A 55,849-nucleotide genomic window follows, 5' to 3' on the forward strand; every position below is an offset into this window, starting at 1 on the left:
CAGCTGCTCCCGCTCCAGGGTCAGGCTCTCCAGCTCCTGCCGCCGCTCCAGGCCCTCCCCGCTCTGGTAGAGCAGGGCCACCGTCTCCCCGCGGGCCACCTTCTCCCCCTCCTCGGGCAGCAGCTCCACCGTGCCGCCGCCGCCGGAGAGGACGGTCTCCTCCCGCACCAGGAAGCCGGTGGCCTCCAGGCTGTCGTCCACGGTGTAGGCGTAGGACATCACAAAGGCGTACGGATCCCGGAAGCTGCGCCAGGCGGAGGCGGCCAGATAGACCACCACCGCCGCCAGCAGCACCAGCATCATGATTCGGTTGATCAGCTTCCCTTGCTTCATGGGCGCTCCTCAGTCCGCCGCCGCCTCCGCCTCCAGGGAGATGGCCCGCTCGGGCACGATGGTGGAGATGGCGTGCTTGTAGATGACCTGCTGCTTGTCCCCCGTCATAAGTACCACCACGAAGGCGTCGTATCCCGTGATCTGGCCCCGCAGCTGATAGCCGTTCATCAGAAACACGGTGACAGCGGCGCGGGTTCTCCGGGCCCGGAGCAGGAACAGGTCTTGCAGGTTGTTGGTCTTTTGCATGTGGATGCACTCCTTCTTTCTGTAAGATGCATCCAATATATACCAATTATCAGGCGAATGGTGTCGCTTTTTGTTTGGAAACCGGGCTGAAATGCCCCCGGCGGTCAGGCCCGGGCCGGCCGGTGTCCGGCCCCTACGCCCTCCCGAACCGCTTCTCCAGCTGCTGGCGGGTCAGCTCTATCGCCACCGGCCTGCCATGGGGACAGTATTTGCTCCCCGGCGGTCAGGCCCGCCGGGGGCCCCAAATATTTTTGCATCCTCGGCCGGAGTGAATCCGGCCTGCGGCAAGGTTTTGCTCCGCAAAACGCTTGGACGCGCCAAAGGCGCGATGCGCGGTCAAATGCGGTCAGGCCCGCCGGGGCCCCAAATATTTCTGCATCCTCGGGGCAAATGAATTGCCCCTGCGGCAAGGTTTTGCTCCGCAAAACGCTTGGACGCGCCAAAGGCGCGATGCGCGGTCAAATTATGCTCTCCCGAACCGCTTCTCCAGCTGCTGCCGGGTCAATTCTATCGCCACCGGCCTGCCGTGGGGACAGTATTTGACCGCGCCGGACATGACGGCCTCGGCCACCTTGTACAGCTCGCCGGGGCTGTTCTTCTGTCCGCCCTTGATGGCCGCCTTGCAGGCCATGGTGTGGAGCAGGGCGTCCCGGGCGGCGTCCGGATCGGCGGAGCCGCCGGTGAGCAGCTTTCCCGCCAGCTCCCCCAGCACGTCGGGGATCTCCCCGGCGGCCACGTCGCTGGGGGCGGCCCGGACGATCAGCGTCCCGCCGCCGAAGTCCTCCGCCTCAAAGCCGAACCGCTCCAGCAGGGGCAGCTGGGCCAGCAGCGCCGCCCCCTCCTCCGCCGGCGGGGTGAACACCACCGGCTCCAGCAGGGCCTGCACCATGGGCTGGTAGCCCTCGGCCTTCAGGCGGTCGAAGTTGAGCCGCTCGTGGGCGGCGTGCTTGTCGATGAAGAGCACCTTGTCCCCCTGCTCCACGATGATGTAGGTGTTCAGCACCTCCCCCGCCATGCGCCAAGGCTCGGGCTCGGCGGCGGGTTCCGGCTCAGGGGCGGGGGCGGGCACGCTCCCCTCGTCCGGGGCCGCGCTTTGGGCCGGGGCGGCCCCTGCCGGGGAATCGGGTGCATCCTCCTGCTGTAGGGGCCGGACATCTGGCCGGCCCGCCGCCGGGGGCGCCGGTTTCGCCGGGGGCGCGGTGAAGTCGCGGAGGGGCAGGGCCTCCTGAACGGGGGAACGGCGCGCCGGGGTCGTCGCGCCCCACGCCGGGCCGCCGAGGGCGGCGGCCCCGGACGGGGAATCGGCCGCGTCCTCCCGCTGCAGGGGCCGGACACCCGGCCGGCCCGCCGCTTCGGCCGCCGGTTTCGCCGGGGGCGCGGTGAAATCGCGAAGGGGCAGGGCCTCCTGGACGGGGGAACGGCGCGCCGGGGTCGTCGCGCCCCACGCCGGGCCGCCGCCCTCCGCAGACAGGGTTGACACAGGGCGCGCCGGGGCCGGTTTCCCGTCGTCCAGGGTGAGGGCGGGCCGGGTGTGATCCCCCTCCAGGGTGGACTTGACGGCGTAGTACACCGCGTCAAAGACCTTCTTGTCGCTGCCGAACTTGACCTCCTGCTTGGTGGGGTGGACGTTCACGTCCACGGCGTTGAGCTTGGTCTGCAAATGGAGCACGCAGCCGGGGAACCTGCCCACCATCTTCTGGTTGGCGTAGGCCTCCTCCAGGGCGGCCATCATGGTGCGGCTCTTGACGTAGCGGCCGTTGACAAAGAAGTGCTGGTACCCTCTCGTGCCCCGGCAGCAGGTGGGCAGGGTGACAAAGCCGGTGACCGCCATGTCCTCGCCGGAGCCCTTCACCGCCTTGTACCCCAGGGCCATGTCCCGGCCCAGCACGGCGTAGAGGGCGGACTGGAGCTGCCCGTCGCCGGGGGTGAGCAGCTCCTGCTTCCCGTCCCGGAGGAACTTGACGCTCACCTCCGGGTGGGACAGGGCCACCCGCTGCACCATGGCGAAGCAGGCCGCCCCCTCGGCGGCGTCCTTCTTCATGAATTTCAGCCGGGCGGGGGTGTTGTAGAACAGATCCCGCACCACCAGGGTGGTGCCCCGGGGGCAGCCGGCCTCCTCCCGGCTCACCACCGTGCCCCCCTCCAGGGACAGGGCGGCGCCCAGCTCCTCCTCCGCCGTGCGGGTGAGCAGCTCGATGCGGGACACGGCGGAGATGGCCGCCAGGGCCTCCCCCCGGAAGCCCAGGGTGCCGATGGCCTCCAGATCGTACTCGGTGCTCAGCTTGCTGGTGGCGTGGCGGAGGAAGGCGGTGGGGGCCTCGTCATAGGCGATGCCGCAGCCGTTGTCGGTGACCCGGATCAGGCTCATGCCGCCGTGCTGGATCTCCACCGTCAGGGTGTCCGCCCCGGCGTCGATGGCGTTCTCCATGAGCTCCTTCACCACCGACGCGGGGCGCTCCACCACCTCGCCGGCGGCGATCAGATCCGCCACATGGGGGTCAAGTTGTTGGATGTGGGGCATAGAAGTACCTGCTTTCTAAAATAGGAAAATGGGCGGTAGGATAGGGCAAACGCCGGGCTTCCCCCTCAGGGGGGAAGCTGTCAGCCGTTAGGCTGACTGATGAGGGGGCGGTGGTTGCCAGACGCAGTTCCCCTCATCCGACACGGCGTTGCCGTGCCACCTTCCCCCCACCGGGCGGAAGGCTTTGGGTACCCTACGCCACCGCGAAGAACAGGGTGAAGGCGTTGATGACGGCGTGGAGGGCGATGGGGCTCCAGATGGAGCCGCCGTTGTCGTAGCACCAGGTGAGGGCCAGGGACATGGGCAGATACTGGACAAACAGCAGCAGGTAGCGGAAGTCCACCTGGCCGTAGGTAAAGACAAACTGCCACACGCAGTAGACGGCGTACACCAGGGTGGAGAGCACATAGCCCAGGGCCCGGCTGTACCGCCGGCTGGAGCCGAAGAGCAGGCCGCGGAACAGGGTCTCCTCCACCACGGGCATGAGCACCACCAGAATCACCACCGTGGCGGCGGGGGCCAGGGCGAACTGCTCCGGATAGCTGAGATTGTTGGGGTTTTCCACCGGCAGGGGGATGCGCATCACCAGGAAGTGGAGCACCCCGGCGGCAATCAGCCCGGTGACGAAGGCGAACAGGTTCTCCGGCAGCCAGTCCAGCAGCAGATGGAAGCCGTGCTTCAGGAACGTCCAGAACACCAGGAACACCAGCACGGCGGAGAGCAGGTAGTACACCACGTTGGCCTCCGCCACCGGCAGGGCCCCCTGAAAGGCCCGCTGCACCCACCCCATCACCCAGGGGAACACCAGCACGTACAGGGCAAAAAACACCCATCCCCGGCCCATCTCGGCCTTCGTCATCTGGGGACGCCAGGGGCGGCGCTGTCTGGTTGGCATGGTTTTCCTCTCTTTCTCTCGGGGACAGTTGGGAACGGGGGCCGCAGGGGGGGGCGGCGCGTCAGGGATGCCGCGCCCTACAAGGGCATTGTAGGGGCGGATATCGTCCGCCCGCCGCGGCTGTCACAGCATCTGCTTGAGCTCATACACCAAATTCATGGCCTCGATGGGGGTGAGGACGTTCACGTCCACCTGCCGCAGGCGGTCGGCCACCTGGGCGGCCCCCATGTCCAGCAGGGACACCTGCCCCTCCTCCGCCGCTCTGGCGGGGGCCGCGGGGGCTGGCGCGGGGGCGCCCCCCGCCTCCAGCTCGGAGAGGATCTTCCGGGCCCGTTTCAGCACCGGCTCGGGCACGCCGGCCAGCTGGGCCACCTCGATGCCGTAGCTCTGGTCGGCCCCGCCCCGGACGATCTTGCGCAGGAAGAGCACCGTGTCCCCCTTCTTCTTGGCGGCGATGTTGTAGTTCTTCACCCCGGGGATGAGCCCCTCCAGGGCGGTGAGCTCGTGGTAGTGGGTGGCGAACAGGGTCTTGGCCCCCAGCTTCTTCCGGTCGGCGCAGTACTCCAGCACCGAGCGGGCGATGGCCATGCCGTCGTAGGTGGAGGTGCCCCGGCCGATCTCGTCCAGGATCAGCAGGCTGTGGGCGGTGGCGTTTTTCAGCAGCTCGGCCACCTCGGTCATCTCCACCATGAAGGTGGACTGCCCGGCGGACAGGTCGTCGCTGGCGCCGATGCGGGTGAACACCCGATCCACCACCCCGATGCGGGCGGCTTTGGCGGGCACGAAGGAGCCCATCTGGGCCATGAGGACGATGAGGGCCACCTGCCGCATGTAGGTGGACTTGCCCGCCATGTTGGGGCCGGTGATGATGGCCACCGTGTCGTCCTCCAGATCCATGTGGGCGTCGTTGGGCACAAAGGGGGCGCCAGTGAGCATCTTCTCCACCACCGGGTGCCAGCCCTCGGTGATGTCGATGCGGTCGGACAGATCCACCTCCGGCCGGCAGTAGCGCCGCTCGGCCGCCACGGCAGCGAAGGAGCACAGCACGTCCACCTGGGCCACGGCGGCGGCGGAGCGCTGGATGCGCCCCACCTGGGCGGCAGCCGACTCCCGCAGCTCGCAGAAGAGCTGGAACTCCAGGGCGGTGAGGCGATCCTGGGAGGTGAGGATCTCGTGCTCCAGATCCTTCAATTCCTGGGTGATAAACCGCTCGCAGTTCACCAGGGTCTGCTTGCGGATGTAGTCCGCCGGCACCTGGTCGTAGTAGGACTTGGACACCTCGATGTAGTAGCCGAACACCTTGTTGAAGCCCACCTTCAGGCTCTTGATGCCGGTCTTCTCCTTCTCCCGGGCCTCGATGGCCAGCACCATGTCCTTCCCCCGAGTCTGGATGTCCCGGAGGCGGTCGACCTCGGCGTCGTAGCCCAGGCGGATGAAGCCCCCCTCCCGCACGGAGAAGGGCGGCTCGTCCACGATGGCCCGGCCGATCAGGTTCCGCAGCTCCTCCAGATCGTCCAGCTCCCCGGACAGGCTCTTCAGCAGGGCGGAGGGATAGGGGGCCAGCCGCTCCCGCAGCTGGGGCAGCTTCCCCAGCCCGGCACACAGGGACACCAGATCCCGCCCCCCGGCAGTGCCGTAGACGATGCGGCCGATGAGCCGCTCCAGATCGGTAATCTCCCGCAGGGTGTGGATGAGCTCCTCCCGGCCGATGGCGTCGTTGACCAGATCCTCCACCGCCCCCAGCCGGCGGGAGATTGCCGCCGGGGAGAGCAGGGGCCGCTCCATCCAGGCGCGGATAAGCCGGTGGCCCATGGCGGTGCGGGTCTTGTCCAGCACCCACAGCAGGCTCCCCTTCTTCTCCTTGGTGCGCAGGGTCTCGGTGAGCTCCAGGTTGCGCCGGGCGGTGAGATCCAGCTCCATGAACTGCCCGGAGGTGTACCAGCTCAGGGCGGCGATGTGGGACAGGTCGGTCTTCTGGGTCTCATAGAGATAGGCCAGCAGGCCCCCCACCGCCTGGACGGCGGCGTCGCAGGGCAGGGTCTCTGTCTGGCCGGGGAACTGCTTTTCCGCCGCCGTTTTCGCCGCGTCCAGCCGGAAGCGGCCCTCTCCCCCGTTTTCCACACGGCAGTTCAGCTTCTGGGTGAGAAACTCCACCAGGCCGGCGTCGCTGTACGCCCCGTCGGACAGCATGGCCTCCCGGGGGGCGTAGCGGCCCAGCTCGTTATACAGGTGCTCGTCGGTGTCGGGGCCGTCAAAGGCGGTGACGGCGCACTCGCCGGTGGAGATGTCGCAGAAGCACACGCCGGTGCCGGCGGAGTCCCGGTAGACGGCGCAGATGTAGTTGTTGCGCCCCTCCTCCAGCATGGAGGCGGTCATCACCGTGCCGGGGGTGACGATGCGGATGATGTCCCGATCCACCAGGCCCTTGGCGGTGGCCGGATCCTCCATCTGCTCGCAGATAGCCACCTTGTACCCCTTGGCGATCAGCCGGGCGATGTAGGCGTCGGCCGAGTGGTAGGGCACCCCGCACATGGGGGTGCGCTGATCCTCCGGCTTGCCCCTGTCCCGGCTGGTCAGGGTCAGCTCCAGCTCCCTGGACGCCAGCTTGGCGTCCTCGTTGAACATCTCGTAAAAATCACCCAGCCGGAAAAACAGAATGCAGTCCGGGTGCAGCTCCTTTATGCGGAGATATTGCTGCATCATGGGGGTGTTCACTGGCGGCATGGCTTCTCTCCTGTTCTGTCTCTATTGTGGTGAGGGTTCCTGATGGTGCGGGTATGTCAACTGCCAGACTCGTAGGGGCGGATATCATCCGCCCGTTTTCCCCGGAACCGCCGATCCGTGGGGCGCGACGACTCGGCGCGCCGTACGTCTGGCGGGATACAAAAATTGTCCCGAATCAATCCGTAGGGCCGCCATACATGGCGGCCGTCTGTAGGGCGCGGCATCCCTGACGCGCCGCTCGATTACCGGGGGCTCCCCCGGGGAACGCGCCTACGCGGCGGGCGCCCCCATTTCTTCCCGAAGAAATGGGGGGAAAGAAGGGCCGGGGGGCTTCGCCCACCCTGGCCCCCCAATACGGGGGCTCATGGCGGCGGTGGGCTGTACGGACAGGGCAAAAACCAACCACGCATTGCCGCAAGTTTTCCCGGCAGTTTTGTCATAGGCGCTGCCGCGCCTTGGGTGGCACGCATCGGGATTACCTTGCAGGCCCTGACAACGGTTGCGTTGTACCGGCCTGGCCCGCCGGGCCGCCGTCGGTGCCTTGCCCCCGAAAAACCGGGGCGCTTGCGGTGGCGTTCGAGCGGCGGAGGCGTTACGAAGTAAGCCTTCGCCGCCGGTAAGCTACCTGTAGAACAGCTCCGGGGGGTACATCCAATAGGGGGGAGCCGCAGCTCCCCCCTGATTGGTCGTTTCAAGGGGTGGGTGCAGGGAGGGGGAAATCGAAATCCCCCTCCCTGCCCTTTCTTTCCCCCCACTTTCTTTGGAAAGAAAGTGGGGCCGCCGGAGGCCGGGCCTCCTTTGGCCGGGCGACCACAGGTCGCCCCTACGGACGGCGCGCCGGGGTCGTCGCGCCCCACGGATTGGTGGTTCCGGGGAAAGCGGGCGGATGATATCCGCCCCTACGGGCTGTCTGTCCGGCCCACCAGGTAGTCGATGGACACGCCGAAGTAGTCGGCCATGCGGATGAGGGTGGAGACAGTGGCCTCCCGCTCGCCGTTTTCATAACGGTGATAGGTTCGGAGGTTAATGCCCACGGCGTCTGCGGCCACGGACTGGGAAACATGCTTTCCCTCCCGCAAGATTAAAAGACGTTCCGCAAAAGTTGCCATAAAAACTCCTTGACATTGACCGAACGGGCAATATATAATAAAAGCATAAATTGACCGTACGGTCAAATTTTTGGAGGGTTATACGATGCAGGATATCGTAGACTATCTCTTTGAATACGTCCAGGAGCACCGGCTGGCGTTCTACCTGAACGCCGACCCGGAGTATCAGAACGCGGGGCGGATGGCGGAGCGGGCGGCGGACTGGCTGGCGGCCAATCTTGGCCCGGAGGCCAGGGGCCAGCTGGAACGCCTGACGGACTGCAGTCTGGAGCAGGGAGATCTGACCGAGCGGACGCTGTTCCGCTGCGGCCTGTCTCTGGGGCTGGAGCTGGGGGCGTTAAGCCGGCTCCCCGGATAGAGACCACTTGTTGGCCCCGGTGATCTTCACGTCCACGAACTGCCCAATGAGGCGGTCGTCCCCGGTGAGGCGCACCAGCCGGTTGCCGGGGGTGCGGGCGGTCAGGCCCTTGTCGTCCTTCCCGTCCACCAGGCAGCGGACGGTCTTGCCGATGTAGGCCCTGTGCTTCTCCTCGGAGATCTGATCCTGCCGCTCCACCAGCCGCTGGAAGTGGGCGGCCTTCTCCGCCTTGGGGATGGGGTCGTCCATCTTGGCGGCGGGGGTGCCCTCCCGGGGGGAGAAGATGAAGGTGAACAGGGCGTCGAAGCGCACCTGGTCGATGAGGGTCATGGTCTGCTCGAAGTCCTCCGCCGTCTCGCCGGGGAAGCCCACGATCACGTCGGAGGTGATCACCACGTCGGGGATGGCCGCCCGCAGGCGGCGTACCTTGTCCAGGTAGCCCGCCCGGTCGTACACCCGGTTCATGGCCTTCAAAACCCGGTCACTGCCCGCCTGGAAGGGCAGGTGGAAGCAGGGGGCGATCTTGGGGGAGGAGGCCATGGTGTCGAACAGCTTCTGGGAGGCGTCCTTGGGGTGGCTGGTCATGAAGCGGAGCAGGAAGTCCCCCTCGATCTCAGAGGCGGCCTTCAGCAGATCCGCGAAGTCCATGGGCTCCTCCAGATCCTTGCCGTAGGAGTTGACGTTCTGGCCCAGGAGGGTGATGTCCCTGTACCCCTCGGCCACCAGGCCGCGGATCTCGTCCAGCACCACACCGGGCTCCCGGCTGCGCTCCCGCCCCCGGACGTAGGGCACGATGCAGTAGGTGCAGAAGTTGTTGCAGCCGTACATGATGGACACCCAGGCCTTCACCCCCTCCTGGCGCACCAGGGGGATGCCCTCGGCGATGGAGCCGGGCTCGTCGGCGATGTCGAAGATGCGCCCACGGCGGGTCACCAGGCGGTAGAGCAGCTCCGGGAACCGCCACAGGGCGTGGGGGCCGAAGACCAGATCCACCTGGCGGTAGCTCTCCTTGATCTTTTGGGCCATGTGGGGCTCCTGGGCCATGCAGCCGCAGACGCAGATGAGCTGCCCCGGCTTGGCCCGCTTGGTGTGCACCAGGGCGCCCACGTTGCCCAGCACCCGCATCTCCGCGTGCTCCCGGATGGCGCAGGTGTTGATGACGATCACGTCGGCCTCGGCCTCGCTGTCGGTGAAGTGGTAGCCCATCTCGCTGAGATAGCCCCGCAGCCGCTCCGAGTCGGCCTCGTTCTGCTGGCAGCCGTAGGTGTCCACGAAGGCCAGGGGGGGCGCGGGCCGGGCGGCGTTGCGCTCCAGAATTTTATGGCAGAAGTCCCGCTGGCGGGCGATCTCCTCGGGGGAAATCTTGGTGGTGGTTCGGTTCAAATCGTCTCCTCCAGTTTTGCAGGTTCAATCATTAAATTTTACCACTTTTCTTGTCGGAAAACAAGCGCCAACCCCCGCCAGGAGCGGGCGATTTTTCCTCTATCAAAAACAGCCGCGCGGTTGCCCGCGCGGCTGCCCTCTTTTTATTCCTCGTCCAGTTTGAGGACGGCCATGAAGGCTTCGGTGGGAATCTGCACCGTCCCCAGAGAGCGCATCTTCTTTTTGCCCTCTTTCTGCTTCTCCAGCAGCTTCTTCTTTCGGGTGATGTCGCCGCCGTAGCACTTGGCCAGCACGTCCTTGCGCATGGCCTTGACGGTCTCCCGGGCGATGATCTTGCCGCCGATGGCGGCCTGGACGGGCACCTCAAACAGCTGGCGGGGGATGTTCTCCTTCAGCTTCTCGCACAGCCTTCTGGCCCGGGGGTAGGCCTTGTCCTTGTGGGCGATGAAGGACAGGGCGTCCACCTGGTCGCCGTTGAGGAGGAGATCCACCTTCACCAGCTCGGAGGGCTCATACTTGTCCAGCTCGTAGTCCAGGGAGGCGTAGCCCTTGGTGCGGGCCTTGAGGGTGTCGAAGAAGTCGTAGATGATCTCCCCCAGGGGCATGGAGTAGTGCAGCTCCACCAGGTTGGTGTCCAGGTACTGCATGTCCTTGTACTCCCCCCGGCGCTCCTGGCACATGGGCATAATGTTGCCCACGTAGTCCGGCGGGGTGACGATGGACACCTTGGCGTAGGGCTCCTCCGCCATCTGGATCTCCGCCGGGTCGGGGTAGTTGTGGGGATTGTCCACCAGCACCACCGACCCGTCGGTCTTGGTGATGCGGTAGATCACCGAGGGCAGGGTGGTGATCAGATCCAGATCGAACTCCCGCTCCAGCCGCTCCTGGATGATCTCCATGTGGAGCATGCCCAGAAAGCCGCAGCGGAAGCCGAAGCCCAGGGCGGCGGAGGACTCGGGCTCAAAGGACAGGGAGGCGTCGTTGAGCTGGAGCTTCTCCAGCGCGTCCCGCAGATCGGGGTACTTGGAGCCGTCCTCGGTGTAGATGCCGCAGTACACCATGGCCCGGGCGGGGCGGTAGCCGGGCAGGGCCTCCGCCGCCGGGCGGTCGGCCCCGGTGACGGTGTCGCCCACCTGGGTGTCCTTCACGTTCTTGATGGAGGCGGTGAAGTAGCCCACCTCCCCGGCGATCAGCTCCTGGCAGGGCTCCATGCCCAGGGGGAGCAGGTGGCCGCACTCCAGCACCTGGTAAGAGGCGCCGGAGGCCATCATTTTCACCGTCATGCCGGTCTTGATCGTCCCCTCCATCACCCGGAAGTAGACGATCACCCCCCGGTAGGCGTCGTACTGGCTGTCGAAGATCAGGGCCTTCAGCGGCGCGGCCGGATCCCCCTTGGGGGCGGGCACGTTGGCCACAATGTCCTCCAGCACCGCGTCGATGTTCAGCCCCACCTTGGCGGAGATCTCGGGGGCGTCCTGGGCCGGAATGCCGATGATGTTCTCAATCTCGTCCTTCACCCGCTGGGGGTCGGCGGCGGGCAGGTCGATCTTGTTCACCACCGGCAGGATCTCCAGATCGTGCTCCATGGCCAGATAGGTGTTGGCCAGGGTCTGGGCCTCGATGCCCTGGGCCGCGTCCACCACCAGTACGGCGCCCTCGCAGGCCGCCAGGGAGCGGGATACCTCGTAGTTGAAGTCCACGTGGCCCGGCGTGTCGATCAGGTTGAGCTCATAGGTGGAGCCGTCGGCGGCGGGGTAGTTCAGCTTCACCGCCCGGGCCTTGATGGTGATGCCCCGCTCCTTCTCCAAGTCCATGTTGTCCAGCAGCTGGGACTCCATCTCCCGCTGGGATACGGCGTTGCACTTCTCAATCAGCCGGTCGGAAAGCGTGGACTTTCCGTGGTCAATGTGGGCGATAATGCTGAAATTGCGGATCTTGCTCTGGTCGGTCAAAAAAATACACCTCCGAAAGATGGGGAATGGTCAAGTAATATTGGGGTGTACCCCCAGGAGATCCCCGGCGGACAGGCGGCGGGGGCAAGCCCCCGCCCTACAGAACAGGGGAATGATAGGGGCCCCGGCAGGCGCACCGGCTCTCCGAGCCCTACGCATACCCGCGGCGACCGCCTTGGTATTTCAGGGGCATGGCACCGATGGCGGCCCGGCGGGCGCAGCCGGTACAGCGCAGCCGCTCTCAGGGCCTGCGGGGTAACCGCGATGCGTGCCGCCCGAGGCGCGGCGTCGTCGGCCCAAGCTACGGATCGTTCGCTTTCGGGCAGGCCCGAAAGCTCATTCCCTCCGCTGGGCCTCCTCTCCCCACCGAACCCGCTGCGCAGCCGTTGGCGGCTTTGCCGCCTTACGGATGCGGCGTGCCCCTTGCGGGTACTTCGCTGGGCTTCGGCGGGGCCCCAGTTACCGCAAGCGCCAGCCAATGGGGCAGGCGGCAATGCGCGGTCGGTTTACGCCCTGTCCGTACAGCCCACCGCCGCCGTGAGCCCCGGGTCCAGGGCCCGCAGGTCCTGGTGGTTTTCCCACCGCTTTTGACAGCAAAAGCGGTGCCCCGGCCGGGCAGGCCCGCGCCCGCGCAGGCGCGTCCCCCGGGGGATATCCCGATGGACATCGGGCGACCACAGGTCGCCCCTACAGGCGGTCAAAGTCTTACCCTGGCAAATCGCGGCAGATTACGGGCCTGGCGGTTGTCATACCGCCCCGCGGGCGGCGCGTCAGGGATGCCGCGCCCTACTTCTGGTTCTGGATCTCCATGCGGCGGTTGACCCGCTCGCCGGTGTTGTGGATGATCTGCAGCAGGGACTGGTACAGGCCGGGGTAGCTCTCCATGAGGGCGTCGTTGTGCATGGGGGGGAAGCTCCCCTTCTCCTTGGCGTGGGCGGCCAGGGCGTCCACATACTGGGCCTCGGTGCAGATCATGTCGGCGGTGGGCACGCCGGACATAAACTGCCGGGCGGGGACGGAGAAGAAGTCCTCGTTCTTGGTGCCGTCGGCCCGGTAGAGGTGGCGGAACATCTTGTAGATGGCGGTGCCCAGGTAGTCGGCGGCGGCGGTGATGGCCTCCTTTTTGCCGGTCTTGCCCAGCAGGTCGAAGAGCACGCCGATGGAGTTGACCAGCAGCTTCTTGTTCAGCGTGGCCATAATGGAGCCGTGGAGCACGTTGTCCTTCTCGGTGGAGTAGTCGTACAGCTCCCCGGCGGCGATGGTGGTGCCGTCCCGGGAGAGGGTGCGGCCCAGCAGGAAGTCGGCGGACACGTTGTAGTAGTTGCAGGCCTTGATGACAAAGGCCAGGCCCGGCTCGCGCACGCCGTTCTCATAGTGGGAGAGCAGCGCCTGGCTGATGCCCAGCTCCTTGGCGGCCGCGCGCTGGGAGATGCCCTTCTCCTGGCGGAGCAGGGAGAGGCAGCGGGAGAAATCGGAACTCATGAACACACCTCATTGCACAGTTGGTATCAAAACAGTAGGTATAGTATAAATTCATAAATACAAAAAGTAAAGTGTATTTTTTCACAATCTTCTGCTGTTTTGGCATTGAGAATCCCCGGGGTTCGGGTGTATAATACCAGTACAGCCAAAATCTTTGGCAAATCGCAGCTCACGCGTAAATATGGAGGATGATACCAATGGCCATTCACATGTTCCAGCAGCTCATCGACACCCTGAAGAAGAGCCCCAAGCGCATCGTCTTTACCGAGGGCACCGACGCCCGCATCCTGGAGGCCAGCGCCCGCCTGCTGGCCGGCACCTTCCTGACCCCCATCCTCATCGGCAATGTGGATGCCGTCCACGCCGCCGCGGAGGAGGCCGGCTTCAACATCCGGGGCGCGGAGATCATCGACCCGGAGACCTACCCCGACATGGACAAGATGGTGGACACCATGGTGGAGCTCCGCAAGGGCAAGATGACCGCCGACGAGTGCCGCGCCGCCCTGAAGAAGGGCAACTACTTCGGCACCATGCTGGTGAAGATGGGCGTGGCCGACTGCCTGCTGGGCGGCGCCACCTACTCCACCGCCGACACCGTCCGCCCCGCCCTGCAGCTGGTCAAGACCAAGCCGGGCAACAAGATCGTCTCCTCCTGCTTCATCATGGTGCGCGAGGGCGTGGGCGACAACACCGTGCTGGCCATGGGCGACTGCGCCATCAACATCAAGCCCACCGAGGACGAGCTGGTGGAGATCACCACCGAGGTGGCCCACTGCGCCCGCATTTTCGGCATCGACCCCAAGGTGGCCATGCTGTCCTACTCCACCAAGGGCTCCGGCAAGGGCGAGGACGTGGACAAGATGCGCCACGCCTATGAGAAGGTTCTGGCCACCAACCCCGACTTCGACGTGGACGGCGAGCTCCAGTTCGACGCCGCCGTCTCTCCCGCCGTGGGCCAGCTCAAGAGCCCCGGCTCCCCCGTGGCCGGCTATGCCAACACTTTTATCTTCCCCGACATCAACGCCGGCAACATCGGCTACAAGATCGCCCAGCGCCTGGGCAACTTCGACGCCTACGGCCCCATCCTGCTGGGCCTCAACGCCCCCATCAACGACCTCTCCCGCGGCTGCAACGCCCAGGAGGTCTACTCCATGGCCATTATCACTGCGGCTCTGGCCTGAGCAAATGTTACATCACCCCGGAGCGGTCTCAGGGCCGCTCCGGGGTTTCTTATGGCCATGGAGGAGACCTCCACCCCGCCAGCGGCGGGGGCGGTCTCTCCCCCGAGACGGCAGCGCGCCCCGGGCGGAAATTCCGCCCGGGGCGCGCAGGCTCTCGAAAAAAACTCCGTGTGGAAAAGCCTCGCAGAGTTTACCCGCAAGGGGTACGCCGCATCCGTAAGGCGGCAAAGTCGCCAACGGCTGCGCAGCCGCGCCCGCAGGCGCGAAAAAATGGAAATCTGTTTTCTCCGGCGACATGTGCGTCGGAGAAAACACTTCTCAGGCCGCAAGTGTGGGATTTGTCCGCCTGAAGCGGACAAATCCTGCGCGCGGCGGACTGCATCCTGCTCAAAAAAGCGGCTTTGCCGCTTTTTTGACGGTCTCAGCGCCCCGGGCGGAAATTCCGCCCGGGGCGCGTATGTTCAGTAGAGCTCGTCCAGGATGCGGATGGCCTGGGCCACGCAGCTCTCCTCACAGGAGCCCAGGATGCGGGCCCCCCAGGCCCGCACCTCCGGGGCGCAGTTGGAGGGGGCGAAGGGGATGGCGGAGACGGCCAGCATGGGGATGTCGTTCTGGTTGTCGCCGATGCAGTAGATGTGGCCGGGCCGGATCCCCAGCCGGCGGGCCAGCAGCTCCACCATGCCGCCCTTGCTGCTCCCCTTCCGGGTCAGCTCCAGCAGCACCGGGTTGGAGAAGATCACCTCGTAGTGCTCGCTCCACCGCTCCAGCATGTACCGCTGGGTCTCCAGCAGCACCTCGCTGCGCTGCTGGAGGATGGCCTTGCTCCAGGGCAGGGGCATGTCCGCGATGGGGGCCTCGGTGGAGGGCAGGCCCGCCCGGCCCAGGTGGTGGCGGGTGACGGCGTTGGGCTGGTAGGTGTACACGTCGTCGTGGTGGTAGGCCTCAAAGCCGATGGAGGGGATCGCCCGGGCCACCTCCTCCATGTCCCCCCGCACCCGGTCGGGGAGGAAGGTCTCGTACACCATCTCCCCGGTGCGGAAGTCGTACAGGGCGGAGCCGTTGGACAGGATGACGGGGGCGTTGATGGGCACGCTGCGGGCGTGGGGCGCGAAGTTGGGCCGGGCCCGGCCGGTAGCCACGGTGAAGATGCCCCCCTGGCCGGTGAAGTAGGTCAGGGCCTCCACGTTTTCCCGGGTAATGCGCATATCCTCGCCATAGAGGGTGTCGTCAAAGTCGCTGGCGAACAGCACGCCGTCAAATTTTCCCATGGAGGCTCACCTGCTTTCCCGGGCGGAGTGCGCCCTGTGATTGTTTAGCTGCCGCCGGGGCTACGCCCGCCGGGCCAGCCGCGCCAGCACCTGCGTGAAATAGTCCGGCAGGGGGCACTCCACCGTCACCCGCTCCCCGGTGCGGGGGTGGATGAAGGAGAGCCGCCTGGCGTGGAGGCACTGGCCCGCCAGGCCGGGCACCGGCTTTTTGGCCCCGTACACCGTGTCCCCCAGCAGGGGGTGGCCGATGGAGGCCATGTGCACCCGGATCTGGTGGGTGCGGCCGGTCTCCAGCCGGCAGCGGATGTGGGTATACCCCGGATAGCGCGCCAGCACCTGCCAGTGGGTCACGGCGGCGCGGCCGTTCTTCCGGTCTACCGCCATCTTCTTCCGCTCCACCGGGTGGCGGCCGATGGGGGCGTCCACGGTGCCCGCGTCCTCTCTCAGGGTGCCCACGCACACCGCCTCATACTCCCGGTAGAGGGAGTGATCCTGGAGCTGTTCGGCCAGGGCCTGGTGGGCGAAGTCGTTCTTCGCCGCGATGAGCAGGCCGGAGGTGTCCCGGTCGATGCGGTGGACAATGCCGGGGCGGAGGGCTCCGTTGATTCCGGAGAGTGATTCCCCGCAGTGATATAACAGTGCGTTGACCAATGTGCCGTCGGGATGGCCCGCCGCCGGGTGCACCACCATGCCCACCGGCTTGTTGACCACGATCACGTCCCCGTCCTCGTACACCACGTCCAGGGGGATGTCCTGGGGCACGGCGTCCACCGGCTCCGGCTCGGGCAGCGCCACCGCCAGCACGTCGCCGGGGGCGGTCTTGTAGTTCTTCTTCACCGGGCGGCCCGCCAGGGTCACCGCCCCCTCCTCCAGCAGGCGCTGGGCGGCGGAGCGGGTCAGCTCCGGCACCAGCCGGGCAATGAACTGGTCGGCCCGCTCCCCGTCCCGGTCAGCCCTCAGCAGAATCGGCTCCATGGCCGTCCCCCCTGCCGTGGAAAAACAGATAGTAGACGCAGAAGCCGATGCCGCCGCACACCACGCAGATGTCCGCCACGTTGAACACCGCGAAGTGGATGAACAGGGTCTGGAACATGTCGGTGACGTACCCGAACAGCGCCCGGTCGATCAAGTTGCCCACCGCCCCGGCCAGCACCAGGGACAGGGTGAGCATGGCGAGGGGGTGGGGAAATACCTTTTTCAGCAGCAGCACAACCAGGGCCACCGACACCACCAGGGACACCACGGTCAGAATCCAGGTGTGCTGGGAAAAGATGGAGAAGGCCGCGCCGGTGTTCTGCACATAGGTCAGCTGGAGGATGTGGGGCAGGAAGGGCACGTCCCCCCCCAGGGGAATGTAGGCCCGCACCAGGAACTTGACCAGCTGGTCAAGCCCCACCAGGGCCAGCACAAGTACCGCATACAGCATGAAAGGGCTCCTTTTTCTCGTTCAGATTCCCTTTATTGTACCACGCCCCGGCCCCGGGCACAAGGGCTCTTCGTCCGGAATGGGGCCGCGCAGGGCCTCCGCCTCCCGGATGTGCGCCAGAATCAGGTGGCGCACATAGCCGGACAGCGTGCGGTACGAATCCCCGGCCAGCCGCCGCAGCTTGGCCTTGGTGCGGCCGTCCACCAGGACGGTTATGGTCTCCTTCCGGTTGGGGTGGTTCATAGGGATCCCTCCTTTTGTATCTATATAATATCAAACAGATACAAATAGTCAATATCTTTTTGTATCTATTAGAACTATTGTGAGGAGACTGGTTGAGAGGATATCATGATAGCATCTAATAGAGTCAAAAGGAGTTGAAAGTATGTCTGTGCAGGCCAATCCCTATCCGCTTCGTCTGGAAAAAGTCTATATGGAAAAAATCCGCGCCCTGGCGAAGCAGGGGCGGAGATCCATCAATATGCAACTGTGCATTGCGGTGGAGAGCTATCTGAAGCAGTACGAGAAGGAGCACGGGGAGATCCCCGTGGAGCCGGAGAACCCGTAGGGCGCCGGGGGTACCCCGGTAAACGAACGGCGCGCCGGGTCGTACCCCAGGGCACCTTCTCTTGCCCCGTTGGGGCAATTCACCTTGTCGCGCCCCACGGGGCCAGTGGTTGCGGGGGCAAACGGGCGGCGCGCCGGGTCGTACCCCAGGGCACCTTCTCTTGCCCCGTTGGGGCAATTCACCTTGTCGCGCCCCACGGGGCCAGCGGCTGCGGGGACAAGCGGGCGGATGATATCCGCCCCTACATAGTGAGCAGTTACCCGCCGGTTGCGAGGGGCACCCCGGCCCTTCGGCGGCATGGCACCGACGGCGGCCCGGCGGGCCAGGCCGGTACAGCGCAACCACTTCCAGGGCTTGCGGGGTAATCCCGATGCGGGCCACCCAAGGCGCGGCAGCGCCTGTAACGAAGCCAAAAAAGGAACCGGGCGTGGATGCACGCCCGGTTCTTGCTTTGTCTGTACAGCTTTCCGCCGCCATGAACCCCCGTATTGGGGGATCCAGGGTGGGCGGAGCCCCCCGGCCCTTCTTTCCCCCCATTTCTTCGGGAAGAAATGGGGGCGCCCGCCGCGCAGGCGTGCCACCCGGGGAGTACCCCGGCAAATAACGGCGGGGGCAAGCCCCCGCCCTACAGTGCATGGCAATTTCCGCGCCAGCCGGGCTTTTACCAGACGGGCGACCACAGGTCGCCCCTACATCGTCGGCCCAAGCTGCGGATCATTCGCTTCCGCGTAAACGCGAAAGCTCATTCCCTCCGCTGGGCCTCCTTCTCCCCACGCCGACCACTTCGTTGAGTCGCCGCGGGGGCCCCATTGGGTGCGCCGGGTCGTCGCGCCCCACAGATGGGGCGCCCGCCGCGCAGGCATCCGGGAACCCCTCATCCGCCCCAGTGCGCGCACTGGGGCACCTTCCCCCCAGCGGGGGGAAGGCTCCGGGCGCGCGATGCGCGCCCCCAAGGGACACGCTCGTTTCAGGACAAAAAAGTGCGCCGCCCGGGATACGGGCGGCGCTTGTGTTTACCGCTCTTCGCGGAAATACGCCAAACCAAGGCTGGCAGGCGGCTGCTTGTCGCGGTTGTTGCGCAGGGAGGTGAAGATCAGCACCACCACGGTGACCACATAGGGCAGGATCTTGTAGATCTGGTCGGGAATGAGGTCGATGGGCATGCGCAGGTAGAGGATGAGCAGGCCGCCGAAGAGGATGGAGCCCCAGATGGCCCGGTAGGGGCTCCACAGGCAGAAGATGACCAGGGCCACGGCCAGCCAGCCCTCGCCGGACAGGCCCTCGTGGTTCCACACGCCGCCCACCACGGTCATGATGTACACCATGCCGCCCACGGCGGAGATGCCGCCGCCGATGACGGTAGCCAGGTACTTGTAGCGGGCCACGCTGATGCCGGCGGCGTCGGCGGTGGCGGGGGACTCGCCCACCGCCCGCAGGTACAGGCCGGAGCGGCTGCGCCGCAGGTACAGGCCCATAGCCACGGCCATGGCGATGCCCAGGTAGGTGAAGATGCTGTGGCCGAACAGGAGGCTGCCCACCACGGGCAGCTGCTGGAGGGCGGCCGGGAAGGGGGAGTTGTTGAAGGCGGCCTTCAGGGTGTTGCTGACGGCCACATAGGTGCCCTCCTGCACCCGCATGAACTCGCCCAGGTACTGGCCCACGCCGGTGCCGAAGATGGTGAGGGCCAGGCCGGTGACGTTCTGGTTGGCCCGGAGGGTGATGGTGAGGAAGCTGAAGATCAGCGCACCCGCCGCCCCGGCCAGGAAGGAGCCCGCGATGGCGATGACCACCGCCAGGGGGGCGGACACCGCCGCGCCGGTCAGCTTCTCATAGTAGAACGCCGCGCCCAGGCCCACGGCGCCGCCCATGAACATCATGCCCTCCACGCCCAGGTTCAGGTTGCCCGACTTCTCGGTGAGGATCTCGCCGGTGGTGCCGTAGAGCAGGGGGGTGCCGTAGAGGACGGCGGCGGTGATCAGGTTGAGCAGGAATGTCATGATTTCGCCGCCTCCTTTCGGGCCTGCCGCTCCTCCGCGCCGCGGAAGATGAGCCGGTAGTTGATGAAGAACTCACACCCCAGCATGAAGAACAGCAGCACGCCGGTGATCACGTCGGACAGGGACACCGGGATGGACATCTGGGTGTTGAGGGTGTCGGCGCCCTTCTGGAGCACGGCCAGCAGGGCGGATATGCCCACCATGGCGAAGGGGTTGAGCTGGGCCAGCCAGGCCACGGTGATGGCGGTGAAGCCGGCGTTGTTTGCCACGCCGGAGTAGAGGGTGTTGTTGGCGCCGGAGACCAGCAGGAAGCCCACGATGCCGGCGATGGCGCCGGAGAGGAACATGGTGCGCATGATGATCCAGCCCACGTTCATGCCGGCGTAGCGGGCGGTGTTCTCGCTCTCGCCGATGACGGCGATCTCGTAGCCGTGCTTGGTGTAGCGCATGTAGAGGAACATGAGCACCGTCAGCACCAGCACGATGATCCACCCGCAGTACACCCCGGCCACCCGGGGCAGGCAGGCGTTGGACGCGAACTGCTCGATCTGCTGGCTGCCCCGGGGGATCTTCTCCCATGGCCCGCCCTGGAGCCACTTGACCACGCCGATGATGATGTAGTTCATCATCAGGGTGAACAGGGTCTCGTTGGTGCCCCACCGGGCCTTGAAGAAGGCGGGGATCAGGGCCCAGATGCCGCCGCCCACGGCGCCGGCGGCGCACATGATCAGCAGCAGGGGCACCTGGGGCAGCCGGTCGGCCCAGAACAGGGCGAAGTAGGTGGCGCACATGGCGCCGGCGGTGATCTGCCCCTCGGCGCCGATGTTCCAGAAGCGCATCTTGAAGCAGGGGGCGATGGCCAGGGCGGCGCCCAGCAGGGGGATGAAGTTCTTCACCGTCTGCCGGATGCCGGAGGTCTTGCCCAGGGCGCCCTCCACAATGGTGGCGTAGCCCTGGACGGGGTTGTTGCCCGAGATCAGGATCACCAGGCCGCCCACCACCAGGGCCAGCAGGATGGCCGCGATGCGGATGCCCCACTGGGCCGCCGCCGGCATGCTCTCCCGCTTGGCCAGGCGGATCAGGGGGGTCTTTTCGCCGTTATGCATCCTGTGCCGCCTCCTTTCCGCCGCCCACGTGGGTCATGTACAGGCCCACCTCTTCCTTGGTGGTGCCCCGGCCGTCCACGATGCCGGACACCTTGCCGCCGCAGAGCACCAGGATCCGGTCGCACAGCTCCAGCAGCACGTCCAGATCCTCGCCCACCAGGATCACGGCCACGCCCTTCAGCTTCTGCTGGTTGAGCAGGCCGTAGATGGTGTAGGAGGAGTTGATGTCCAGGCCCCGGACGGGATAGGCGGTCATGAGCACCGTGGGGGTGGAGTCGATCTCCCGGCCCACCAGCACCTTCTGCACGTTGCCGCCGGACAGCCGCCGCACCGGCGTGGACACGCCGGGGGTGACGATCTCCAGCTCCTCAATGAGCCGCTCGGCCAGGGCCCGGGGGGCCTTCCGGTCTACAAAGGGGCCCTTGTGCTCCCGGTAGGTCTTGAGCATCATGTTGTCCACCATGTCCATGCCCGCCACCAGGCCCATGCCCAGCCGGTCTTCGGGCACGAAGGCCAGGGAGACGCCCACCTTGCGGATCTGGGTGGGGTTCTTGCCCACCAGCTCCTCCCCGTTTCTGTCCACCGGCACGTGGTAGCCGGCGATGTCGCTGTTGGGGTGGGGCGGGTAGTAGAGCACGCTGCCCGCCTCCACATGCTGCAGGCCGGCGATGGCCTCCAGCAGCTCCTTCTGCCCCGAGCCGGCGATGCCCGCGATGCCCAGGATCTCGCCGCCGAAGGCCTGGAAGGACACGTCGTCCAGGGTCTTGACCCCCTCGTGATCCCGGCAGGTCAGGCCCTTCACCTCCAGCCGGAGATCCTTATATTTGGCCTCCGGCCGGTCGATGTTCAGGCTCACCGCCCGGCCCACCATCATCTCGGTGAGGGCCTGGGGGTTTGTCTCGGCGGTGTTGACGGTGCCGATGTACCTGCCCTTGCGCAGCACCGCCACCTGGTCGGACAGGGCCATGACCTCGTGGAGCTTGTGGGTGATGATGACGATGGCCTTGCCGTCGGCGCGCATGTTGCGCAGCACGGCGAAGAGCTTCTCCGTCTCCTGGGGGGTGAGGACGGCGGTGGGCTCGTCCAGGATCAGGATGTCCGCCCCCCGGTAGAGCACCTTGATGATCTCCACCGTCTGCTTCTCCGACACGGACATGTCGTAGACCTTCTTGTCCGGGTCGATGTCGAAGCCGTACTTCTCGCTGATCTCCTTCACCCGGCGGCCGGCGGAGCGGATGTCAAACCTCCCCTTCCCCTCCAGGCCCAGGACGATGTTCTCCGCCGCGGTGAACACGTCCACCAGCTTGAAGTGCTGGTGGATCATGCCGATGCCCAGGGCGTAGGCGTCCTTGGGGGAACGGATGGTGACCTCCTTCCCCTCCACGAAGATGTGCCCCTCGTCGGGGAAGTAGATGCCGGAGATCATGTTCATCAGGGTGGTCTTGCCGCTGCCGTTCTCCCCCAGCAGGGAGAGGATCTGCCCCCGCTTCACGTCCAGATCGATGTGGTCATTGGCAACCACGCTGCCGAAGCGCTTGGTGATCCCCTTGAGCTGGATTGCACTGGTACCTTCCAAGCCCAGCCTCCTTTCCCGGCCCCGGGGGGCCGAAGTTCTCTCGTCTCTCTTACAACTGCATGATAACAAATTTTTGGAAGTGTGTAAACCAAAAATCCCAAAAGCATGCGGGGGCCGGCCAGAAGGCCGGCCCCCATGGGCGTCTGTTCCGATTACTCCTCGGTGATGCCGTCGATGATGTAGCAGAACTGGGGCGCGGACAGGCCGCCCTCCTGGCTCAGATCGGACTCGGCAAAGTACTCGCCCTCGCCGATGCTCCACACCTCGCCGTCGGGATCCTGGGCGGGATGGCCGGACAGGGGGCCGGCGAACACGTGCAGGCCGTCGGCCAGCTCGGCCTCGGCGGCCTCCAGGGCCTCCGCGGTGCCGGGGGCGGCGATGGCCTCGTTCAGGGTGGTGAGCTTGACGGAGCCGTCAGCGTAGCCGGCAGTCCAGTCCTGGGCGAACTCCTCGCCGTTGGCCACGGCGGAGATGGCGTAGACAAAGTAGGGGGCCCAGTCCACGCGGCAGGAGATGATGCTGGACTCGGGGGCCACGCCGGTCATGTCGTTGTTGTAGCCGCAGTGGAACACGCCGGCATCCTGGGCGGCGGTGGCGGGGGTGGTGTTGTCGGAGTGCTGGGAGATGAGCACGCAGCCCTCGTCGGCCAGGGCGGCGGCGGCGGCGGCCTCCTCAGAGGCGTTGGACCAGCTGTTCACGTACTTGACCTTCATGGTCACGCTGGGGCACACGCTCTTGGCGCCCAGATAGAAGGCGGTGTAGCCGGAGACCACCTCGGCGAAGGGGAAGGCGGCCACGTAGCCGATGACGGCCTCTTCGGCGGTGATGGTGCCCTCGTCGATGAGCTGCTGGAGCTTCATGCCGCCGGCCACGCCGGCCAGGTAGCGGCCCTCGTAGATGTTGGCGAAGGCGTTGTGGGTGTTGGCCAGATCGTCCACAGCGGAGGCCTGGTTGGTGCAGGAGATGAACTCAATCTCCGGATAGTCGGGGGCCACCTTGAGCATGTAGGACTCAAAGCCGTAGGAGTTGTTGATGATGATCTGGCAGCCGGCGTCGGCCAGCTCGATGTTGGCGTCCTCGCAGCCGGAGTCCTCCAGGATCTGGGTCTTGTAGACCCACTCCACGTTGATGCCCTGCTCGGCCAGCTGGGCGGTGGCCTCCTCCACGCCGCGCATGAAGTTGTAGGTGTAGCCCTGGTCGTTCTCGTCGCCGATGCACACCATGCCAACCTTGATGGTCTTGGCCTCATCGCCGGCGGGGGTGGTCTCCCCGGCGGGGGCGGTGCTCTCGGGGCTGGAAGGGGTCTCGGCAGAGCCCTGATCCCCGCCGCTGCAGGCCGCCAGGCCAAACACCATGGCGCCCGCCAGGAGCATTGCAAGCAGTCTCTTCTTCATAAACAGGTTCCTCCTTATCACATTCAGACAGTATCGGATCCTCTATTCCAAACGGCTGCCCGCGCGGGGGACGACTGTCCCCGCCCGTGGTGGACGCCAAATCATCCGCTCATCACGGAGGATGCCCTCCGCCTGCGGCAGCCGGTCTTGCTTATGTCAGTCAGTATATCCGTGCGGGAAACCATTGCCGGGCCCGTAGGGGCGGATATCATCCGCCCGTTCGCCTCTGCAACCGTCGGCTCCGTGGGGCGCGACGACTCGGCGCGCCGTCCGCAGGGGCGACCTGTGGTCGCCCGCTCATAGAGGATGCCCCCCTCACGGGGCGGGCCTGCCCGGCCGGGGCCCCCATTTCTTCCCGAAGAAATGGGGGGAAAGAAGGGTCAGGGGCTTCGCCCCCTGAACCCCCAAAACGGGGGCTCATGGCGGCGGTGGGCTGTGTCTGGCTTGCAAAGACCAGGCGTGCATTGCCGCCCGCCCCATTGGCTGGCGCTTGCGGTAACTGGGGCCCCCGCCGAAGCCCAGCGAAGCGGGTTCGGTGGGGAGAGGAGGCCCAGCGGAGGGAATGAGCTTTCGGGCCTGCCCGGAAGCGAACGATCCGTAGCTTGGGCCGACGACGCCGCGCCCCGGGCGGCACGCATCGGGGTTACCCTGCAAGCCCTGAAAGCTGCTGCGCTGTACCAACTTGGCCCGCCGGGCCGCCGTCGGTGCTGTGCCTCTGAAATATCAAGGAAGTCGTGGCAACTGTCCGTGGGGCGCGACGACCCGGCGCGCCCTCGGGGGTTCCCCGGCAGACAGGCGATCAAAGCCTTACTCTGACAAATCGCGGGCGGATGATATCCGCCCCTACGGGCACGACGGTTACGGCACCCGGCCGGGCAGGCCACTCAGCAGAACTCCACGCCGCCCTCCACGCTCATGGACTTGATGCGGGCCAGGGACGTCCCAAAGCGGCCCGCCGCTTTGGGAACCCAACTTCCTTTTCGCGCTGGGGCAACTGAATTGCCCCAGCGCCGAGGTTTTGGCCCAGGGGCCAAAACGCTCGTACGGCGCGGGCGCCGCCCCGCTTCGCGGGGCCCCGTGGAGTCCCTGGCCAATCAGCCGGGTGCAATGGGGCGCCTTAACAGAACTCCACGCCGTCCTCCACGCTCATGGACTTGATGCGGGCCAGGGACTCCACCCGCACGCCCATGCCGCGGATGAGGTCGCCGCCGGGCTGGAAGGCCTTCTCCACGGCAATGCCGGCCCCCACCAGGGTGGCGCCGGCGTCCCGCACCAGGTTGATCAGGCCCTGCAGGGCGCTGCCGTTGGCCAGGAAGTCGTCGATGAGGAGCACCCGGTCGGAGGGCAGCAGGAACTCCTTGGACACGATGATGTCGTACACCTTGCCGTGGGTGAAGGACTCCACCTTGGAGGTGTACACGTCCCCGGCGATGTTCTTGGTCTTGTTCTTCTTGGCGAAAATCACCGGACAATCAAAAAACTGCGCAGTTACGCACGCGATCCCGATCCCCGATGCTTCGATGGTCAAAATCTTGGTAACTCCGCAGTCTCCGAACAGGCGCAGGAACTCTTTCCCCATCTCCTGAAACAGCTTCACATCCATCTGATGGTTCAGGAAGCTGTCCACCTTCAGCACGCCGCCCTCCCGGATCTTGCCATGGGTGCGGATGCGCTCCTCCAGCAGCTTCATATAGTCCTCTCCTTACTCCACAGAAAAAGATAGTTTTATTGTATCGAATTTTGGAAGTCCCTGCAACTGACTATATTCTATCAAAAATCCCCGGGCCCGTCACGTGTTTTTAGAAAAATTATACGGAAGAAATGCCCAAACTCCGGCCCCCGCTTTTGTGCATCCTGTTTTTTGGTTGTACTCCGTGTCGGTTTTTGGTACAATGCTGGTGGTTCCATATTACTGAGCAAAGGAGATCGCATATGATGCGTGACGCGCCGGTTCTGCGCGGCGGCCCTGGCCGCCGTGCTGCTGCTCGCCGCCGCCCCTCTCCCCGCCGCCGACGCCGCCTTTGCCGACGCCGGGCAGCTGGGCCGCGGACGTGATCCAGAAGGTGGAGGAATACGGACTGATGGAGGGCTACCCCGACGGCACCTTCGGCGTGGGCAGGGAGCTCACCCGGGTGGAGTTCGTCACCGTGCTGTGCCGGATGTTCTCCTGGGACACGGTGACGCCGGAGAGCCCCTCCTTCTCCGACTGCCCCGCCTCCCACTGGGCCTACTCCTATGTGGAGACCGCCCTGGCCCACGGCGTCATGGACGCCGGCGGCGCCTTCCGGCCGGAGGACTACATCAGCCGGGAGGAGATGGCCGTCATGCTGGTGCGGGCCCTGGGGTACAACGAGCTGGCCGGCCAGCTCACCGACCTGTCCCTCCCCTTTGACGACGTGACGGAGAACCAGGGGTACATCGCCATCGCCTACGACATCGGCATGATCACCGGCGTGGAGGGGGCGGGCGGCCAGCTCAAGTTCCTCCCCTGCGACTCCGCCACCCGGGAGGAGGCCGCCGCCATGCTGGTGCGGGTGTATGAGCGGTACACCAGCCGCGTGGACTGGCTCCACGGGTTCTACGCCTTCTCCTCCTACTCCCAGATCGACCTGACCGCCTCCATGGACGCCGTCAGCGTGGGCTGGGCCCGGATGGAGCTGGATCCGGCCAGCGGGCCGTGGCTCAACTCCACCAATTCCAACAGCAACGACTGGGTGATGCCCGCCGATCCCACCCCCGCCACCGGCTATTGGGAGGGCCGGAGCATCCCCTGCAACCTCAATGTATACGCCTCCGACGGGGATTCCATCACCCTCTCCGACGGCAGCACGGTCTCCACCGTGGACGGGGTGGTGGGCGATCCGGCCCGGCGGGCACAGGCCGTCTCCGCCCTGGTGTCCGCCGCGGCGGACTACGCGGGGATCACCATCGACTTTGAGGCCCTGAAGGGGGCGGACACCCGCGCCAGCTTCGTCACCTTCCTCACCGAGCTGCGCGCCGCCCTGCCGGCGGACAAGAGCCTCTATGTGTGCGTCCAGCCCGACACCTGGTACGACGGCTGGGACTACCGGGGCATCGGGGAGGCCGCCGACAAGGTGATCCTCATGGCCCACGACTACCAGTGGCCCTCGGTGCCCGAGTCCTATGTGGGCACCACCAACACCTACTCCCCCGTCACCCCCTTCGACAGCGTGTACGAGGCCCTGCGGGATCTCACCGATCCGGACACCGGCGTGGCCGACCGGAGCAAGCTGGCCCTGGCCATCTCCTTCGGCACCGCCGGGTTCCGCGTGGATGAGAACGGCGTGCTGCTGGAGACCACCATCTACCACCCGGCCATGTCCACCCTGGCCGCCCGGCTGAACCAGAGCGACACCGTGGTGACCTACGACACCGCCTCCCGCAACCCCTGTGCCCTCTACACCACCGAGGACGGCAGCCGCTACAAGATCTGGTATGAGAACGAGCAGAGCGTGACGGACAAGATCCAGCTGGCCCGGATGTTCGGCATCACCGGCGTGTCCCTGTGGCGCGTCGGCAACATCCCCAACACCGCCGGCTACGACGTGTGGAGCGCCGTCCTGTCCCAGCGCTGAACGAACATACTTAGGAGGCAGACCGATGAACCGAAAACAGGTGATCCAGGAGTTCCTGCTGATGACCTTCGGCACCCTGCTGGTGAGCGTAGGGGTGTACTTCTTCAAGTTCCCCAACAACTTCTCCATGGGGGGCGTGGCCGGCCTGGCGGTGCTGCTGGGGGAGCTGTTCCCCCAGATCTCCGCCTCCACCTACAACTCCGTCATCAACGTGCTCTTCCTGGTGGTGGGGTTCCTGGTGCTGGACAAGGGCTTCGGCTTCCGGACGGTGTACTGCTCCCTGCTGTCCGCCGGCATGATCCAGGTGTTCTCCTGGGTGTTCCCCATGAGCGGCCCCCTCACCGACCAGCTGGTGCTGGAGCTCTTCTTCGCCGTGATCCTCCCCGCCCTGGGCTCGGCCATCCTGTTCAACATCGACGCCTCCTCCGGCGGCACCGACATCGCGGCCATGATCCTGAAAAAGTACACCGGCATGGACGTGGGCCGGGCCCTGCTGATCTCCGACGTGGTGATCGCCGCGGCGGCCCTGTTCGTGTTCGACATGACCGCCGGGCTGTGCTCCCTGCTGGGCCTGGCCCTCAAGTCGGTGCTGGTGGACAGCGCCATCGAGTCCCTCAACCGCCGGAAGGCCTTCTTCGTCATCACCTCCGACCCCGTCCACGTGTGCGACTACGTGACCCACACCCTGGGCCGGGGGGCCACCGTGTGGCAGGCCAAGGGGGCCTACACCGACCAGACCCACCACGTGGTGCTCACCGTCCTGTCCCGGGGGCAGGCGGTGGCCATGCGCCGCCACCTGAGGCAGGTGGATCCCCACGCCTTCCTCATCGTGGCCAACTCCAGCGAGATCTTCGGCAAGGGCTTTCTCCAGCCCTGACGCATCCAGCACCCCGCCGCCCCACCGGGCCTCCGGCGGGGCCTTTTTTGCCCCGGTTTGGAAAATATTTCCCGATCGACGGCGTCCGCCTCCCTTCGCGGCAGAATCTGGTAATATATGGTTATCCAAGGTTCTGCCACAAAGGAGGAATTCCGATGCCGCTGCTGCGTCGAAAAGGTCTGTTTGAGAGCAACAAGGTGGTTTTTCTGCCGATCGCCGCCATTTCCCCCAACCCGGGCCAGCCCCGGCGCCACTTTTCCCGGGCGGGGCTGGAGGAGCTGGCCGCCTCCATCGGGGAGCACGGGGTGCTCCAGCCCCTGTCGGTGCGGCGGGTGCCGGGGGGCTATGAGCTCATCTCCGGGGAGCGGCGGCTGCGTGCCTCCCGCATGGCGGGGCTGGAGGAGGTGCCTTGCATCCTGGTCAGCGTGGACGGGCAGGAGTCCTCCCTGCTGGCCCTGGTGGAGAACCTCCAGCGGCGGGATCTGGACTTCGTGGAGGAGGCCCTGGCCCTGTCCCGGCTGATCCAGACCTACCACCTGTCCCAGGAGGAGGCCGCCAAAAAGCTGGGCAAGTCCCAGTCCGCCATTGCCAACAAGCTGCGGCTGCTCAAGCTGCCGCCGGAGGTGCTGGCCCTGCTGCGGGAGAAGGGCTTCACTGAGCGCCACGCCCGGGCCCTGCTGCGGCTGGAGACGGCGGAGCAGCAGGCCGCCGCCGCCAGGGCGGTGGTGGAGGGCGGCCTGACGGTAGCCAGGACGGAGGAGTATGTGGAGCGCCTCCTCCACCCCGCGCCGCCGGCCCGGCGGAAGCCCACCATCGTGCTCAAGGATGTGCGGCTCTTCCTCAACACGGTGAGCCGGGGCCTGTCCCTGATGAAGCAGGCCGGTGTAAAGGCAAACTGCCTGCGCGAGGAAACCGCCGACGCCATCCAGCTCACCATCACCATTCCCAAGTAGGGGCGCACCTGTGCGCGCCCGCCTGTCTGGTACGCCTCTCCTGTTGGGCCCGTGTTTCACGTGAAACATGGGCCCGTATTTTTTAGGATTTTATGAATTTTCCGACGTTTCACGTGAAACAGCGGAAAATCAGTTGAATTGCGCCATCTGCCGCTATATAATAGAACCTGACCCTTTGCAGCGAAGCAAAAAAGGCAGGTGTGCTATGGCTAAGACCATCGCGATTGTGAATCAAAAGGGCGGGGTGGGAAAGACTACCACCTGTGTCAATCTGGCCGCCGCCCTGAAAAATCTGGGCTGCCGGGTGCTGGTGTGCGACTTCGATCCTCAGGCCAACACCACCTCCGGCTTCGGGGTGGACAAGACCGTCTCCCCCAACATCTACGACGTGCTGCTCAACGGCTCGGAGACCCCCAAGGCCGTCCAGTCCACCCCCTACGGGGACGTGATCCCCTCCAACAAGGCCCTGGCCGGGGCCACGGTGGAGATGATCGCCCTGGAGCACCGGGAGTACCGGCTGAAGGACGCCCTGGACACGGTGTCGGACAACTACGACTACGTGTTCATCGACTGCCCCCCCTCCCTGGAGCTGCTCACCCTCAACGCCCTGTGCGCCGCGGACACGGTGCTGGTGCCCGTCCAGTGTGAGTACTACGCCCTGGAGGGCCTCAGCGATCTGCTCTCCACCATCCGCATCGTCAAGCGCTCCCTCAACCCCAGGATCGCCCTGGAGGGGGTGGTGCTCACCATGTATGACGGCCGCACCAACCTGTCCATGCAGGTGGCGGAGGAGGTCAAGCGCCACTTTCCCGGCCAGGTGTACGCCACGGTGATCCCCCGCAACGTGCGGCTCTCCGAGGCCCCCAGCTACGGCAAGCCGGTGAGCGCCTATGACAGCCTCTCCCGGGGCGCGGAGGCCTACGACGCCCTGGCCCACGAGCTGCTGGAGCACAACCAATTCGCGGTGACCCGCGTGGAAAGGAAGGAATGAAGCAATGGCAATGGAACGGGGCCTGGGCCGCGGCCTGGGCGCACTGCTGGGGGACGCCGCCCTCCAGTCCCAGGAGGGGGGCTCCCTCTCCCTCCCCATCTCCCAGGTGGAGCCGGGGCTGAAGCAGCCCCGCAAGCGGTTTGACGAGGAGTCCCTCCAGGATCTGGCCGACTCCATCCGCATCCACGGGGTGATTCAGCCCCTGACGGTGCGGCGGCTAGCCTCCGGCTACTACCAGATCATCGCCGGGGAGCGGCGGTGGCGGGCGGCCAAGCTGGCCGGCCTCACCGAGGTGCCCGCTGTCATCATCGAGGCCGACGACCGGAAGGTGATGGAGCTGGGCCTGATCGAGAACCTCCAGCGGGAGGACTTGAACCCCATTGAAGAGGCCAACGGCTACAAGGTGCTGCTGGACGAGTACGGCCTCACCCAGGAGGAGGTGGCCCAGCGGGTGGGCAAGTCCCGCCCGGCGGTGGCCAACGCCCTGCGGCTGCTGGCTCTGCCCGACCCGGTGCATCTCCTATTGGAGGAGGGCAAGCTGTCCGCCGGCCACGCCCGGGCCATCCTGGCGGTGCCCTCCGGGGAGCTGCAGAAGAAGCTGGCCCAGAAGGTGGTGGCGGAGGAGCTGTCCGTCCGCCAGACCGAGGCCCTGGCCAAGCGCCTGGCCGCCGGGGAGAAGGAGCCCTCCGCCCCCAAAACCGCCGCCGGGCCGGATCTCTCCCTCTATATTAAGGAGGCGGAGAAGTCCCTGGCCAGCCGCTTCGGCCGGAAAGTCCACATTGTCAACGGCCGGAAGAAGGGCAAAATCGAGCTGGAGTACTACAACCCGGAGGATCTGAACGCCCTGCTGGAGCTGCTGGAGCAGCTGCCCGGGAAAGGGGGTTCCTCCCTGTGAGCCAGGAGACCGAGAAGCAGGAGCGGGGCCGCCTCCAGCACGCCGCGGAGCACGAGCGGCCCAACAAGCGCAATTCCGTGCTGTTCTATCTGGTGATCCTCTTTGCCGCCGCCTTTGTGCTGCTGCTCATGTCCTTCCTCATGCAGCAGCGGGCCAACCAGGCCGCCCTGGACGATCTCCAGCAGACCTCCGACTCCACCGTCCAGTCCCTGGAGAACATGCTCCAGGAGAATGAGAGCCTCAAGGAGCAGAACGCGGAGCTCCAGGCCCAGGTGGACGCCCTGGAGGAGCAGGTGAACAGCGCCCAGACCGACACCGGCGAGACGGACGCCCTCCAGAGGCAGCTGGACGCCCTCACCTACCTGAACCAGATCCGCGCCCTGTACAACGAGGGGCGCTATGCCGACGCCCGGGATGTGGCCGCCGCCGCCGAGTCCGCTCTGGCCGGGAACGGCGGCATGGAGGGCGTGCTGGGGGAGGTCTCCGCCGCCCTCACCGACCAGGAGCGGGAGAACTACGACCCCCTGGAGGCCTACCACTCCCTCACCGAGTGGCTGAATTAACTCCCGCAACTCCGGGGCCGCTGTTTCACGTGAAACATCGTCGGGGCAAAGTCCGTTCCGTTCCGTCCTTAACAATTTTCAATTATCCATTCTCAATTATCAATTCATCTGAGGTGAACAACCATGCTGGATATCAAATTCATCCGGGAGAACCCCGATGCCGTCAAGGAGAACATCAAGAAGAAGTTCCAGGAGGAGAAGCTGCCCCTGGTAGACCAGGTGATCGCCCTGGACGCGGAGAACCGCAAGACCATCCAGGAGGCCCAGGAGCTGCGCACCGCCCGCAACGCCAAGAGCAAGCAGGTGGGCATGCTGATGGGCCAGGCCAAGAAGGATCCCTCCAAGCTGGCCGAGGCCGAGGCCCTGAAGGCCGAGGTGAAGGCGGACGCCGACCGGCTGGCCTGGCTGGAGGGCCGGGAGGACGAGCTGGCCCAGGAGATTCACAAGATCATGCTGGTGATCCCCCAGATGATCGACCCCTCGGTGCCCCTGGGCCCCGACGACAGCTGCAACGTGGAGGTGCAGCGCTTCGGTGAGCCGGTGGTGCCCGACTTCCCCGTCCCCTACCACACCGACATCATGGAGTCCTTCGACGGCATCGATCTGGACGCCGCCGGCCGGGTGTCCGGCTCCGGCTTCTACTACCTGCTGGGCGACATCGCCCGCCTCCACGAGGCGGTGCTGGCCTGCGGCCGGGACTTCATGATCGACAAGGGCTTCACCTACGTCATCCCCCCCTTCATGATCCACGGCAACGTGGTGGAGGGCGTCATGAGCCAGACCGACATGGACGGCATGATGTACAAGATCGAGGGGGAGGATCTCTACCTCATCGGCACCTCCGAGCACTCCATGATCGGCCGCTTCATCGACCAGATCCTCCCCGAGGACAAGCTGCCCCAGACCCTCACCTCCTACTCCCCCTGCTTCCGCAAGGAGAAGGGCGCCCACGGCATCGAGGAGCGGGGCGTCTACCGCATCCACCAGTTTGAGAAGCAGGAGATGATCGTGGTCTGCAAGCCTGAGGACTCCATGAAGTGGTACGAGCAGATGTGGCAGTACTCCGTGGAGCTCTTCCGCGCCTTCGACATCCCCGTGCGGCAGCTGGAGTGCTGCTCCGGCGATCTGGCCGATCTGAAGGTCAAGTCCTGCGACATCGAGGCCTGGAGCCCCCGCCAGCAGAAGTACTTCGAGGTGTGCTCCTGCTCCAACCTGGGCGACGCCCAGGCCCGCCGCCTGAAAATCCGCGTCAAGGGCGCCGACGGCAAGACCTACCTGCCCCACACCCTCAACAACACCTGCGTGGCGCCCCCCCGCATGCTCATCGCCCTGCTGGAGAACAACCTCCAGGCCGACGGCAGCGTGAAAATCCCCAAGATCCTCCAGCCCTACATGGGCGGCAAGGAAGTCCTGGTGCCCAAAAAGTAAGGGCGGATATCATCCGCCCGAAGCCTTCCCCCCTGTGGGGGAAAGGTGCCCCAGTGCGCACTGGGGCGGATGAGGGGTGCCCTGTTTTCACGCCGGGGGTGCCCCCTCGCAGGGCACGCATCGCGGTTACCCTGCAAACCCTGATAACTGTTGCGCTGTACCGGCCTGGCCCGCCGGGCCGCCGCCGGCGTACAATGTTTTGAATCCCCTCTCAGCCCGTAGGGCGGGGGCTTGCCCCCGCCGCCTTGTCTCCCGCAAGCCGGGGCCGGGCGGGGAAAAAGGAGAATGAAGTATGAGACCCATGCTTTCCGCGCTGCTCCTCGCCTGCGCCCTCCTCCCTGCTGCGCTGCTGGGCGGCTGCGCCGCTCAGCCGGAGGAGACCCCCCCGGCGGAGGAAACCCTGACCCAGGAGCAGATCGACGCCATCTCCGATAAATACGGCCTGGAGAGCCCGGCCCAGCAGACGGAGGCGCTCACCGGCGCGGACTGGGGCGTCAGCATCAAGGAGTCCCCCGCCGCCCAGCCGTAACCAGAATCCCATAAGGAGCAGTTTATGTCCGCAAAAGAGAAAACCACCGGCTTCTTTGCCGAGTTCCGCAAGTTCATCGCCCGGGGCAGCGTGATGGATCTGGCGGTGGGCGTCATCATCGGCGGCGCCTTCTCCGCCATCACCAACTCCCTGGTCAACGACATCCTCAACCCCATCCTGGGCATTTTCGCCGGCAGCAATGAGGCCCTGGCCGCCATGGCCGTGCAGCTGCCCGGCGGCGGCGCGCTCATGATCGGGAATTTCATCAACGCCGTCCTCAACTTCTTCATCATGGCCTTCGTGGTGTTCTGCATCGTGAAGGTGCTCAACCGCCTCCACAGAAAGGAGGAGGCGCCCCCTCCCCCGCCCCCCGGCCCCTCGGCGGAGGAGATCCTGCTCACCGAAATCCGCGATCTGTTGAAGGAGCAAAAGCATGTCTGATCAACCCAACCAAAACAACGAGAACCAGGAGCAGCAGCCCTCCTACACCCCCGCCTCCCCGCTGAAGCGCACCCTGGCGTGGGTGGGGCTGGTGTATATGCTGGCCTTTGTGGGGCTCAACCTCTACCCCTTTTTCAGCGGCGGGCAGTACCTGCGGGGCATCTATCCCCTGCTGGCCTGCCCCGCCGCCGCCGGGCTGGCGGTGATTGCCCTGCTGCGGCTGCGGCAGAAGGACTGCCTGCCCTCCCAGAGGGCGGTGATGGGCCTGGTGGCCGCCGGCTGCGCGGTGGTGTTTGTCGTGGGCCTGGTGCAGGGGATTCCGCCCCTGCTGGCCGGACTGGGGGTGTGAGCCGTGGAGGAGCGCATTGCCAGAGGCCTGGCCGCCCTGGGGCTCACCCCGCCGCCCGACGCCGCCCCAAAGCTGGCGGAGTACGGCCGCCTGCTGCTGGAGCAGAACCAGGTCATGAACCTGACCGCCATCACCGACCCCGACCAGGTGGTGGATCTCCACTTCCTGGACTGCGCCGCCCTGCTCACCCTGGGGGTGGACTTCCGGGACAAATCCCTCATCGACGTGGGCACCGGGGCGGGCTTCCCCGGCCTGCCCCTGAAAATCCTGGAGCCCTCCCTCCGCCTCACCCTGCTGGACAGCCTGGGCAAGCGCGTCCGTTGGCTGGAGAGCGTCTGTGAAGCTCTTTCCCTTGACAGCGTTGCCTGTCTCCACGCCCGGGCGGAGGAACAGGCCCTGGCGGAGGGCTTCCGCGACGGCTTTGACCTGGTGACCTCCCGGGCGGTGGCCGCCCTCCCCCTCCTGTGCGAGCTGTGCCTGCCCTACGTGAAGGTGGGCGGCCTCTTCCTTGCCATGAAGAGCGTGGACAGCGGCGAGGAGCTGAACCAGGCCGGCCGGGCCATCGCCAAGCTGGGGGGCCGCCTGCTGCCCCCGGTGGACTACGAGATCCCCGGCTGCGGCGTGCGCCACCGGGTGGTGCGGGTGGAGAAGCTCTCCCCCACCCCCAAGGGCTACCCCCGGCGCTGGGCAAAAATCCAGAAAGCCCCCCTTTAACGCGGAATTTTCTTACCAATTTGCACAAATAGCCATTGATTCCCAACCCGAAGTATGATAAGGTATTGACGGGAGTGAGCCTATGTCCACTGCAATCGTAATCACATCGGGAAAGGGCGGCACCGGAAAAACCTCCCTCACCGGCGGCGTGGCCTCCTGCCTGGCCGCCCTGGGGCACCGGGTGCTGTGCATCGACATGGACATCGGCCTGCGCAACCTGGATCTCACCCTGGGGCTCAGTGACCGGGCGCTGATGGACTTCACCGACGTGCTGTCGGGCCGCTGCACCCTGGAGCGGGCCGCCGTCCCCCACCCGGAAATCCAGGGCCTGTTCCTGCTCACCGCGCCGGTGAACCTGCCCGGCACGCCCCTGGACGAGGCCGCCATGAAGGCGCTCCTCCGCCAGGCCAGGGAGCAGTACGACTACATCCTCATGGACTCCCCCGCCGGACTGGGGGAGGGCTTCCGCCTGGCCTGCTGCGGGGCTGACCGGGCCGTGGTGGTGTCCACCACCGACGCCTCCGCCCTGCGGGACGCCCAGCGCACCGTGGCCGTCCTCCGGGGGCGCATCCCGCGCATCCATCTTGTGGTCAACCGGGTGCAGCCCAAGCTGCTGCGCCGGCTCCACACCACCATTGACGACGCCATGGACACCGCCGGCCTGCCCCTGCTGGGCATCGTGCCGGAGGATCCCCAAGTCCTGCTGTGCGCCAACCAGGGCACGCCCCTGATCCTCCGGGCCAGCCGGGGGGCCGCCATCGCCTATCTGAACATCGCCAGGCGCCTGCTGGGGCAGCGCGTCCCCCTCATGAAGCTCCACTAACTTGTAAATTGGAAAGAAGGTTGTCCACTATGAACATCGCCCTGATGAGCCACGACCGGAAGAAGGAGCTCATGGTACAGTTCTGCATCGCCTACTGCGGAATTTTGTCCAAGCACACCATCTGCGCCACCAACACCACCGGCCGCCTGGTGAGCGAGGCCACCGGCCTGCCCGTGCAGCTCTTCCTCTCCCACGAGCACGGCGGCAGCCAGCAGATCGGCGCCCGCATCGCCTACAACGAGATCGACATGGTGCTCTTCTTCAACGACCCCCAGTCCGGCGATCTGGACGCGGATTTGAAGTATATCACCAACCTGTGCGACCAGTACAACGTGCCCTACGCCACCAACCTGGCTACCGCCGAGGTGCTCATCCACGGCCTGGAGCGGGGCGACCTGGACTGGCGCGACATCATCAATCCCAAGACCAAGCCCTTTACCGCATAACACGCACCCCTACCGATCAGGCAAGACGGGCAGGCCACCACCGGCTGTCCGCCTTTTTGCTGGAAAGGAGCCCGTCATGAAACGGAGCCAGATCCTCGCCGCCGCCGGGGCCGCTGCCGCCCTCATTCTGCTGGTGCTCACCCTCCGGCAGGTCTCCGCCCTCCGGGAGGAGGTGGACGGCCTCCGGGATCGCCTGCTTCAAATGGAGCAGAGCCTCACCGATGAGATCAGCGGCATTGACAACGCCGTCCGCCGGGAGCTGGAGACCCAGGGCAGCCTGTTCTCCTCCGCCGAGGCCAGCTTGGACTATCGGGACGGGGCTCTGGTGCTCACCGCGTCTGTACTGCCCAAAGAGGTGAGGGCGGACGAGACCCTCACCCTCTCCGCGGGCGGGGTGAGCGCCCCCATGGCCGCCGGGGCGGACGGAGTCTATACCGCAGAACTCACCCTCCCCCTGGTGCGGGAGCTCACCCCAGCGGTGGCCTTTTCCTCCCCCGCCGGCACCCGGCAGGAGGCGCTGGATTCCCTGTGGACAGACGACGTGCTCACCGTGGACGGGGAGAGCACCTACAACACCGGGGACGGCGGGGTCACCACCGTGTACGTGGGCCTCAGCCCCGACCCCAGCGGCCCGGTGGCAGACCGGGCGGACGCGGCCTCCCTCACCCTGGAGGTGGTGGACGCCCCCACCGGCATCCCCCTGGGCACCGTGGACATGGAACCCGCCCAGTCGCCGGGACAGGGGGGTTTCCACCGGCTCCACCACACAGGCCGTCAACGCCAACGCCCTGTGGTATGCCGCCGACGTGAGCGAGTACGTCCAGGGGGAGGACTACGACCTGGAGTTCCGGGCCGTCCTCACCACCGCCGGCGGGCTGGAGCTCACCGATCCGAATCCGGTGGTCACCCTCCAACAGAACAGCGGCAGCTCCGGCGATGTGGACTTCTCCCCCGCCTGGGAGGAATAAGGATTGACTTTTTTCCCGGTTTGGGATACTATAGTCAGGCAAAACCGCCCTGACGGGGCAAGTACCGCGACATCCACCGCCACAGAGAGGACGCCATCGGCTGAAAGCGTCCGCGGCAGGGGCGCGGGAGACGGCCCTACCAGCGGGCCCGGAGACGGGCGCGGTTCCCTTCCCGCAACAGAAGGACAGAGGGAGCGGAGTTCCGCTCTGAACATGGGTGGCACCACGAAAGCAGGGCGCTTTCGTCCCGTGACTGGGGACGAGAGCGCCTTTTTGCGTCTGGAGAGCGGGCCTGCCCGGCCGGGGCCCCGCTTTTGATGTCAAAAGCGGGGGGAAAACCAGCAGGGAGGGGGATTTCGATTTCCCCCTCCCTGCACCCTCCCCTTAAAACGACCAATCAGGGGGGCCTCGGCCCCCCTATTGGATGTACCCCCCAGAGCTGTCCTACAGGTAACTTTCTGGCGGCGAAGGCTTACTTCGTAACGCCTCCGCCGCTCGAACACTACCGCAAGTGCCCCGGTATTTCAGAGGCATGGCACCGACGGCGGCCCGGCGGGCCAAGCCGGTACAGCGAAACCACTCCCAGGGCTTGCAGGGTAACCCCGATGCGTGCCGCCCGAGGCGCGGCAGCGCCTGTGACATAAATGCCAAGGGCACGGGCGGCAATGCACGGCCGGTCTCTGCTCTGTCCGTACAGCCCACCGCCGCCATTAGCCCCCGTTTGGGGGGGCGCCGGGGGCACACCCCCGGCCCCTTCTTTCCCCCCATTTCTTTGGGAAGAAATGGGGGCGCCCGCCGCGTCGGAGGCGCCGGGGGCGCTTCCGATAGAAATCCAGCGAAGCCACCTTCAAAAAAGCGGCGCGTCCCTCGGGGGGAGCCCCCGGTAATCGAGCGGCGCGCCGAGTCGTCGCGCCCCACGAAGAAGGAGATCCCCAATGTCCAGCGGGCGACCACAGGTCGCCCCTACAGAATATAGCGTTAGCGGCAGTCACCCAATTATCAATTATCAATTATCAATTCTATAAGAGGAGCACGATTATGGCACACATCAAACCCAGAACCCTGTCCGGCTTCATGGAGCTGCTGCCCGCGCGGCAGGTACAGTTCGACCGGATGGTGGAGATCCTGCGCAAGAGCTACTCCCTGTACGGCTTCACCCCCCTGGACACCCCGGCCATCGAGGCGGCCGAGGTGCTGCTGGCCAAGGGCGGCGGCGAGACGGAGAAGCAGATCTACCGCTTCACCAAGGGGGACACCGACCTGGCCCTCCGCTTCGATCTGACGGTGCCCCTGGCCAAGTATGTGGCCCTGCACCAGAACGAGCTGACCTTCCCCTTCCGCCGCTTCCAGATCTCCAAGGTCTACCGGGGAGAGCGGGCCCAGAAGGGCCGCTACCGGGAATTCTATCAGGCCGACATCGACGTCATCGGCGACGGCGCCCTGGACATCACCAACGAGGCGGAGATCCCCTCCATCATCTACAAGACCTTCACCGCCCTGGGCCTGCACCGGTTCAAAATCCGGGTGAACAACCGGAAGGTCTTAAACGGCCTGTTCGCCATCCTGGGCCTGGAGGAGCAGGCCGGCGACGTGATGCGCACCATCGACAAGCTGGAGAAGATCGGGCCGGAGAAGGTGAAGGCCATCCTGGCCGACGACTTCGCCGTGCCGGCCCAGGCCGCCGACCAGCTGCTGGAGCTGCTCTCCGCCGCCGACCCCATGGCCGCGCTGGAGCCCTTTAAGGGCCGGAACGAGCTCTTCGACCAGGGCGTGGCCGAGCTGTCCACCGTGGTCAAGTATATGTCCGCCTTCGGCGTGCCGGAGGATCACTTTATGGTGGATCTCACCATCGCCCGGGGCCTGGACTACTACACCGGCACCGTCTACGAGACCGTCATGCTGGATCACCCGGAGGTGGGCTCCATCTGCTCCGGCGGCCGGTATGATAACTTAGCGGAATATTATACCGATAAACAACTCCCCGGCGTGGGCATTTCCATCGGCCTGACCCGCCTGTTCTCCGTGCTGGAGGCCCAGGGCTATCTGAACGACCAGCTGATCACCGCCCCGGCGGACGTGCTGGTGCTCCCCATGACCGAGGAGCTCACCGCCGCCATCTCCTTCGCCACCGCCCTGCGGGAGGCGGGCATCCGGGCCCAGATCCACACCGAGAAGAAGAAGTTCAAGCAGAAGCTGTCCTATGCGGACAAGCTGTCCATCCCCTACGCCGCCCTGCTGGGTGAGGACGAGATTGCCCAGGGCAAGGTGACGGTAAAGGATCTGTCCACCGGCGTGCAGGAGACCCTGACCCCGGCGGAGGCGGTGGAGCTGGTGCGCTCCGCCCTGGCCGCCCGGGCGGGCGGCGCGCCCATCCGGGAGCCGGAGGCGTAACGGAACTTTTCCCCTTCCCCGCCGTCTAAAGGTGGAAACTCAGACCATCGTAAGGAGGAAACCTTCCATGAAAAAACTCGCCGCCCTCGTGCTCTCCGCCGCCCTGCTGGCCGGCTCCGCCGCCGCCGTCACCCCGGAGGAGGCCTTCCCCGCCGTCCACACCTACCCCGGCTTCATCGACGTGGAGGAGGGCGCCTGGTACGCCGACGCCGCCCGGGTGTGCTGTGAGGTGGGGCTGATGCAGGGCACCGGCCACGCCTTCGCCCCCGATGAGCTGCTCACCGTGGGAGAGGTGGCCGCCATCGCCGCCCGCATGAACGAGGCCATCACCGGGGAGCCTATCCCCATGGCCACCCCCAAGCCCGGCGAGACCCTGCCCTGGTATTTCTCCTATGTGGAGTACCTTGAGAGCCTGGGCATCGACGTGCCCGACCCCACCAAGCAGGCCACCCGGCAGGAGTTTGTCACCCTGCTGTCCGCCGTGGTGCCTGAGGACATGCTCGCCCCCATCAACACCATCACCGCCCTGCCCGACACGGAGGACGCCGACGTGCTGGCCTTCTACAACGCCGGCATCCTCACCGGCGTGGACGACTGGGGCACCTTTGCCGGGGACAAGACCCTCACCCGGGCGGAGTGCGCCGCCATGGTGGCCCGGGTGGCCCGGCCAGAGCTGCGGCAGACCTTCACCCCCGCCGACTACGATATATTCACCGCCGCCGGGATGAAGCCCTCTGATGTGCTGTTCACAGGCGGCACCACCGCCGGGCAGTTCCTCCCTGTGGTGCAGGAGCTCATCGACGGCCTGGAGGCGGACTGCGCCGCCGCGGGTATGGAGTTCAACTGGTTCAACACCGTGGACGGCGTGGAGTTCCTGGACTACGTCACCAACACCGCCCTGGCCCGCTTCGGCGTCACCGAGGACGACGGCACGGAATTGTACCAGAACTTCGACGTGCAGGTCTACTACTCCCGCCTGCTGGATCTCCGGGGTGCATAAGGGTACCCCCAGAGCGTGCGCCCGCGCGGCGGTGAGCCCGTTATCGAACCGTAGGGCCGCCATACATGGCGGCCGCCCAGTGGAGGCGCGGCCTCCGGCGGCCCGCCCCCGGGGGTTCCCCGGCAGGTGGATGGCGCGCCGAGGTCGTCGCGCCCCACGTCGTCGACGCAAGTTACGGATCGCTCGCTTCGCCGCAAGCGGCAAAGCTCGTTCCCTCCACTGTGCCTCCTCTCCCCACGACGACCACTCCGTTGGGTCGCCGCGGGGCCCCATTAGACGGGCGGATGATATCCGCCCCTACGGGCATGGCGGCTGCCGGTTCCAGCTCTGGAGAACCCCCATATCTGTTATCATTTTATAAAATAATACTATTTGGAGTTGATTTTGATGGAAAACATGCGCACACACTACCGCACCCACACCTGCGGGGAGCTCCGCATGGAGCACGTGGGCCAGACCGTCACCCTGGCGGGCTTTTTGGAGAACGTCCGGGAGGTGGGCCAGAACTTCGCCTTCGCGGTGCTGCGGGACTTCTACGGCGTGACCCAGGTGGTGATTGAGACCGAGGACATGTGGAAGGCCTTCAAGGGCCTGAACAAGGAGTCCACGGTGCAGATCACCGGCGTGGTGCGGGAGCGGGACAGCAAGAACCCCAAGCTGCCCACCGGCGACATCGAGGTGGTGCCCCAGGCGGTGGAGGTGCTGGGCCGCTGCCGCCACAACGAGCTGCCCTTCCAGGTGAACCGCAGCCGGGAGGCCGACGAGTCCGCCCGGCTGAAGTACCGCTATCTGGATCTCCGCAACCCGGCGGTGAAGAACAACATTATCCTGCGCTGCCAGGTGGTGGCCGCCCTGCGCAAGGCCATGATCGACCACGGCTTCCTGGAGATCACCACCCCCATCCTCACCGCCTCCTCCCCCGAGGGCGCCCGGGACTACCTGGTGCCCAGCCGCAAGCACCCCGGCAAGTTCTACGCCCTGCCCCAGGCCCCCCAGCAGTTCAAGCAGCTGCTGATGGCCTCCGGCTTCGACAAGTACTTCCAGATTGCCCCCTGCTTCCGGGACGAGGACGCCCGGGGCGACCGCTCCCCCGGCGAGTTCTACCAGCTGGACATGGAGATGGCCTTCGCCGACCAGGAGGACGTGTTCGCCGTCCTGGAGGACGTGCTGCCCCCCATCTTCGCCCAGTACGGCACCTACAACGTGGCCTCTGAGGCCCCCTTCAAGCGCATCTCCTACCTGGAGGCCATGGACAAGTACGGCTCCGACAAGCCCGACCTGCGCATCGACCTGGTGGTGCGGGACGCCACCGATGTGCTGGGCGGCTGCGGCTTCGGGCCCTTTGAGGGCAACACCGTCAAGGCCGTGGTGGTCACCGGCTTCGAGGGCACCCGCAAGCAGATCGACAAGCTGTGCGCCGACGTGGAGGTGCAGGCCGGCGAGAAGGCCTACTGGTTCCGCTATGACGAGAACGGCGAGATCGTGGGCGGCATCGCCAAGTTTGTCCAGCCCGTCAAAGACCAGGTGGTGGCCGCCCTGGGGCTGGAGAAGGGCTGCTTCGTGGGACTGACCGCCGGCAAGCTGCTTGCCGCCCAGAAGACCGCCGGCGTGCTGCGCAATAAGCTGGGCGCCTTCTGCCCCGCCCACATGGACAGGGAGCGGTACGAGTTCTGCTGGATCGTGGACTTCCCCATGTACGAGATCGGCGAGGAGTCCGGCGAGCTGGAGTTCTGCCACAACCCCTTCTCCATGCCCAACGGCGGGCTGGAGATCCTGAAAAAGGCCGCCGCCGGCGAGGTGGATCCCCTGACCATCACCGCCTACCAGTACGACCTGGTGTGCAACGGCGTGGAGCTGTCCTCCGGCGCGGTGCGGAACCACGACCCGGAGATCATGATCGAGGCCTTCCAGCTGGTGCGGCTGGGCGAGGACGACGTGAAGGCCAAGTTCCCCGCCATGTACAATGCCTTCACCTACGGCGCACCCCCCCACGCGGGCATCGCCCCCGGCGTGGATCGGATGGTGATGCTGCTGGCCGGCGAGGAGTCCATCCGGGAGATCATCCCCTTCCCCATGAACAAGAACGCCCAGGATCTCATGATGGGTGCCCCCTCCTTCGTGGATCCCAAGCAGCTGGACGAGTTGAACATTGTCTGTACCAAGAAGGAGGAGGACGAGGCGGAGTAAGCACCCCTCTCCCCCTGCTTGGGATCCACGGGCCCCATCGCAGATGGGGCGGCGCTTGCGCCGTTCGAGCGTTTTGCCGCAGGCAAAACCTCGGCGCAGGGGCAATTCACTTGCCCCGAGCATGCGAAATCATCTCCCGGGGCCCCCCGCGAAATCCAGGATTTCGCGGGGGGCTCACAAGCAGCTGGACGAGCTCAATATTGTGTGCACCAAGAAGGAGGAGGACGAGGCGGAGTAACCGTCTTTTCCCCAGACCGGCAAAAGAATGTGGAAAACCCGGCGGAGTCGTCAAGACTCCGCCGGGTTTTTCTTTCGCTCCCGCTCCGGGACAATCAGCTCGAAAATCCGCTCTGCCTGCGGCGGTGCGCCCCCCGCCGCCTGCCACCCCGCCGCAAAGGCCAGACGCACCATGGAAAACAGGTAGCTCTCCGCCTCATCATACTCGTGGCGGTCCAAAAAGTTGGAAAAGGCCTCTTCAAATTCATTGGTGTACATAGCTTTCACCTCAAGGCGATTGTAGGCGATTAAGTAGGATTCGTCAATATTTTATCCTCCTAAATGGTATATTCGTCCTGGTGATAATATGAAGCCGCTAAAAGCAAAGGTCAGCCTGACTCTAGACATTCCAGTTCTGGAGCAAGTCCAAAAGCTGGCGGAGCAGGAGGACCGCTCCCTGTCCAGCTATATCAACCTGGTGCTGAAGGCCCACCTGGCCAGCCTGAAGCAGGGCGAGGAAGCATAAGGGGAGCGCGCCGCAGCTGCGGTGCGCTCCCCGGGCTTTTTGGGAAAAGAAGGGGCGGGAGACGGGCGGAGTAAGCCGCGTTCCCCCGCCCCACAAACCGCCGCCGCAAATACCATGGTATTTCGGCGGCATGACACCAGCGGCGGCCCGGCGGGCCAGGCCGGTACAGCGCAGCGGCCATCAGGGCTTGCAGGGTAATCCCGATGCGTGCCGCCCGAGGCGCGGCAGCGCCTGTGACATGAGTGCCAGGAAAACAAGCGGCAATGCGCGGCTGGTCTTTGCCCTGTCTGTACAGCCCACCGCCGCCATGAGCCCCCGTACTGGGGGGTCCAGGGTGGGCGAAGCCCCCCGGCCCTTCTTTCCCCCCATTTCTTCGGGAAGAAATGGGGGCGCCCGCCGCGTAGGCGCGTCCCACGGGGGGAGACCCCGATGAATGGTCAAAAGATGATAGGGCGCGCCGAGTCGTCGCGCCCCACGAAAGAAGCCCCCGACGTCCAGCGGGCGACCACAGGTCGCCCCTACATCGTCGGCCCAAGCTGCGGATCGTTCGCTTCCGCGTAAACGCGAAAGCTCATTCCCTCCGCTGTGCCTCCTTCTCCCCACGCCGACCACTTCGTTGGGTCGCCGCGGGGGCCCCATTGGGTGCGCCGAGTCGTCGCGCCCCACGGGCCAGTGGTTCCGGGGGCAAACGGGCGGATACGATCCGCCCTTACGGGCTTGTCGGTTGACGTACCGCGCCGCGCAGGCCGGCCAGAACGGCGGCCACGGTGTCCTCCAGGCTGCGGCCCGCCTCCACCTCCACGGTGAGATCGGCGTATTTCCGGTAGAGGGGCTCCCGCTGGGCGAACACGTGGGAGAGGGTCTCCCCGGGAGCCATGGCGATGCCCCGTGTGGTGATGTTGTCCACCCGCCGCTCCAGCTCCGCCAGGGGCACGTGGAGGTAGACCACCCTCCCCAGCTCCTTCAGCCGCTTCATGCCCCTCTCCCGGCAGACGGCGGAGCCGCCGGGGGCGATGACGGTGCCGGTGCAGGCCAGGCCGGACAGCACCTCCCCCTCCAGATCCAGGAAGGCCTCCACCCCCAGAGCGTCCAGGACGTCCTGGAGCAGGGCCCCCTCCCGCTGCTGGATGAGCAGGTCGGTGTCCACAAACTGATAGCCCAAAGCCTTGGCAAGCAGCACCCCCACGGTGCTCTTGCCCGAGCCGGGCATACCGATGAGCGTCACATTGTCCACAAAAAATCACCTCACATGGGATAAAAAGGCGGAGGGACGCCCGGTGGCGTCCCTCCGCCTTTGGTATGTCCGGTTATGGCAGAGCCCTTACTCCGCGGGCTGCGCCTCGGGGACGGCGGTGCCCATCTCCAGCAGATCCACCACCGCGGCCCCCTCGGGGGGCTGGGTCTCGGGGGCGGCGGTGCCCTGGGTGTAGGCGCCGGTCATGTCCATGGTCATGGACAGGATGTCCCCCATGCCCATGGACAGGTTGGCCGTCATGTTCCCGTCGGCGTCCATGGCCTCCGCCACGGTCAGGCTCACGGCCATGCCGCTGTCCGGGTCGGTGGCGGTGATCTCCGCCGCCAGATCGTAGGCGGTCACGTCCTCCCCGTCCAGGGTGAGGGTGAAGGTGAGATCGGCGGCCGCGCCGCCCTGCTCCAGGCTGTAGTGGAGGATGCGGTCATTGCCGCTGGCCGTCCAGGCGTCGTCCCGCAGCAGCTGGGCCGCCAGATCCACCGCGGCGGACAGGTCGGAATAGGCGGTGTCCTTGTCGGTGGGCTCGGTGACGGCCAGGGCCAGCAGGGTGGACAGCAGGCCGGAGTAGTCCACGTCGCCGGCGGCCATGGACAGCAGGCCGCTGTAGTCCATGCCCATGGCCTCATACATGGCGGCCATGTCCATGGAGAACCAGGTGTTCTCGTCCACGCCCAGGGCGGTGGTCATGAAGTCGCCGCCGAAGCGGAAGTAGAGCTGCCCGCGCTCCAGATCGCCCCGGATGTCCATGGCGATACCCTCGTCGGCCAGGCTGTCCAGCAGGGCGGTGTCGGTGTCGCTCATGCCGCCCCCGGCGCCCTCCGTCAGGCTGCCCAGCAGCTCCTGCAGATCCATCCGCAGGGCCATGGCCGCGTCCATCTGCATGCCGTCGGCCACGGTGCCGGTGAGCTCGCCGTCCATGGTGATGGGGGCCACGCCCAGGGCCAGCTCCGCGTCAAAGGCCGCCTCCATGTCCCAGATGCCGGTGGAGTAGGTCTGGCCGTAGGCCAGGTACTTCTCCAGCAGGGTGTAGTCGTATTTGGCGATGGTGTCCTCCACCAGCTTCTCGGTGTCGATGAGGATCACAGTCCGGTCGTCGGCGTCCCACCCCACGATGCAGCCGAAGGCCTGGGCGGCGAAGCGGACGGGTACGTAGGTGCGGTTGTCGTGGGCGTAGGGGGCCACATCCATCACCACGGGGGTGGTGATGCCGTCCATGGTGACGGAGGCCTCGGTGGAGCCCAGGGTCATGGTGACGGTGGTGCCGTCCCGGACGGCGGTGACCGCGCCGGAGGCGGCGTCATAGCTCACCTGGGCGCCCATGGCCTCAAACACCGCCCGGACGGGCAGGAAGGTGCGGCCGTCCCGCGCCTCGGGGGCGGCGTCGGAGAAGGTCAGGGTCTGGCCGTCCAGCTGGACGGAGATGCCGGCGTCCCCTTCCGCCGCCAGGGCGGAGGAGCCGGCGCTCAGCATGGCCGCGGCGGTGACCACGGCCAGGGCGCGCTTGCAGAAACGTCTCATGGTTGGGATTCCTCCTGTTCTTCTCAAAGTGGTACATCAACTATAGCACCATATCCCCTGTCCCGCAAGAGGAAAGGCCGCTATTGGGGGTTAATCTGGGCCAGCTCCTGCCGCCGGTGCTCCAGAATCTTGGGGAAGCGCCAGAAAAACAGGGCGCCCGTGGTGGCGGAGGCCAGCACGTCGGCCACCGGCTCGGCCAGGAACACGCCCAGCACCTTGTCGGCAAAGAACCGGGGCAGGAGGAAGATCAGCGGGATGAGGAGGATCACCTTGCGCAGCAGGGCCAGGAACAGGGAGATGCGGGTCTGGCCCAGGGCCACGAAGGCCTGCTGGCAGGAGAACTGGACACCCAGCATGAACAGGCCGGCGGCATAGACGTGCAGGGCCCAGACGGAGATCTCCACCAGCTCCGGCTTGTCGTTGAACAGGGAGACAAACAGCCCGGGGAAGAGCTGCAGCGCCGCGAAGGTGGCGCAGCTGTAGATCACCGAGGTGATGAAGAGCAGGCGGAAGGTCTTTTTCACCCGCTCCAGCTGGCCGGAGCCGTAGTTGAAGCCGATGATGGGCTGGGCCCCCTGGGACAGGCCCTGGGACAGCAGGGAGAACACCTGCATGATGCTGGAGCAGATGGTCATGGCCCCCACCGCCGGGTTGCCGCCGTAGGCCTTCAGGGAGGAGTTGAAGGCGATGTTGATGAGGCTCTCGGTGGACTGCATGATGAAGGGGGACACGCCCAGAGCCAGCACGGGGGCGAGCACCCTCCAGCTGGGCCGCAGGTACTGCCGCTGGAGGCGGAGCCTGGTGCGCTTCCCCAGCAGGAACCACACCACCCACACCGCCGAGACGCCCTGGGCGGTGATGGTGGCCAGGGCCGCGCCCTTCACCCCCATGCCGAAGCCGAAGATGAACACCGGATCCAGCACGATGTTGATCACCGCGCCGATGAGCACCGTGGCCATGCCCATGGTGGAGAAGCCCTGGGCGGTGATGAAGTAGTTCAGCCCCAGGGAGATCTCCACAAAGATGGAGCCGTACAGGTAGATGGTCAGGTAGTCCATGGCATAGCCGATGGTCTCCTCCGTGGCGCCGAAGAGGTAGAGCATGGGCTCCTGAAACACCAGGAAGGCCGCCATGGCCGCCGCGCCCAGCACCACCAGCAGGGTGGTGCAGCTGCCCAGGATGGAGTTGGCCAGCTCCATCTTCCCCTCCCCCATGTGCACCACCGCCCGGGAGGAGCCGCCCATGCCCACCAGGGCGGAGATGGCGGAGACAAAGAGAATCACCGGGAAGCAGACGCCCAGGCCGGTGAGGGCCAGATCCCCCACCTCCGGAATGTGGCCGATGTAGATGCGGTCTACGATGTTGTACAGGGCGTTGACCAGCTGGGCGGTCACCGTGGGGATGGCCAGGCGGAGCAGCAGCTTGCCCACCGGATCCCGGCCCAGGTCGTTTTCGCGCTTAGCCAAGGGGTTTCGCCTCCTCATTCTCCAGGAAATAGGTGGCCTCCATGTCCGCCACGCTGAGGGCGAAGGCCAGCGGATACTGCTGGAGGGCCTGGCCCACCAGGCGCTTGTCCTCGTCCCCCGAGAAGCCCATGTGCCAGCGGATGGCCATGGCCTCCTCCCGGGTGAGGCGGAGAAAGCCGGAGAGGATGTACACGCTCTTCTCCCCGTGGCCGTAGGGCAGGCTGTCCTCGTAGTAGAAGGTGGGCACCGCCTGCCACCTGCCGTCGGGGCCCTTCACGTTGCGGGTACCCGCCTTGTAGCAGCCGGTCTTGCACACGTCGTGGAGCAGGGCCACCAGGGCGATGCTCTCAGCCGAGTACTCCAGGCCGTAGAGTTCCTTCACCCGCTCCCGCTCCAGGTAGGCCGCCAGGCACCGGTAGACGTTGACGCTGTGCTCGCACAGGCCGCCGGGCCAGGCCCCGTGGTACCGGGCCGAGGCCGGGGCGGTGAAAAAGTCGCTCTTGTGCTCCAGATAGTCCAGCAGGGCGTCCGCCCCCTCCCGGCGGATGCTGTCCCGGTAGATCTGGATAAATTCTTCCTTGGCGCTCATGGGCTGTCTCCTTTTCCCTGATCTCGTAAAGCTCAGTATACCACACCCCGCCGCCAAAAACCACCCTGTCACCCCCTCTTTTTCCGCCGCATAGGATGGGCGGAAACCGGAGGGATTGGATGAACTGGCTTTCCGCGCTGACCGCCGCGGCCCTCTTCGCCGCGGCCTGCAATCTGGACACTGTGCTGCTCTCCGCCGGCTTTGCCGCCCGGGGAGTGGTTCTGAGACGGGGGTACGGCCTGGTGATCGCCGCCCTCACCACCCTCATCACCTGGCTCTCCCTGGCCCTGGGGGCCGGGGCCGCCGCCCTGCTGGGCGGGCGCACCGCCCAGGTGCTGGGCGGCCTGGTGCTGGCGGGCATGGGGGCCTGGTTCCTGCTGGACTGGCTCCGCCGGCCCGGCCCGCCGCCGGAGGGTGCCGAGGAGGCGGAGGCCGCCGCCGGCCTGCGGGGGTGCGTGGCCCTGGCCGCCGCCCTGGCGGTGAACAACGCCGGGGCCGGGGCGGCCGCCGGGGTGTCGGGCATCTCCCCCGGCCTGGCGGCGGCGGCCAACCTGCTGGCCACCCTGGGGGCCCTCCCCCTGGGCCGGATGCTGGGCAGCCGCCTGGCCGGGCGGCTGCTGGGAAAATACGCTCTCCCCCTCACCGGGGGGCTGCTGATCCTCCTGGGCCTGTGGGAGGCCGCCCCCCTCCTGCCCTGGGGCCGGTGACCCTTGCGGGCCGGGGGCGGGTGTGGTATCCTGATCCCAAAGGAGAGGATTGCCATGACACTGCTGGAGCGCCTGGGGGGCCGGGAGACGGTCACCCGGGGCATTGTGGACACCTTCCGCGCCATCAGCCGCCCGCCCCACCCCTCGGGACAGGAGGGGGCGGCGGCCGACGCCGTGGCCGCCCTGCTGTCCGGCCTGGGCCTGGGGACGGAGCGGGACGGGGCGGGCAACCTGCTCTGCCGCGTCCCCGCCGCCCCCGGGCGGGAGGGCGCGCCGGAGCTGGTGCTCCAGGGCCACCTGGACATGGTGTGCGCCGCCGCCCCCGGCAGCGGCTGGAACCCCCAAACCGACCCGGTGACGGTGGTGGAGGCCGACGGCTTCCTCCGCTCCGACGGCCGCTCCTCCCTGGGGGCGGACAACAACCTGGGCAACGCGGCGGTGCTGTGGCTGCTGGCCTCCGGGGCGGTGCGCCACGGGCCCCTGCGGCTGCTCTTCACCACGGCGGAGGAGGTGGGCCTGGAGGGGGCCAAGCAGGTCTCCCCCGCCTGGCTGGCCGGGGCCGGCTATCTGCTCAACACCGACGGGTTCCACCTGGGCCGGGCCATTGTGGGTTCCGCCGGCGGGCGGCGGGAGCGCTGGCGGGCCCCCCTGGACACCGTCCCCGCCCCGGATGCGCCCGCCTGGCGCATCACCCTGTCCGGCGGCCTGGGGGGCCACTCGGGGGACGACATCAACAGGGGCCGGGCCAACCCCATCAAGCTGCTGGCCGCCCTCCTGGCCGGCCTGCCCGGCGGGCGGACGGCGTCGCTGGAGGGGGGCGCCGCCTTCAACGTCATCCCCGCCTGGGCCCAGGCGGTGGTGCTGTGCAGGGACACACCCGATCTCTCCCCCCTGGAGGGGGCCCTGGCGGACTACCGGGCCGCCGACCCCAATCTGCGGCTGGCCTGCGCCCCGGCGGAGAGGCCGGAGACGGTGTGGAGCCCCGCCTTCCAGGCCCACACCCTGGCCTTCCTCAACGGGCTCTACCACGGCGTGTACGCCATGGAGCCCGCCTTCCCGGGGTGGTGGGGCCTCCGCCAACCTGGGAGGCCGGGGCGGAGGGACGGCTATGAGGATCTGCACCTTTCTCCGCGCCGGGCGGGGAGCTGGAGGAGCTGGCCGCCCGCCACGCCGCCCTGGGGGCGGAGCACGGCTTCACCGCCCGGATCAGCGGCTACCCCGGCTGGCCCGCCGACCGGGACAACCCCCTGGCCTCCCTGCTGGAGCGGGTGTGGCGGGAGCAGACTGGCCGCACCCTGGAGCTCACCGCCGTCCACGTGGGCCTGGAGCCGTCGGTGCTCCGGGCCAAGGCCCCGGGGCTGGTCATGGCCTCCACCGGGCCGGACATCCTGGACGCCCACTCCGTGGATGAGCGGGCACCCCTGGCCGGGCTGGCCGATTACGCCCTCCTCCTGGCCGGCGCCATGGAGGCCCTGTAGGGGCGGATATCATCCGCCCGAAGCCTTCCCCCCACAGGGGGGAAGGTGCCCCAGTGCGCGCACTGGGGCGGATGAGGGGTTCCACGTTCTCACGCCGTGGTGCCCCCCCTCGCAGGGCGGGCCTGCCCGGCCGGGGCACCGCTTTCTTTCCAAAAGAAAGCGGTGGGAAAGAAAGGCCGGGGGGCTTCGCCCGCCCTGGCCCCCCCAGTACGGGGGTTCATGGCGGCGGTGGGCTGTACAAACAGGGCAGAGACCAGACGTGCTTTGCCGCCCGTTTTCCTGGCGGTCTCGTTACAGGCGCTGCCGCGCCTTGGGCGGCACGCATCGGGGTTGTCCTGCAAGCCCTGAAAGTAGTTGCGCTGTACCAAGTGCGCCCGCCGGGCTGCCGCCGGTGCCATGCCGCCGAAATACCGGGGCAGTCACCGCAGCCATCCGTAGGGGCGACCTGTGGTCGCCCGCCCCGAGCCGAGGGGGCGTTACGGCGTCGGCCCAAGCTGCGGATCGTTCGCTTTGCCGCAAGCGGCAAAGCTCATTCCCGCCGCGTAGGCGCCCGTCGGAGGCCGGGCATCTTTCGGGCGGCCGCCATGTATGGCGGCCCTACGGCCTCGGGCAGAGGATATCCGCCCCCGGGGGATACCCGGTAGATGGCGAGTCGGCCAGGGAAGCCGGAGGTAGGGGCCGCCGCCCTCGGCGGCCCGTTCCGCCCCGAAAGGAGTCGCGCGGCTGTGGGGACAGGCGGACGGCCACTTGTATTTTGCACCTATTTGTGGTATACTCTAACAAAGTGAATTCCACGTGCAGTCCGCCCGCTGGCAGTCCGGCGGGCTTTGCCGTGTCTTCCCTGCCTCCGCGCGGCAGGTATATGACCCACGGCCCCCCGGCGCGGGAGGGGTCAAACTGAAAAAAGGAAGAATGCTATGACCTTTGCACAACTCGGCCTCTGCCCGCCCATCCTGAAGGCGCTGGCGGAGGAGGGCTATGAGAGCCCGTCCCCCATTCAGGAAAAGGCCATCCCCCCCGCCCTGGACGGGCGGGACGTGCTGGGCTGCGCCCAGACGGGCACGGGCAAGACCTGCGCCTTCGCCGCTCCCATTCTCCAGCGGTTGGACGGGGAGAAGATCTCCGGCCGGCCCATCCGGGCCCTGGTGCTCACCCCCACCCGGGAGCTGGCCCTTCAGATCCAGGAGAGCTTCGCCGCCTACGGCCGCCACCTGCCCCTGCGCTCCGCCGTGATCTTCGGCGGGGTTGGCCAGGCCCCCCAGGTGGAGCAGCTGAAGAAGGGCGTGGACATCCTGGTGGCCACCCCCGGCCGGCTGGGGGATCTGTACGGCCAGAAGCTCATCGACCTGTCCAAGCTGGAGATCTTCGTGCTGGACGAGGCCGACCGCATGCTGGACATGGGCTTCATCCACGACGTGCGCCGCATCCTGGGCTGGCTGCCCAGGCAGAAGCAGACCCTCTTCTTCTCCGCCACCATGCCCCCCGAGGTGCGTGGCCTGGTGGACGGCCTGCTGGTCAACCCCGTCAAGGTGGCGGTGAACCCGGTGTCCTCCCCGGTGGAGATCATCGACCAGAAGCTCTACTTCGTGGATCGGGGCAACAAGACCCGCCTGCTGGCCCACCTGATCCGGGAGCTGGACGTGAAAAACGCCCTGGTGTTCACCCGCACCAAGCACGGGGCCAACAAGGTGGCCGGCGACCTGGCCAAGGCGGGCATCTCCGCCGCCGCCATCCACGGCAACAAGAGCCAGACCGCCCGGCAGCAGGCCCTGGCCGACTTCAAGGCCGGCAAGGTGCAGGCCCTGGTGGCCACCGACATCGCCGCCCGGGGCTTGGACATTGAGGAGCTCTCCCACGTGTTCAACTACAACCTGCCCGACGTGCCCGAGACCTACGTCCACCGCATCGGCCGCACCGGCCGGGCGGGCCACGGCGGCACCGCCATCTCCTTCTGCGACATCAACGAGAAGGAGGAGCTGAAGGCCATCGAGAAGCTCATCGGCAAGGCCGTGCCGGTGGTGGAGAACCACCCCTGGCCCATGGAGATTCTGGAGCCCGCCCCCAAGGACAAGAAGGGCCGGGCGGTGAACCCGGAGGACGCGGAGGCCCGGGCCGCCGCGAAAGAGCGCCGCCGCCAGCGGGACGCGGCCAACAAGGCCGCCGCTGAGGCGCGCAAGGCCGCGGCCAACCAGAAGCTCATGGAGGCGGAGGCGCCGAAGAAGGCCGAGCCTCTGGCGGAGACCCCTGCCAAGAAGCGGCGGAACCGGGGCAAGCGCAGCAGCGCCACCCTGGAGGAGGCCCTGACCGCCACCAACCCCGTCCGGCCCAGCGCGCCGGAGCCGGACTTTGCCGACTTCCGCAAGCCCGACCCCCTGGCCAGCGACGTGATCATGGACGCCACCGCCCGGCTGCTGGCCCCCCGGCCCCGCACCCAGGCCCCCAAAAAGCCCAAGGCGCCCAAGCAGGCGGCCAAGGCCCCCAAAGCGGAGGCCGTCCAGCCCCAGGGCCAGTCCAAGAAGGCCAACAAGAAGAAGGCCGCCCCCGCCGCCGAGCCCCTCCACAAAGAGGAGCCCCGCCGGAAGAAAAACCGGGGCTCCAAGGGCCGCCGGCCCGGCCGGCCCCCCGAGGTGGTGCTCCGCTCCAACGGGCAGAAGGACTCCACCGAGCAGCCCAGCCTGATGAAGCCCTACTACCTCAGCGATTAAACAAAACGCCCCCGCGCCGGATGGTAAACCATCCCGGCGCGGGGGCGTTATATTTCATTGGGCGGTGCAGCGCAGGCCCGCCCCGCGAGGGGCCCCCCGGCAGACAGTGGGCCGGCCAGGTGTCCGGCCCCCTACGGGGTATCCCGCAGCACCAGCTCCACGGGGCAGTGGTCGCTGCCGGTGACCTCGCTGTGGATGATCTGATCCTCCACCCGGGGCATGAGCCGGTCGGAGACGATGAAGTAGTCGATGCGCCACCCGGCGTTGTTTTTCCGGGCGTTGAAGCGGTAGCTCCACCAGGTGTAGGCCCCGGTCTTGTCCGGGTAGAGGGCGCGGAAGGTGTCGGTAAAGCCGCTGCTCAGCAGGGCGGTCATCTTCCCCCGCTCCTGGTCGGAGAAGCCGGCGCTGCCCCGGTTGGTCTTGGGGTTTTTCAGGTCGATCTCCTCATGGGCCACGTTGAGATCACCGCACAAAATCACCGGCTTGACCCTGTCCAGCTCCATGAGATAGTCCCGGAAGTCGTCCTCCCACTCCATGCGGTAGTCGATGCGGGCCAGCCCCTCCTGGGCGTTGGGGGTGTAACAGCACACCAGGTAGAAATCGGAAAACTCCGCGGTGATCACCCGGCCCTCGTGGTCGTGCCGGTCGATGCCCAGGCCGCAGGTGACCTCCAGCGGCTCCACCCGGGTGAACACCGCCGTGCCCGAGTAGCCCTTCTTCTCCGCGCTGTTCCAGTAGAGGGTATAGCCGGGCAGCTCCAGCTCGATCTGGTGGGGCTGGAGCTTGGTCTCCTGCAGGCAGATCACGTCGGCGTCCGCCCGGGCGGCGAAGTCCAGAAAGCCCTTGCCCAGGCATGAGCGCAGGCCGTTGACGTTCCAGGTGACCAGCCTCATGCCTGGCCCTCCCTGGGGGCCCACTTCATGGGCTTCCCGTCGGCGTCCAGCAGGGGGGTGATGCCCCCGGCGTAGCCGCTGGCCATCTCCAGGTAGAGCACCCCCGTCTCGGTGTCCAGCAGGATGCGGGTGATGTCGGCCACCCCCTGGGTGTAGATGATCTGAAAACGGTCATTTTTTGCCATACGCGGCTCCCTCCAGCTCCAGTAAAAATCGTTTCATGTCCAGGCCGCCGGCATAGCCCGTCAGCGACCCGTCCGCCCCCACCACCCGGTGGCAGGGCAGAAAGATGGGCAGGGGATTGCGGTGGTTGGCCTGCCCCACCGCCCGGACGGCCCCGGGGCTGCCGATTTGCCGGGCCAGCGCCCCGTAGGTGACGGTCTCCCCATAAGGCACCGCCGCCAGGGCGTCCCACACCCGCCTCTGAAAGGGCGTGCCCCGGGGCTCCAGGGGCACGGTGAAGGCCCGCCGCTCCCCCCGGAAGTATTCCAGCAGCTCCGCCCGGCCCCGGACGAGCACCGGGGTCTCCTCCCCCGCCGGCTCCGCCGGCTGGTTGGGGAGGTACAGGCGCCTCAGCGCCCCGCCCTCCTCCTCCAGGCCCAGGGGGCCCACAGGGGCGTCAAATACGATGCGGTTCATGGCGTCACCTCGCAAAGCAGGCTGTCCGGTCAAAGGAGACGATCTCCAGCTCAATTCCCTCGGTATCGTAAAAGAAAAAGGCATAGTAATCCGGCGCGTACTCCGGATAGAGCCGGGGCGGTATGCGGATGCGCGCGCCGGGGATGGCCCGCACCGCCCCGCAGAGCCGATCCACCTCCGCCGGGCTGTCCGCGCCGAAGGCGATGTGGTGGAGGGCGCCGGGCCTGCGGCGGCACACCGCCTCCCCGGCGTAGGCATCCCGGGGGGAGATCAGGGCCAGATTGAAGGCGGCGCTCCCGTAGTCCACACAGCGGAACTGGTGGGCCGGGATGTCCGACCGGCTCTTGTGGGCCAGGTCGAAGCCCAGCAGGGGCAGCAGGAGGTCGTAGAACCTCTCCGCCCGATCCAGATCCCGAACGGTCAGCTCCACATGGTCGATGCGGGGGGTCACCCTCAGTACCTCCGCACCACGGCCACCACCTTGCCCAGGATGGAGCAGCCGTCGCCGTCGATGGGCTCATACTCCGGGTTTTCCGGCATGAGCCAGATGTGGCCGTCCTTCCGGCGCAGGGTCTTGACCGTGGCCTCGTCCTCAAAGAGGGCCACCACGATCTCCCCGCTGTGGGCGTCCGGCTGCTGGTGCACCACCACCAGGTCGTCGGGCAGGATGCCCGCGTCCCTCATGGACTCCCCCCGCACCCGCAGGGCGAAGTGCTCCCCGGTGCGGCCGCCGGTGTCGAAGGTCAGGTAGTCCTCAATGCACTCCTGGGCCAGGATGGGGGCGCCGGCGGCCACATTGCCCACAATGGGCACCTGCCCCGGCCCGGGAACGGCCTCCCCCTGCTCGGGGCAGACGGTGATGGCCCGGGTCTTCCCCTTGTCCTTGGTGATCAGCCCCGCCGCCTCCAGCCCCTTCAGGTGGAAGTGGACGGTGGAGGGGGACTTGAGCCCCACGTGCTCCCCGATCTCCCGCACCGACGGGGGATAGCCGTGGCGGCCGGAGAAGGAGAGAATAAAGTCGTAGATCTGCTGCTGCTTGGGGGTGAGCGCGCTCATGGCAGACCCTCCTCATGTCAGTTTGCGTCAATCTACCGTGAGTATAGCACAGAAGGGGCCCGATTGCAAACATTTGTTCTATATCTTGCCCGAAAAATGCCGGCATGTCCAGTCGGCGGGCCTTCCGCCCCCTG

52 protein-coding genes (1 of these 52 running past the window's edge) are annotated in these 55,849 nt (G+C 66.6%); 24 read left to right on the forward strand and 28 right to left on the reverse strand.

The genetic code is table 11. From position 1 onward, the window contains the following. The 6 genes from B5E42_RS18040 to B5E42_RS18065 form a co-directional block, all read right to left on the reverse strand. Positions 1 to 333 carry the 5' portion of an HlyD family efflux transporter periplasmic adaptor subunit gene (locus B5E42_RS18040; protein ID WP_087242210.1) on the reverse strand. Its footprint begins 960 nt before the window's first position, so 333 of the gene's 1,293 nt are visible here — the first part of the coding sequence; the start codon lies at positions 331 to 333; its stop codon lies beyond the left edge, outside the window. A 9-nt stretch (positions 334 to 342) separates the two neighbouring features. After that, the gene (gene hfq, locus B5E42_RS18045; protein ID WP_087242212.1) at positions 343 to 579 is read right to left on the reverse strand and encodes an RNA chaperone Hfq; all 237 of its coding nucleotides are present in this window, start codon (positions 577 to 579) and stop codon (positions 343 to 345) included. Between the two features lie 463 nt (positions 580 to 1,042). Next, positions 1,043 to 3,100, reverse strand: coding sequence for a DNA mismatch repair endonuclease MutL (mutL, locus tag B5E42_RS18050; protein WP_087242214.1), 2,058 nt, complete (start codon positions 3,098 to 3,100; stop codon positions 1,043 to 1,045). Positions 3,101 to 3,293: 193 nt separating this feature from the next. After that, a complete protein-coding gene (locus tag B5E42_RS18055) occupies positions 3,294 to 3,995 on the reverse strand; it encodes a type II CAAX endopeptidase family protein (protein ID WP_242967228.1) in 702 nt (233 codons plus the stop codon). A gap of 123 nt (positions 3,996 to 4,118) precedes the next feature. Next, on the reverse strand, positions 4,119 to 6,719 hold the full coding sequence (gene mutS, locus B5E42_RS18060; RefSeq protein ID WP_087242218.1) for a DNA mismatch repair protein MutS: 2,601 nt from the start codon (positions 6,717 to 6,719) through the stop codon (positions 4,119 to 4,121). 899 nt (positions 6,720 to 7,618) lie between these two features. Beyond that, complete coding sequence (locus B5E42_RS18065; protein WP_087242220.1) at positions 7,619 to 7,828, reverse strand: helix-turn-helix transcriptional regulator; 210 nt, start codon at positions 7,826 to 7,828, stop codon at positions 7,619 to 7,621. An 85-nt stretch (positions 7,829 to 7,913) separates the two neighbouring features. On the opposite strand from B5E42_RS18065, the gene B5E42_RS18070 reads away from it, so the two are divergent. Then, complete coding sequence (locus tag B5E42_RS18070) at positions 7,914 to 8,186, forward strand: DUF6809 family protein (RefSeq protein ID WP_087242222.1); 273 nt, start codon at positions 7,914 to 7,916, stop codon at positions 8,184 to 8,186. On the opposite strand, the gene miaB is transcribed toward B5E42_RS18070, so the two are convergent. The 3 genes from miaB to B5E42_RS18085 all read right to left on the reverse strand — a co-directional run bounded on the left by miaB (position 8,166) and on the right by B5E42_RS18085 (position 13,003). Then, positions 8,166 to 9,569, reverse strand: a complete 1,404-nt coding sequence (miaB, locus tag B5E42_RS18075; RefSeq protein WP_087242224.1) for a tRNA (N6-isopentenyl adenosine(37)-C2)-methylthiotransferase MiaB — start codon at positions 9,567 to 9,569, stop codon at positions 8,166 to 8,168. The two genes, B5E42_RS18070 and miaB, sit on opposite strands and share 21 nt — an antisense overlap. A 143-nt stretch (positions 9,570 to 9,712) precedes the next feature. Further along, on the reverse strand, positions 9,713 to 11,521 hold the full coding sequence (lepA, locus tag B5E42_RS18080; protein ID WP_087242226.1) for a translation elongation factor 4: 1,809 nt from the start codon (positions 11,519 to 11,521) through the stop codon (positions 9,713 to 9,715). 786 nt (positions 11,522 to 12,307) lie between these two features. Beyond that, on the reverse strand, positions 12,308 to 13,003 hold the full coding sequence (locus B5E42_RS18085) for a helix-turn-helix transcriptional regulator (RefSeq protein ID WP_087242228.1): 696 nt from the start codon (positions 13,001 to 13,003) through the stop codon (positions 12,308 to 12,310). A 197-nt stretch (positions 13,004 to 13,200) separates the two neighbouring features. Here B5E42_RS18085 and pta point away from each other — a divergent pair, with 197 nt between their 5' ends. Further along, positions 13,201 to 14,184 (forward strand): phosphate acetyltransferase, encoded by a 984-nt coding sequence (gene pta / locus B5E42_RS18090; RefSeq protein ID WP_087242230.1) that lies wholly within the window; start codon positions 13,201 to 13,203, stop codon positions 14,182 to 14,184. 461 nt (positions 14,185 to 14,645) lie between these two features. Here the strand turns inward: pta and B5E42_RS18095 are convergent, their stop codons facing one another. From B5E42_RS18095 to B5E42_RS18110, 4 genes are read right to left on the reverse strand one after another with little or no spacing between them, the layout of a single operon-like run. After that, entirely contained in the window at positions 14,646 to 15,452 is an 807-nt protein-coding gene (locus tag B5E42_RS18095; protein ID WP_087242233.1) for an HAD-IIB family hydrolase, read from the reverse strand. Between the two features lie 60 nt (positions 15,453 to 15,512). After that, complete coding sequence (locus tag B5E42_RS18100) at positions 15,513 to 16,427, reverse strand: RluA family pseudouridine synthase (RefSeq protein ID WP_087242235.1); 915 nt, start codon at positions 16,425 to 16,427, stop codon at positions 15,513 to 15,515. Then, positions 16,402 to 16,878, reverse strand: coding sequence for a signal peptidase II (lspA, locus tag B5E42_RS18105; protein WP_087242237.1), 477 nt, complete (start codon positions 16,876 to 16,878; stop codon positions 16,402 to 16,404). Before lspA ends, B5E42_RS18100 begins: the two co-directional genes overlap by 26 nt. 21 nt (positions 16,879 to 16,899) lie before the next feature. Further along, on the reverse strand, positions 16,900 to 17,121 hold the full coding sequence (locus B5E42_RS18110) for a hypothetical protein (protein ID WP_087242239.1): 222 nt from the start codon (positions 17,119 to 17,121) through the stop codon (positions 16,900 to 16,902). A gap of 142 nt (positions 17,122 to 17,263) precedes the next feature. Here B5E42_RS18110 and B5E42_RS18115 point away from each other — a divergent pair, with 142 nt between their 5' ends. Continuing rightward, a complete protein-coding gene (locus B5E42_RS18115) occupies positions 17,264 to 17,446 on the forward strand; it encodes a hypothetical protein (RefSeq protein WP_087242241.1) in 183 nt (60 codons plus the stop codon). Positions 17,447 to 18,459: 1,013 nt separating this feature from the next. On the opposite strand, the gene B5E42_RS18120 is transcribed toward B5E42_RS18115, so the two are convergent. The 5 genes from B5E42_RS18120 to B5E42_RS18140 form a co-directional block, all read right to left on the reverse strand. Further along, on the reverse strand, positions 18,460 to 19,443 hold the full coding sequence (locus tag B5E42_RS18120; RefSeq protein WP_087242243.1) for an ABC transporter permease: 984 nt from the start codon (positions 19,441 to 19,443) through the stop codon (positions 18,460 to 18,462). Then, complete coding sequence (locus B5E42_RS18125; protein WP_087242245.1) at positions 19,440 to 20,549, reverse strand: ABC transporter permease; 1,110 nt, start codon at positions 20,547 to 20,549, stop codon at positions 19,440 to 19,442. Before B5E42_RS18125 ends, B5E42_RS18120 begins: the two co-directional genes overlap by 4 nt. Beyond that, positions 20,542 to 22,125 (reverse strand): ABC transporter ATP-binding protein, encoded by a 1,584-nt coding sequence (locus B5E42_RS18130; RefSeq protein WP_087242247.1) that lies wholly within the window; start codon positions 22,123 to 22,125, stop codon positions 20,542 to 20,544. The genes B5E42_RS18125 and B5E42_RS18130 overlap by 8 nt, the downstream gene beginning before the upstream one ends. A 152-nt stretch (positions 22,126 to 22,277) precedes the next feature. After that, positions 22,278 to 23,519, reverse strand: a complete 1,242-nt coding sequence (locus tag B5E42_RS18135; protein WP_087242249.1) for a BMP family ABC transporter substrate-binding protein — start codon at positions 23,517 to 23,519, stop codon at positions 22,278 to 22,280. A 1,117-nt stretch (positions 23,520 to 24,636) separates the two neighbouring features. Next, the gene (locus tag B5E42_RS18140; RefSeq protein WP_087242251.1) at positions 24,637 to 25,209 is read right to left on the reverse strand and encodes a xanthine phosphoribosyltransferase; all 573 of its coding nucleotides are present in this window, start codon (positions 25,207 to 25,209) and stop codon (positions 24,637 to 24,639) included. A gap of 361 nt (positions 25,210 to 25,570) precedes the next feature. Between B5E42_RS18140 and B5E42_RS18145 the strand changes: the two genes are divergently transcribed. The 17 genes from B5E42_RS18145 to aspS all read left to right on the forward strand — a co-directional run bounded on the left by B5E42_RS18145 (position 25,571) and on the right by aspS (position 42,670). Further along, positions 25,571 to 27,115 (forward strand): S-layer homology domain-containing protein, encoded by a 1,545-nt coding sequence (locus B5E42_RS18145; protein WP_242967230.1) that lies wholly within the window; start codon positions 25,571 to 25,573, stop codon positions 27,113 to 27,115. Between the two features lie 25 nt (positions 27,116 to 27,140). After that, a complete protein-coding gene (locus B5E42_RS18150; protein ID WP_087242253.1) occupies positions 27,141 to 27,992 on the forward strand; it encodes a YitT family protein in 852 nt (283 codons plus the stop codon). A 155-nt stretch (positions 27,993 to 28,147) separates the two neighbouring features. Beyond that, positions 28,148 to 28,945 (forward strand): ParB/RepB/Spo0J family partition protein, encoded by a 798-nt coding sequence (locus tag B5E42_RS18155; protein WP_087242255.1) that lies wholly within the window; start codon positions 28,148 to 28,150, stop codon positions 28,943 to 28,945. Positions 28,946 to 29,150: 205 nt separating this feature from the next. Then, positions 29,151 to 29,936: a ParA family protein gene (locus tag B5E42_RS18160; RefSeq protein WP_087242257.1), complete on the forward strand. Its 786-nt coding sequence runs from the start codon at positions 29,151 to 29,153 to the stop codon at positions 29,934 to 29,936. 4 nt (positions 29,937 to 29,940) lie between these two features. Continuing rightward, positions 29,941 to 30,831 (forward strand): ParB/RepB/Spo0J family partition protein, encoded by an 891-nt coding sequence (locus B5E42_RS18165; RefSeq protein WP_087242259.1) that lies wholly within the window; start codon positions 29,941 to 29,943, stop codon positions 30,829 to 30,831. Then, on the forward strand, positions 30,828 to 31,394 hold the full coding sequence (locus B5E42_RS18170) for a hypothetical protein (protein WP_087242261.1): 567 nt from the start codon (positions 30,828 to 30,830) through the stop codon (positions 31,392 to 31,394). Before B5E42_RS18165 ends, B5E42_RS18170 begins: the two co-directional genes overlap by 4 nt. A 123-nt stretch (positions 31,395 to 31,517) precedes the next feature. Further along, positions 31,518 to 32,822, forward strand: coding sequence for a serine--tRNA ligase (gene serS, locus B5E42_RS18175; protein WP_087242263.1), 1,305 nt, complete (start codon positions 31,518 to 31,520; stop codon positions 32,820 to 32,822). Positions 32,823 to 33,114: 292 nt separating this feature from the next. Further along, on the forward strand, positions 33,115 to 33,351 hold the full coding sequence (locus tag B5E42_RS18180) for a hypothetical protein (protein WP_087242265.1): 237 nt from the start codon (positions 33,115 to 33,117) through the stop codon (positions 33,349 to 33,351). Between the two features lie 24 nt (positions 33,352 to 33,375). Then, positions 33,376 to 33,792 (forward strand): large conductance mechanosensitive channel protein MscL, encoded by a 417-nt coding sequence (mscL, locus tag B5E42_RS18185; protein ID WP_087242267.1) that lies wholly within the window; start codon positions 33,376 to 33,378, stop codon positions 33,790 to 33,792. Further along, positions 33,785 to 34,141: a hypothetical protein gene (locus tag B5E42_RS18190; RefSeq protein ID WP_087242269.1), complete on the forward strand. Its 357-nt coding sequence runs from the start codon at positions 33,785 to 33,787 to the stop codon at positions 34,139 to 34,141. Before mscL ends, B5E42_RS18190 begins: the two co-directional genes overlap by 8 nt. 3 nt (positions 34,142 to 34,144) lie before the next feature. Continuing rightward, the gene (gene rsmG / locus B5E42_RS18195; RefSeq protein ID WP_087242271.1) at positions 34,145 to 34,855 is read left to right on the forward strand and encodes a 16S rRNA (guanine(527)-N(7))-methyltransferase RsmG; all 711 of its coding nucleotides are present in this window, start codon (positions 34,145 to 34,147) and stop codon (positions 34,853 to 34,855) included. Positions 34,856 to 34,937: 82 nt separating this feature from the next. Further along, entirely contained in the window at positions 34,938 to 35,678 is a 741-nt protein-coding gene (gene minD, locus B5E42_RS18200) for a septum site-determining protein MinD (RefSeq protein WP_087242272.1), read from the forward strand. A gap of 29 nt (positions 35,679 to 35,707) precedes the next feature. Beyond that, positions 35,708 to 36,124, forward strand: a complete 417-nt coding sequence (locus B5E42_RS18205; protein ID WP_087242274.1) for a methylglyoxal synthase — start codon at positions 35,708 to 35,710, stop codon at positions 36,122 to 36,124. A gap of 76 nt (positions 36,125 to 36,200) precedes the next feature. Next, positions 36,201 to 37,145 carry a hypothetical protein gene (locus B5E42_RS19055; RefSeq protein ID WP_141242574.1) on the forward strand — a complete coding sequence of 315 codons (945 nt, stop codon included), beginning with the start codon at positions 36,201 to 36,203 and terminating at the stop codon, positions 37,143 to 37,145. A gap of 985 nt (positions 37,146 to 38,130) precedes the next feature. Continuing rightward, positions 38,131 to 39,483: a histidine--tRNA ligase gene (hisS, locus tag B5E42_RS18215; protein ID WP_087242278.1), complete on the forward strand. Its 1,353-nt coding sequence runs from the start codon at positions 38,131 to 38,133 to the stop codon at positions 39,481 to 39,483. 67 nt (positions 39,484 to 39,550) lie between these two features. Beyond that, the gene (locus B5E42_RS18220; protein ID WP_087242280.1) at positions 39,551 to 40,483 is read left to right on the forward strand and encodes a hypothetical protein; all 933 of its coding nucleotides are present in this window, start codon (positions 39,551 to 39,553) and stop codon (positions 40,481 to 40,483) included. Positions 40,484 to 40,870: 387 nt separating this feature from the next. After that, positions 40,871 to 42,670: an aspartate--tRNA ligase gene (gene aspS / locus B5E42_RS18225; RefSeq protein WP_087242282.1), complete on the forward strand. Its 1,800-nt coding sequence runs from the start codon at positions 40,871 to 40,873 to the stop codon at positions 42,668 to 42,670. 288 nt (positions 42,671 to 42,958) lie between these two features. On the opposite strand, the gene B5E42_RS18230 is transcribed toward aspS, so the two are convergent. Next, entirely contained in the window at positions 42,959 to 43,165 is a 207-nt protein-coding gene (locus B5E42_RS18230; protein WP_087242284.1) for a hypothetical protein, read from the reverse strand. An 88-nt stretch (positions 43,166 to 43,253) separates the two neighbouring features. Between B5E42_RS18230 and B5E42_RS18235 the strand changes: the two genes are divergently transcribed. Then, complete coding sequence (locus B5E42_RS18235; protein ID WP_087242286.1) at positions 43,254 to 43,412, forward strand: toxin-antitoxin system protein; 159 nt, start codon at positions 43,254 to 43,256, stop codon at positions 43,410 to 43,412. Between the two features lie 709 nt (positions 43,413 to 44,121). On the opposite strand, the gene B5E42_RS18240 is transcribed toward B5E42_RS18235, so the two are convergent. From B5E42_RS18240 to B5E42_RS18255, 4 genes are all read right to left on the reverse strand, one after another. Next, on the reverse strand, positions 44,122 to 44,646 hold the full coding sequence (locus B5E42_RS18240) for a shikimate kinase (protein WP_087242287.1): 525 nt from the start codon (positions 44,644 to 44,646) through the stop codon (positions 44,122 to 44,124). 87 nt (positions 44,647 to 44,733) lie between these two features. Then, complete coding sequence (locus B5E42_RS18245; RefSeq protein ID WP_087242289.1) at positions 44,734 to 46,182, reverse strand: copper amine oxidase N-terminal domain-containing protein; 1,449 nt, start codon at positions 46,180 to 46,182, stop codon at positions 44,734 to 44,736. A gap of 80 nt (positions 46,183 to 46,262) precedes the next feature. Beyond that, positions 46,263 to 47,648: an MATE family efflux transporter gene (locus B5E42_RS18250; RefSeq protein WP_087242291.1), complete on the reverse strand. Its 1,386-nt coding sequence runs from the start codon at positions 47,646 to 47,648 to the stop codon at positions 46,263 to 46,265. Then, a complete protein-coding gene (locus tag B5E42_RS18255; RefSeq protein WP_087242292.1) occupies positions 47,641 to 48,237 on the reverse strand; it encodes a hydrolase in 597 nt (198 codons plus the stop codon). Before B5E42_RS18255 ends, B5E42_RS18250 begins: the two co-directional genes overlap by 8 nt. Positions 48,238 to 48,356: 119 nt before the next feature. Between B5E42_RS18255 and B5E42_RS18260 the strand changes: the two genes are divergently transcribed. The 3 genes from B5E42_RS18260 to B5E42_RS18270 are packed head-to-tail and all read left to right on the forward strand — an operon-like array spanning position 48,357 to position 53,127. Next, entirely contained in the window at positions 48,357 to 48,944 is a 588-nt protein-coding gene (locus B5E42_RS18260; RefSeq protein WP_087242294.1) for a sporulation protein, read from the forward strand. Between the two features lie 54 nt (positions 48,945 to 48,998). Then, a complete protein-coding gene (locus B5E42_RS20005; protein WP_087242296.1) occupies positions 48,999 to 51,323 on the forward strand; it encodes a M20/M25/M40 family metallo-hydrolase in 2,325 nt (774 codons plus the stop codon). Between the two features lie 16 nt (positions 51,324 to 51,339). Continuing rightward, a complete protein-coding gene (locus tag B5E42_RS18270) occupies positions 51,340 to 53,127 on the forward strand; it encodes a DEAD/DEAH box helicase (protein WP_087242298.1) in 1,788 nt (595 codons plus the stop codon). Positions 53,128 to 53,258: 131 nt separating this feature from the next. Here B5E42_RS18270 and B5E42_RS18275 read toward each other — a convergent pair whose 3' ends face one another. The 5 genes from B5E42_RS18275 to lexA are packed head-to-tail and all read right to left on the reverse strand — an operon-like array spanning position 53,259 to position 55,715. After that, on the reverse strand, positions 53,259 to 54,020 hold the full coding sequence (locus B5E42_RS18275; protein ID WP_087242300.1) for an exodeoxyribonuclease III: 762 nt from the start codon (positions 54,018 to 54,020) through the stop codon (positions 53,259 to 53,261). Then, positions 54,017 to 54,205, reverse strand: a complete 189-nt coding sequence (locus B5E42_RS18280; RefSeq protein WP_087242302.1) for a DUF6440 family protein — start codon at positions 54,203 to 54,205, stop codon at positions 54,017 to 54,019. The genes B5E42_RS18275 and B5E42_RS18280 overlap by 4 nt, the downstream gene beginning before the upstream one ends. Further along, positions 54,192 to 54,659: a methylated-DNA--[protein]-cysteine S-methyltransferase gene (locus B5E42_RS18285; protein ID WP_087242304.1), complete on the reverse strand. Its 468-nt coding sequence runs from the start codon at positions 54,657 to 54,659 to the stop codon at positions 54,192 to 54,194. Before B5E42_RS18285 ends, B5E42_RS18280 begins: the two co-directional genes overlap by 14 nt. Positions 54,660 to 54,663: 4 nt before the next feature. Beyond that, positions 54,664 to 55,110: a VOC family protein gene (locus B5E42_RS18290; protein WP_087242306.1), complete on the reverse strand. Its 447-nt coding sequence runs from the start codon at positions 55,108 to 55,110 to the stop codon at positions 54,664 to 54,666. 2 nt (positions 55,111 to 55,112) lie between these two features. Beyond that, positions 55,113 to 55,715 (reverse strand): transcriptional repressor LexA, encoded by a 603-nt coding sequence (lexA, locus tag B5E42_RS18295; protein WP_087242308.1) that lies wholly within the window; start codon positions 55,713 to 55,715, stop codon positions 55,113 to 55,115. Positions 55,716 to 55,849: the final 134 nt, after the last annotated feature.

The organism is Flavonifractor sp. An10 (assembly GCF_002161215.1).
Taxonomy (GTDB): domain Bacteria; phylum Bacillota; class Clostridia; order Oscillospirales; family Oscillospiraceae; genus Flavonifractor; species Flavonifractor avistercoris.

Excerpts from the sequence above, each read along its gene's own strand:
- hfq (WP_087242212.1), bottom strand. The coding sequence starts at position 579 with ATGCAAAAGACCAACAACCTGCAAGACCTGTTCCTGCTCCGGGCCCGG.
- mutL (WP_087242214.1), bottom strand. The coding sequence starts at position 3,100 with ATGCCCCACATCCAACAACTTGACCCCCATGTGGCGGATCTGATCGCC.
- B5E42_RS18055 (WP_242967228.1), bottom strand. The coding sequence starts at position 3,995 with ATGCCAACCAGACAGCGCCGCCCCTGGCGTCCCCAGATGACGAAGGCC.
- mutS (WP_087242218.1), bottom strand. The coding sequence starts at position 6,719 with ATGCCGCCAGTGAACACCCCCATGATGCAGCAATATCTCCGCATAAAG.
- B5E42_RS18065 (WP_087242220.1), bottom strand. The coding sequence starts at position 7,828 with ATGGCAACTTTTGCGGAACGTCTTTTAATCTTGCGGGAGGGAAAGCAT.
- B5E42_RS18070 (WP_087242222.1), top strand. The coding sequence starts at position 7,914 with ATGCAGGATATCGTAGACTATCTCTTTGAATACGTCCAGGAGCACCGG.
- B5E42_RS18085 (WP_087242228.1), bottom strand. The coding sequence starts at position 13,003 with ATGAGTTCCGATTTCTCCCGCTGCCTCTCCCTGCTCCGCCAGGAGAAG.
- pta (WP_087242230.1), top strand. The coding sequence starts at position 13,201 with ATGGCCATTCACATGTTCCAGCAGCTCATCGACACCCTGAAGAAGAGC.
- B5E42_RS18095 (WP_087242233.1), bottom strand. The coding sequence starts at position 15,452 with ATGGGAAAATTTGACGGCGTGCTGTTCGCCAGCGACTTTGACGACACC.
- B5E42_RS18100 (WP_087242235.1), bottom strand. The coding sequence starts at position 16,427 with ATGGAGCCGATTCTGCTGAGGGCTGACCGGGACGGGGAGCGGGCCGAC.
- lspA (WP_087242237.1), bottom strand. The coding sequence starts at position 16,878 with ATGCTGTATGCGGTACTTGTGCTGGCCCTGGTGGGGCTTGACCAGCTG.
- B5E42_RS18110 (WP_087242239.1), bottom strand. The coding sequence starts at position 17,121 with ATGAACCACCCCAACCGGAAGGAGACCATAACCGTCCTGGTGGACGGC.
- B5E42_RS18115 (WP_087242241.1), top strand. The coding sequence starts at position 17,264 with ATGTCTGTGCAGGCCAATCCCTATCCGCTTCGTCTGGAAAAAGTCTAT.
- B5E42_RS18120 (WP_087242243.1), bottom strand. The coding sequence starts at position 19,443 with ATGACATTCCTGCTCAACCTGATCACCGCCGCCGTCCTCTACGGCACC.
- B5E42_RS18125 (WP_087242245.1), bottom strand. The coding sequence starts at position 20,549 with ATGCATAACGGCGAAAAGACCCCCCTGATCCGCCTGGCCAAGCGGGAG.
- B5E42_RS18135 (WP_087242249.1), bottom strand. The coding sequence starts at position 23,519 with ATGAAGAAGAGACTGCTTGCAATGCTCCTGGCGGGCGCCATGGTGTTT.
- B5E42_RS18140 (WP_087242251.1), bottom strand. The coding sequence starts at position 25,209 with ATGAAGCTGCTGGAGGAGCGCATCCGCACCCATGGCAAGATCCGGGAG.
- B5E42_RS18150 (WP_087242253.1), top strand. The coding sequence starts at position 27,141 with ATGAACCGAAAACAGGTGATCCAGGAGTTCCTGCTGATGACCTTCGGC.
- B5E42_RS18155 (WP_087242255.1), top strand. The coding sequence starts at position 28,148 with ATGCCGCTGCTGCGTCGAAAAGGTCTGTTTGAGAGCAACAAGGTGGTT.
- B5E42_RS18160 (WP_087242257.1), top strand. The coding sequence starts at position 29,151 with ATGGCTAAGACCATCGCGATTGTGAATCAAAAGGGCGGGGTGGGAAAG.
- B5E42_RS18165 (WP_087242259.1), top strand. The coding sequence starts at position 29,941 with ATGGCAATGGAACGGGGCCTGGGCCGCGGCCTGGGCGCACTGCTGGGG.
- serS (WP_087242263.1), top strand. The coding sequence starts at position 31,518 with ATGCTGGATATCAAATTCATCCGGGAGAACCCCGATGCCGTCAAGGAG.
- B5E42_RS18180 (WP_087242265.1), top strand. The coding sequence starts at position 33,115 with ATGAGACCCATGCTTTCCGCGCTGCTCCTCGCCTGCGCCCTCCTCCCT.
- mscL (WP_087242267.1), top strand. The coding sequence starts at position 33,376 with ATGTCCGCAAAAGAGAAAACCACCGGCTTCTTTGCCGAGTTCCGCAAG.
- B5E42_RS18190 (WP_087242269.1), top strand. The coding sequence starts at position 33,785 with ATGTCTGATCAACCCAACCAAAACAACGAGAACCAGGAGCAGCAGCCC.
- minD (WP_087242272.1), top strand. The coding sequence starts at position 34,938 with ATGTCCACTGCAATCGTAATCACATCGGGAAAGGGCGGCACCGGAAAA.
- B5E42_RS18205 (WP_087242274.1), top strand. The coding sequence starts at position 35,708 with ATGAACATCGCCCTGATGAGCCACGACCGGAAGAAGGAGCTCATGGTA.
- B5E42_RS19055 (WP_141242574.1), top strand. The coding sequence starts at position 36,201 with ATGAAACGGAGCCAGATCCTCGCCGCCGCCGGGGCCGCTGCCGCCCTC.
- hisS (WP_087242278.1), top strand. The coding sequence starts at position 38,131 with ATGGCACACATCAAACCCAGAACCCTGTCCGGCTTCATGGAGCTGCTG.
- B5E42_RS18220 (WP_087242280.1), top strand. The coding sequence starts at position 39,551 with ATGAAAAAACTCGCCGCCCTCGTGCTCTCCGCCGCCCTGCTGGCCGGC.
- aspS (WP_087242282.1), top strand. The coding sequence starts at position 40,871 with ATGGAAAACATGCGCACACACTACCGCACCCACACCTGCGGGGAGCTC.
- B5E42_RS18230 (WP_087242284.1), bottom strand. The coding sequence starts at position 43,165 with ATGTACACCAATGAATTTGAAGAGGCCTTTTCCAACTTTTTGGACCGC.
- B5E42_RS18235 (WP_087242286.1), top strand. The coding sequence starts at position 43,254 with ATGAAGCCGCTAAAAGCAAAGGTCAGCCTGACTCTAGACATTCCAGTT.
- B5E42_RS18245 (WP_087242289.1), bottom strand. The coding sequence starts at position 46,182 with ATGAGACGTTTCTGCAAGCGCGCCCTGGCCGTGGTCACCGCCGCGGCC.
- B5E42_RS18255 (WP_087242292.1), bottom strand. The coding sequence starts at position 48,237 with ATGAGCGCCAAGGAAGAATTTATCCAGATCTACCGGGACAGCATCCGC.
- B5E42_RS18260 (WP_087242294.1), top strand. The coding sequence starts at position 48,357 with ATGAACTGGCTTTCCGCGCTGACCGCCGCGGCCCTCTTCGCCGCGGCC.
- B5E42_RS20005 (WP_087242296.1), top strand. The coding sequence starts at position 48,999 with ATGACACTGCTGGAGCGCCTGGGGGGCCGGGAGACGGTCACCCGGGGC.
- B5E42_RS18270 (WP_087242298.1), top strand. The coding sequence starts at position 51,340 with ATGACCTTTGCACAACTCGGCCTCTGCCCGCCCATCCTGAAGGCGCTG.
- B5E42_RS18275 (WP_087242300.1), bottom strand. The coding sequence starts at position 54,020 with ATGAGGCTGGTCACCTGGAACGTCAACGGCCTGCGCTCATGCCTGGGC.
- B5E42_RS18280 (WP_087242302.1), bottom strand. The coding sequence starts at position 54,205 with ATGGCAAAAAATGACCGTTTTCAGATCATCTACACCCAGGGGGTGGCC.
- B5E42_RS18285 (WP_087242304.1), bottom strand. The coding sequence starts at position 54,659 with ATGAACCGCATCGTATTTGACGCCCCTGTGGGCCCCCTGGGCCTGGAG.
- lexA (WP_087242308.1), bottom strand. The coding sequence starts at position 55,715 with ATGAGCGCGCTCACCCCCAAGCAGCAGCAGATCTACGACTTTATTCTC.